This window comes from Microcoleus sp. AT8-B5, from assembly GCF_036705565.1.
Lineage (GTDB): Bacteria > Cyanobacteriota > Cyanobacteriia > Cyanobacteriales > Microcoleaceae > Microcoleus.
The window spans coordinates 16,899-64,573 of record NZ_JAUBUY010000038.1 but is presented as its reverse complement, the minus strand read 5'-3'; the positions used below and the strand labels follow the sequence as shown (position 1 = coordinate 64,573).

42 protein-coding genes and 1 other RNA gene are annotated in these 47,675 nt (G+C 45.9%); 17 read left to right on the top strand and 26 right to left on the bottom strand.

The window, feature by feature from the left end:
- Positions 1-620 precede the first annotated feature (620 nt).
- The gene (locus QUB39_RS22340) at positions 621-2,762 is read right to left on the bottom strand and encodes a protein phosphatase 2C domain-containing protein (RefSeq protein ID WP_333210969.1); all 2,142 of its coding nucleotides are present in this window, start codon (positions 2,760-2,762) and stop codon (positions 621-623) included.
- A 334-nt stretch (positions 2,763-3,096) separates the two neighbouring features.
- Here QUB39_RS22340 and QUB39_RS22335 point away from each other — a divergent pair, with 334 nt between their 5' ends.
- The gene (locus QUB39_RS22335; RefSeq protein ID WP_333051437.1) at positions 3,097-3,528 is read left to right on the top strand and encodes an NfeD family protein; all 432 of its coding nucleotides are present in this window, start codon (positions 3,097-3,099) and stop codon (positions 3,526-3,528) included.
- 103 nt (positions 3,529-3,631) lie between these two features.
- A complete protein-coding gene (locus tag QUB39_RS22330; protein WP_333210967.1) occupies positions 3,632-4,600 on the top strand; it encodes an SPFH domain-containing protein in 969 nt (322 codons plus the stop codon).
- Positions 4,601-4,697: 97 nt separating this feature from the next.
- Here the strand turns inward: QUB39_RS22330 and QUB39_RS22325 are convergent, their stop codons facing one another.
- Positions 4,698-4,856, bottom strand: a complete 159-nt coding sequence (locus tag QUB39_RS22325; RefSeq protein WP_333051433.1) for a hypothetical protein — start codon at positions 4,854-4,856, stop codon at positions 4,698-4,700.
- A gap of 64 nt (positions 4,857-4,920) precedes the next feature.
- Complete coding sequence (gene cimA, locus QUB39_RS22320; protein WP_445243117.1) at positions 4,921-6,705, bottom strand: citramalate synthase; 1,785 nt, start codon at positions 6,703-6,705, stop codon at positions 4,921-4,923.
- 75 nt (positions 6,706-6,780) lie between these two features.
- Between cimA and QUB39_RS22315 the strand changes: the two genes are divergently transcribed.
- From QUB39_RS22315 to QUB39_RS22305, 3 genes are all read left to right on the top strand, one after another.
- Positions 6,781-7,119: a 2Fe-2S iron-sulfur cluster-binding protein gene (locus QUB39_RS22315; RefSeq protein WP_333051432.1), complete on the top strand. Its 339-nt coding sequence runs from the start codon at positions 6,781-6,783 to the stop codon at positions 7,117-7,119.
- 300 nt (positions 7,120-7,419) lie between these two features.
- Entirely contained in the window at positions 7,420-8,517 is a 1,098-nt protein-coding gene (gene thiO / locus QUB39_RS22310; RefSeq protein WP_333210964.1) for a glycine oxidase ThiO, read from the top strand.
- Between the two features lie 125 nt (positions 8,518-8,642).
- On the top strand, positions 8,643-8,846 hold the full coding sequence (locus QUB39_RS22305; protein WP_333210962.1) for a hypothetical protein: 204 nt from the start codon (positions 8,643-8,645) through the stop codon (positions 8,844-8,846).
- Between the two features lie 135 nt (positions 8,847-8,981).
- Here the strand turns inward: QUB39_RS22305 and QUB39_RS22300 are convergent, their stop codons facing one another.
- Both QUB39_RS22300 and QUB39_RS22295 read right to left on the bottom strand, forming a co-directional pair.
- A complete protein-coding gene (locus tag QUB39_RS22300) occupies positions 8,982-9,449 on the bottom strand; it encodes a hypothetical protein (RefSeq protein WP_333051426.1) in 468 nt (155 codons plus the stop codon).
- Positions 9,450-9,592: 143 nt separating this feature from the next.
- Positions 9,593-9,736, bottom strand: coding sequence for a hypothetical protein (locus tag QUB39_RS22295; protein WP_333374300.1), 144 nt, complete (start codon positions 9,734-9,736; stop codon positions 9,593-9,595).
- 354 nt (positions 9,737-10,090) lie between these two features.
- Here QUB39_RS22295 and QUB39_RS22290 point away from each other — a divergent pair, with 354 nt between their 5' ends.
- Entirely contained in the window at positions 10,091-11,116 is a 1,026-nt protein-coding gene (locus tag QUB39_RS22290) for a fatty acid desaturase (protein WP_333272543.1), read from the top strand.
- 367 nt (positions 11,117-11,483) lie between these two features.
- Here the strand turns inward: QUB39_RS22290 and QUB39_RS22285 are convergent, their stop codons facing one another.
- Positions 11,484-13,232: an ABC transporter ATP-binding protein gene (locus QUB39_RS22285; RefSeq protein ID WP_333210960.1), complete on the bottom strand. Its 1,749-nt coding sequence runs from the start codon at positions 13,230-13,232 to the stop codon at positions 11,484-11,486.
- A 335-nt stretch (positions 13,233-13,567) separates the two neighbouring features.
- On the opposite strand from QUB39_RS22285, the gene QUB39_RS22280 reads away from it, so the two are divergent.
- Together QUB39_RS22280 and groL are read left to right on the top strand one after the other, a co-directional pair.
- A complete protein-coding gene (locus QUB39_RS22280) occupies positions 13,568-13,729 on the top strand; it encodes a hypothetical protein (protein WP_333272540.1) in 162 nt (53 codons plus the stop codon).
- Between the two features lie 30 nt (positions 13,730-13,759).
- The gene (gene groL, locus QUB39_RS22275; RefSeq protein WP_333485165.1) at positions 13,760-15,451 is read left to right on the top strand and encodes a chaperonin GroEL; all 1,692 of its coding nucleotides are present in this window, start codon (positions 13,760-13,762) and stop codon (positions 15,449-15,451) included.
- A 399-nt stretch (positions 15,452-15,850) separates the two neighbouring features.
- On the opposite strand, the gene QUB39_RS22270 is transcribed toward groL, so the two are convergent.
- Positions 15,851-16,108, bottom strand: coding sequence for a DUF2811 domain-containing protein (locus QUB39_RS22270; RefSeq protein ID WP_050813024.1), 258 nt, complete (start codon positions 16,106-16,108; stop codon positions 15,851-15,853).
- A 225-nt stretch (positions 16,109-16,333) separates the two neighbouring features.
- Here QUB39_RS22270 and QUB39_RS22265 point away from each other — a divergent pair, with 225 nt between their 5' ends.
- Complete coding sequence (locus QUB39_RS22265) at positions 16,334-16,534, top strand: hypothetical protein (RefSeq protein ID WP_333272537.1); 201 nt, start codon at positions 16,334-16,336, stop codon at positions 16,532-16,534.
- A 138-nt stretch (positions 16,535-16,672) separates the two neighbouring features.
- Here QUB39_RS22265 and QUB39_RS22260 read toward each other — a convergent pair whose 3' ends face one another.
- Both QUB39_RS22260 and QUB39_RS22255 read right to left on the bottom strand, forming a co-directional pair.
- Positions 16,673-18,178: a cryptochrome/photolyase family protein gene (locus tag QUB39_RS22260; protein WP_333485164.1), complete on the bottom strand. Its 1,506-nt coding sequence runs from the start codon at positions 18,176-18,178 to the stop codon at positions 16,673-16,675.
- A gap of 89 nt (positions 18,179-18,267) precedes the next feature.
- Positions 18,268-18,927 carry a class I SAM-dependent methyltransferase gene (locus QUB39_RS22255; RefSeq protein ID WP_333051414.1) on the bottom strand — a complete coding sequence of 220 codons (660 nt, stop codon included), beginning with the start codon at positions 18,925-18,927 and terminating at the stop codon, positions 18,268-18,270.
- 162 nt (positions 18,928-19,089) lie between these two features.
- Here QUB39_RS22255 and QUB39_RS22250 point away from each other — a divergent pair, with 162 nt between their 5' ends.
- Complete coding sequence (locus QUB39_RS22250) at positions 19,090-19,356, top strand: hypothetical protein (protein WP_333051413.1); 267 nt, start codon at positions 19,090-19,092, stop codon at positions 19,354-19,356.
- A 235-nt stretch (positions 19,357-19,591) separates the two neighbouring features.
- A complete protein-coding gene (locus QUB39_RS22245) occupies positions 19,592-21,637 on the top strand; it encodes a sensor histidine kinase (protein ID WP_333051410.1) in 2,046 nt (681 codons plus the stop codon).
- Positions 21,638-21,668: 31 nt separating this feature from the next.
- On the opposite strand, the gene QUB39_RS22240 is transcribed toward QUB39_RS22245, so the two are convergent.
- The 6 genes from QUB39_RS22240 to QUB39_RS22215 all read right to left on the bottom strand — a co-directional run bounded on the left by QUB39_RS22240 (position 21,669) and on the right by QUB39_RS22215 (position 31,550).
- The gene (locus QUB39_RS22240) at positions 21,669-22,874 is read right to left on the bottom strand and encodes a Gfo/Idh/MocA family oxidoreductase (RefSeq protein WP_333051409.1); all 1,206 of its coding nucleotides are present in this window, start codon (positions 22,872-22,874) and stop codon (positions 21,669-21,671) included.
- Positions 22,875-23,196: 322 nt separating this feature from the next.
- Positions 23,197-23,904: a ribonuclease III gene (gene rnc, locus QUB39_RS22235; protein WP_333051407.1), complete on the bottom strand. Its 708-nt coding sequence runs from the start codon at positions 23,902-23,904 to the stop codon at positions 23,197-23,199.
- Between the two features lie 302 nt (positions 23,905-24,206).
- An RNA gene (rnpB, locus tag QUB39_RS22230) (RNase P RNA component class A) lies at positions 24,207-24,640 on the bottom strand.
- 572 nt (positions 24,641-25,212) lie between these two features.
- The gene (corA, locus tag QUB39_RS22225; protein WP_333051405.1) at positions 25,213-26,397 is read right to left on the bottom strand and encodes a magnesium/cobalt transporter CorA; all 1,185 of its coding nucleotides are present in this window, start codon (positions 26,395-26,397) and stop codon (positions 25,213-25,215) included.
- Positions 26,398-26,473: 76 nt separating this feature from the next.
- Complete coding sequence (locus QUB39_RS22220; RefSeq protein WP_333051404.1) at positions 26,474-30,709, bottom strand: PAS domain S-box protein; 4,236 nt, start codon at positions 30,707-30,709, stop codon at positions 26,474-26,476.
- A gap of 703 nt (positions 30,710-31,412) precedes the next feature.
- Positions 31,413-31,550, bottom strand: a complete 138-nt coding sequence (locus tag QUB39_RS22215; protein WP_333233720.1) for a hypothetical protein — start codon at positions 31,548-31,550, stop codon at positions 31,413-31,415.
- Between the two features lie 34 nt (positions 31,551-31,584).
- Between QUB39_RS22215 and hemG the strand changes: the two genes are divergently transcribed.
- A complete protein-coding gene (gene hemG, locus QUB39_RS22210) occupies positions 31,585-33,072 on the top strand; it encodes a protoporphyrinogen oxidase (RefSeq protein ID WP_333485163.1) in 1,488 nt (495 codons plus the stop codon).
- A gap of 118 nt (positions 33,073-33,190) precedes the next feature.
- On the opposite strand, the gene QUB39_RS22205 is transcribed toward hemG, so the two are convergent.
- The 5 genes from QUB39_RS22205 to QUB39_RS22185 all read right to left on the bottom strand — a co-directional run bounded on the left by QUB39_RS22205 (position 33,191) and on the right by QUB39_RS22185 (position 38,584).
- Complete coding sequence (locus QUB39_RS22205; RefSeq protein ID WP_333051401.1) at positions 33,191-33,883, bottom strand: response regulator transcription factor; 693 nt, start codon at positions 33,881-33,883, stop codon at positions 33,191-33,193.
- A 105-nt stretch (positions 33,884-33,988) separates the two neighbouring features.
- Positions 33,989-36,259 (bottom strand): hypothetical protein, encoded by a 2,271-nt coding sequence (locus tag QUB39_RS22200; protein ID WP_333051400.1) that lies wholly within the window; start codon positions 36,257-36,259, stop codon positions 33,989-33,991.
- A 563-nt stretch (positions 36,260-36,822) separates the two neighbouring features.
- Positions 36,823-36,990, bottom strand: a complete 168-nt coding sequence (gene psb34 / locus QUB39_RS22195; protein WP_106333461.1) for a photosystem II assembly protein Psb34 — start codon at positions 36,988-36,990, stop codon at positions 36,823-36,825.
- Between the two features lie 69 nt (positions 36,991-37,059).
- A complete protein-coding gene (locus QUB39_RS22190; protein WP_333051818.1) occupies positions 37,060-37,866 on the bottom strand; it encodes a thiazole synthase in 807 nt (268 codons plus the stop codon).
- Positions 37,867-38,074: 208 nt separating this feature from the next.
- Complete coding sequence (locus tag QUB39_RS22185) at positions 38,075-38,584, bottom strand: CdiA C-terminal domain-containing protein (protein ID WP_333051398.1); 510 nt, start codon at positions 38,582-38,584, stop codon at positions 38,075-38,077.
- Positions 38,585-38,629: 45 nt separating this feature from the next.
- Between QUB39_RS22185 and QUB39_RS22180 the strand changes: the two genes are divergently transcribed.
- The gene (locus QUB39_RS22180; protein WP_333051397.1) at positions 38,630-39,331 is read left to right on the top strand and encodes a Crp/Fnr family transcriptional regulator; all 702 of its coding nucleotides are present in this window, start codon (positions 38,630-38,632) and stop codon (positions 39,329-39,331) included.
- Positions 39,332-39,563: 232 nt separating this feature from the next.
- Here QUB39_RS22180 and QUB39_RS22175 read toward each other — a convergent pair whose 3' ends face one another.
- The 5 genes from QUB39_RS22175 to QUB39_RS22155 form a co-directional block, all read right to left on the bottom strand.
- Positions 39,564-39,899, bottom strand: coding sequence for a cupin domain-containing protein (locus tag QUB39_RS22175; RefSeq protein WP_333051396.1), 336 nt, complete (start codon positions 39,897-39,899; stop codon positions 39,564-39,566).
- 242 nt (positions 39,900-40,141) lie between these two features.
- Positions 40,142-40,921 (bottom strand): class I SAM-dependent methyltransferase, encoded by a 780-nt coding sequence (locus QUB39_RS22170; protein WP_333051394.1) that lies wholly within the window; start codon positions 40,919-40,921, stop codon positions 40,142-40,144.
- Between the two features lie 527 nt (positions 40,922-41,448).
- On the bottom strand, positions 41,449-43,026 hold the full coding sequence (locus tag QUB39_RS22165) for a sodium:proton antiporter (RefSeq protein ID WP_333051392.1): 1,578 nt from the start codon (positions 43,024-43,026) through the stop codon (positions 41,449-41,451).
- A gap of 34 nt (positions 43,027-43,060) precedes the next feature.
- On the bottom strand, positions 43,061-43,984 hold the full coding sequence (locus QUB39_RS22160; protein ID WP_333210946.1) for a DUF389 domain-containing protein: 924 nt from the start codon (positions 43,982-43,984) through the stop codon (positions 43,061-43,063).
- Positions 43,985-44,244: 260 nt separating this feature from the next.
- Positions 44,245-44,418, bottom strand: coding sequence for a hypothetical protein (locus QUB39_RS22155; RefSeq protein ID WP_333051389.1), 174 nt, complete (start codon positions 44,416-44,418; stop codon positions 44,245-44,247).
- 161 nt (positions 44,419-44,579) lie between these two features.
- Between QUB39_RS22155 and QUB39_RS22150 the strand changes: the two genes are divergently transcribed.
- The 4 genes from QUB39_RS22150 to QUB39_RS22135 all read left to right on the top strand — a co-directional run bounded on the left by QUB39_RS22150 (position 44,580) and on the right by QUB39_RS22135 (position 45,901).
- Positions 44,580-44,996, top strand: a complete 417-nt coding sequence (locus QUB39_RS22150; protein WP_333051388.1) for an MAPEG family protein — start codon at positions 44,580-44,582, stop codon at positions 44,994-44,996.
- Positions 44,997-45,168: 172 nt separating this feature from the next.
- Positions 45,169-45,351 (top strand): hypothetical protein, encoded by a 183-nt coding sequence (locus tag QUB39_RS22145; protein WP_333036377.1) that lies wholly within the window; start codon positions 45,169-45,171, stop codon positions 45,349-45,351.
- Positions 45,320-45,679, top strand: coding sequence for a hypothetical protein (locus QUB39_RS22140; RefSeq protein ID WP_333210971.1), 360 nt, complete (start codon positions 45,320-45,322; stop codon positions 45,677-45,679). Before QUB39_RS22145 ends, QUB39_RS22140 begins: the two co-directional genes overlap by 32 nt.
- A 36-nt stretch (positions 45,680-45,715) precedes the next feature.
- Entirely contained in the window at positions 45,716-45,901 is a 186-nt protein-coding gene (locus QUB39_RS22135) for a hypothetical protein (RefSeq protein WP_333279248.1), read from the top strand.
- A gap of 156 nt (positions 45,902-46,057) precedes the next feature.
- Here QUB39_RS22135 and murD read toward each other — a convergent pair whose 3' ends face one another.
- Positions 46,058-47,404, bottom strand: coding sequence for a UDP-N-acetylmuramoyl-L-alanine--D-glutamate ligase (gene murD, locus QUB39_RS22130; protein WP_333210943.1), 1,347 nt, complete (start codon positions 47,402-47,404; stop codon positions 46,058-46,060).
- Positions 47,405-47,675 lie beyond the last annotated feature (271 nt).

Here is a 47,675-nt window from a genome sequence, read left to right as displayed (position 1 = left end):
CTAATCGCTAATCGATTTTAGATTTTAGATTTTAGATTTTAGATTTTAGAGGCGACCCCACGGATAAATGCGGGGGCTCTTCTGATTTTCGATTTTCGATTGATTCCATGGATAAATCACGTGGCGGGTACCACATGAAGAAATTCGTGGTCAATATAAAAAAGCTTATGTTGTTATACCATTTATCTAAAGATGTGCTATGGATGAAGTCTTAGCCCCCCCGCGGGAGGGGGGGTTGGGGGGGGTAATATCTAGCGCTACTTTATGAAATTGGTATTAGTTCCTAATCGCTAATTGTTAGCTGCATGGAGATTCTTAAGCATTTTTAACTACTTTTTGTAGTGATGGCTGACTTTTTAGCCATCTTGTTTCTGCAAGCGGAATATGATACAAAATCATTAACTGTGATGGAGCATCTCATATTTGTAAAAACACTTCTTCTGGCTCCTTCCTTCTGCCTATTTCCTTATGCCTCAAATTAATTCAATAGACCTCTTGCAAAAATAATTAGGACGGGTTTTGGGGCCCATCCCACAAGCAAAAATAACTCTTGTGGGATGGGCCCCAGAGCCAGTCCCATCAATTGAGGAAAAGGATTTTTGCCACAGGTGTAATCTCCCTTACTCCGCTGATGGCAAAGGAGTTTCCGCTTCTTCGGGGGGCGGAATTTCCGCAGGAGTCGATTCCGGCGACGGCGAGAGACTCTCGCTATCGGGGGGCGGAATTTCCGCAGGAGTCGATTCGGGCGACGGCGAGGGACTCTCGGCCCCTGGCGAGGGAGTCTCCGAAGGAATCGGGGCAGGAGTTTCCGGCGGTGGGGGAACTTGTGCGGGTTCTGGCTGGGGGCTTTGGCGGCTTTGCACCCACAAACCTAAACCGCCGCCGGCTAATATCAGCCCCAACACCGCCAGTAGGGGCAGTGGCAGCTTGGATCGCTGTTTTTGAACGGGTTCCGGGGCGGGGGAAGTTTCGGGGTACAACAACTGTTTGGACGATTCTGAAAGCTGAGATTCTGGAATCCTCCCGGACTTCTGGAGGGACGCAGCGACGAGGGAAGGCGGCAGCGACACCGAGGCTGACACTGGCGCTGACGCCGGCGCTGACGCCACCGCCGGATCAAACAGTACCAATCTCTCCGGCGACATCCGACAGTGAGTGGCCACCACGGAGGTGTTGTCATAACCGTTTTTCTCGTTGGCGAGACGAATCCAAGACTGAACCGCAGCTTCCAAAGACATTTTGCCCTCAAGCACCTCTGGGCCGTAATTCTCCCAAGATTTCTCTACCCAGTCGTTGTCGCTCAAACCGTCGGAACACAGCAGCAGTAAGCCTTCCTCTTCGACAATAAATCGCTGAATCGTCGGGCGCAGGAAATCGGCATCCCGCGTTCCCAAAGCTTGAGTCAGGGCTCCTGCATCGGATCGCAGTTGAGTCTCCCAGTACAAACAATGTCCTAGCTGGACTTCCCTTGAGGCTACGTCGTCGTCCACAGTCAGCCGGTGACAGTAATTTTTGCCAATCCAATAAGCGCGGCTGTCTCCAACATTGACTAAATAAAGTTCGTGGCTGTTATTCGAGGACAAATCCTCGGAATTTTTCACTTTTTGAGGCAACTGGAGGGCCATCACCAAAGTCGTCCCCATCCGCTGCCGCAACTCTTTTCCCTGCTCGTTATTTTGAGCAGAAATCACATTATTCACAACTCGGACTATTTCTTCGAGTTGCTTGATCACCATTGTTGGCGTCATCAACTCTTCTTGTTGAGCAATTTCTGCGAGCAAATTTTGGATTAAAGCTTTCAGGGACTGGACGGCTAATTGACTGGCAACTTCTCCTCCTTCGTGGCCTCCAACCCCGTCGCAAACCATTGTTAAGTAAGGAATTAATTTCTCGCCCCCTGAAGTTTTGCTAAATTGAAAATCAGCAGCAACCGGATAGCAACTGTCTTCATTTTGGGAGCGCTGTGGCCCGGTATCAGTCATGCCGACTACTTCTAAGTGTAGAGGCAATTGAGCGGCTTGTTCTAATAGTAAATCGTTTAGTTCCAGGGCGATCGCGTCGAAATTCATGCTGCTGCGGCGCATAAACTGACAAATCTCTCCGAGTTTCGACTGCACCTCGGGTTGCGCGGATTCCACCAAACCTGACCACACATCTCCCAAATCCCGCAGCGTCGGTACAAAATTGCCCCGGTGCAGTTCCAGCAGGCGTACCCGCCAACCTTCCACCCGCAAATTTTCCGGTACCAGCAAACTCGAAGCGACTCCCTGTTCCGATAGCGGCCCCCACAGTTGGAGCATTTGCCACAGCCAGTAAACTTGGCGCGCGCCGGTTGTCCCAGACCAAGCTTCTAAAATAGAAGGATACAGGCGACCGAAATTATTGATGGGCACATTTTCCAACAACAGCACCTCTGTCGCTTCGGGTGCTTCCCCCAGGGAACAATAACCGTATACTTCCGGCGTATGCAGCCGTTGGGGATACAAATGCAGGTAAGGCATAATCGTATCCGGCAGGTGTTCCGGGACGCTTGGAGGCAAAGCTGGGCGGCTGTCGAGCCAGATTTGCGGTGCAATGACAAAGTATCGATCGGCTATTACCTTACCCGCCGGCACTTCCTCGGCTGCTGGCCCCACCACCCACACATAGCGATAAATTAAATCCGTTTCGCACGCTGCACAGTGCTGGCGGCCAAAGGTATTGCGGGGATCTGGACAGCTAAGATTCGGGCAATAAATGGGTTCGGAGAAACTGCTGATCATATCGAAATAGTTTGTGTAAAAAGATTCTGAAGATATATGATTCGCCAGCCCAAATTCATGAGCTTGAGAATAAACTGATTTTAGGCCCTATCAATTTCTTAACTGCCTTTGGGCCCCTAGAAATTGTAGTTTCTGCCAGTCTGCACCGGCTAAAATTGTAATCTAAGTTACTAAACTCTGACTTGGAGTACGATGGAAGCCTCAACCTGGTACCGCTGCGCGAAAAATCGGTCTGAGGGCTTGCAAGTGGCAAACCCTTGCAGAGTCAGTTGTTTGCATTTCTTAAATCTTAAATTTCCAATCTAAGATCTAAATAGTATCACCTATTCTTTTTATGATCTTGACTCCGACGCTCCTTTGGCTGATAGCTGGGTCTTTGCTCTGTTTGGCAGAGCTATTTCTCCCGACTGCTTTTGTCGCTTTTATGATGGGACTGAGCGCCTTCGCCGTAGCTGGATGCTCTCTAGTTCTACCTTACGTTAATTTACAAATTTTCCTCTGGATGGTATTTTCGACCGTTTTTGTGCTGCTGTCTCGGCGGTTGATACCAAAAGGCACGGCAAGGGCGATCGCAGATTCTCAGGAAGCAAAAACTTTAACAGAAATTCCCCCCGGAGAAGCCGGCCGAGTCATTTATGAGGGGAATTCTTGGCAAGCTCGCTGCGAAGACACGAAGGCCACTATCCCCCCCAACCAAAACGTAATTGTCGTCGGACGGAAAGGCACTACTCTGATAGTTTTGCCAGAAAATTTATTGCATTCTTAAACAAAATGCGTAATTAATCACAGACAATTAGTAGTTAGTCATCAGTCTTTAGTCAACATTTAACAGTCAAAACTCAACACTCAACATTTAATAGGAGGCGACAGTGGAACAATTTTTTTTACTTGTATTTTTAGCACTTGGCGGCTCAGCCCTCGCAGGTTCCGTCAAGATTATCAATCAGGGAAATGAAGCGCTGGTGGAAACTTTAGGTAAATACAGCGGCAGGAGACTAGAACCCGGTTTGAATTTTGTCAAGCCGTTTCTCGATCGCGTCGTGTACGAGCAAACCATTCGGGAAAAAGTCTTAGATATTCCCCCGCAAGCTTGTATTACCCGCGATAACGTTTCCATCACCGTTGATGCTGTGGTTTACTGGCGCATTGTAGACTTGGAAAAAGCTTGTTACAAAGTAGAAAATCTCCAGTCAGCAATGGTAAATATGGTGCTGACTCAAATTCGCGCCGAAATGGGTCAACTGGATCTCGAACAAACCTTTACTGCTCGTTCTCAAATTAATGAAATCTTGCTCAGAGATTTAGATCTTGTTACCGATCCTTGGGGAGTGAAAGTGACGCGGGTAGAATTGCGCGATATTGTCCCTTCTAAAACTGTACAGGAATCGATGGAATTGCAGATGGCAGCCGATCGACGGAAGCGGGCGGCAATTCTGACATCCGAGGGCGAACGCGAGTCAGCAGTTAACAGCGCCAAAGGTAAAGCTGAAGCGCAAGTTTTGGATGCAGAAGCGCGCCAAAAAGCGACTATTTTGGAAGCGGAAGCTCAACAAAAGGCGATCGTCCTGAAAGCTCAAGCAGAACGCCAAAGTCAGGTTTTGAAAGCTCAAGCTACTTCCGAGGCCTTGCAAATAATCGCCAAAACTCTGCAAAATGACCCCAATGCTCGCGAAGCTTTACAATTTTTGTTAGCTCAAAACTATCTGGATATGGGTCTAAAAATTGGCAGCAGTGGCAGCAGCAAGGTGATGTTTATGGATCCGCGCAGCATTCCCGCTACGCTCGAAGGAATGCGATCGATCGTTGGGGAAGGTAATAATAATGACGTGAACAAGTAGGGAGCATCTCATATTTGTAAAAACACTTTTTCTGGCCACTACGGTTCAGTTAAGCTCGATCCCCCCTAGCCCCCCTTAAAAAGGGGGGGACAAGAAATTACTCAAAGTCAACCCCTACTCCCCTTCTTAAGGGGGATTTAGGGGGATCTCGCCCGGAATAAATAGTTTTAACCCAAGCGTATTGTTCTTCTGGCTCCTTCCTTCTGACTCTTTCCTCCTGCGTCAAAACTCCAATTTTTGGCTTGGCTGCTTTCATTGAGAGGCTCCCCTTGGTATCTATTTAAACATCAATATTCAGGCAACTTATCTTCGCCCTTAACCTAATAACTCGACACATTTAAAACGATCGCCTCCCTATCTCCCAACACCAAACCATACTCCAAACCCTCAACAACCGCCTGATAAGAAGCATCCAAAATATTACCAGAAACCCCCACAGTCGTCCAGCGGTCTTGACCATTGCTAAACTCAGCCAAAACGCGAGTTTTAGCAGAAGTTCCCGCACATCCGTCCAGAATTCGCACCTTATAATCGGTTAAGTTAAAATCAGTAATTGCCGGATAAAAATTCCGCAAAGCCTTCCGCAAAGCCGCATCAAGTGCCGAAACAGGCCCGTTTCCTTCCGCGCATTCCAGAATATCTTGACCGTTAACAGTCACCTTCACGGTTGCTAAAGAATTAACTGTTTCCTCCCTACCTTTATCGCAGTGAACTTGAAAACCTTTGATTTCAAATAAACGCTTGCGCTTTCCCAAAGCCTCCCGCATTAACAATTCAAAAGAAGCCTCAGCACCCTCAAATTGATATCCCTGGCTTTCCAAATCTTTCAATTTTTCCAAAATTTGGCGGCAAGCAGGATTTTTGCGATCGAGATCCATGCCAAAAGTGCGGGCCTTCGCCAAAACATTGCTCAAACCAGCTTGATCCGAAATCACAATTCGCCGCCTGTTGCCAATTTTTTCCGGTTCTAAATGTTCGTAAGTTAACGGATTTTTCTCAACAGCCGATACATGAATTCCGCCTTTGTGAGCAAAAGCCGAAAGACCCACAAAAGGAGCATGATCGTCGGGAGCAAGATTGACAATTTCACTAATCGATCGACTTACTTGAGTTAATCTAACTAATTGCTCGTCTTCAATGCAATTCTGACCCAACTTTAGTTGAAAATTAGGAATTAAGGAACATAAATCGGCATTGCCGCAGCGTTCGCCGTAACCGTTTATAGTTCCCTGTACCATCGTCACTCCTTCTTGCACAGCAGCCAAAGCATTAGCAACCGCAACTCCAGAGTCGTTATGAGTGTGAATTCCCAGTTGAACTTGAGACTTTATCCCCCCCTTAATAAGGGGTTGAACTTGAGACTTTATCCCCCCCTTAATAAGGGGTTGAATTTGAGACTTTATCCCCCCCTTAATAAGGGGGGGTTGGGGGGGGTTAATTTCCGATTCAGAAATATCCCAACTTTCTATTATTTCTGCCACCTCGCGAACAACCTGACTGACTTCGTGAGGCAAAGTACCGCCGTTAGTATCGCAAAGCACCAGCCATTCTGCACCGGCAGCGGCGGCTACTTCTAAAGTTTTAATAGCATAATCTCGATTGTCTTTGTAGCCGTCAAACCAGTGTTCGGCATCGTAAATAACGCGCCTTCCCTGACTCCGAAAATATTCAATTGTATCTCGAATCATCGCCAGATTTTCTTCTAGCGTGGTCTTCAAACTTTCAATAACGTGCAAATCCCACGACTTGCCAAACAGCGTCACCCAGCGAGTACCGGCGGACAAAATAGCCTGCAACATTTCATCATTAGCTGCCGTAGTTCCCGGCCGCCTAGTCGAACAAAAAGCTACAACTTCTGCTTGAGTTAGGGGCTGTTCTTTGAGACGCCAAAAAAATTGTACGTCTTTAGGATTCGCCCCCGGCCAGCCGCCTTCAATAAAGGGAATTCCTAAACTGTCTAACTGTCGAGCAATTCGCAGTTTGTCTTCGAGAGATAAGGAGAGTCCCTCACACTGAGCACCGTCTCGCAGCGTGGTATCGTAGATCCAGAGCCGATTTGTCATGGGAAATTGCGATCGAGAAATTGGTAATATATCACTTACCATATTAGATGAATTTATTTGAATTTAATGCGATAATATATAGGAAAATTAACATAAATCTAACTGGGGTAAATTGCTGTGGTCAAGGTACAAGCGCAAGGAAAAACATTTGAGTGCGATCGCGGAGCCAATCTCCGTGAAGTTTTGCTCAAAAACGGCATCGATCTCTACAACGGCAATGCCAAAGTCATCAACTGCCACGGCCTCGGCACTTGCGGCACCTGCGCCGTCACCGTCGAGGGCGAAGTTTCCGAGCCCCAGTGGCGCGAAAAAGCCCGACTTTCGGTTCCTCCCCATTCTCCCGCCTCCAACCGCCGTTTGTCCTGCCAAACCAAGGTTTTAGGCGATATTAAGGTGACAAAATATGACGGTTTCTGGGGTCAGGGTTCTGAAACTGTCTGGAAACCCCAAGGATAGATTTTTTGTTAAGAAAGGCTGATAGGACGATCGCCTTGCCAGATAATCTGTAAGACTTGCATAATAATTCTAACTGTAAGGTGTGCTTAGCGCACCTTACCCTCCAGAAAGCCGAGAGGTCAATCGATTTTAGATTTTAGATTTTCGATTTTCGATTGAAGCATTGACTTGCGCGAGATAAATACGTTCGGCAAGTTTCTCGGATACACGTTTTTTTTTTATTTCTCCACGGATGAATCCGGGGGCTTGTATCCTAGATGCTTGATTGTCAAAAAGCTCAGACAGTCCATATAAAAGTTAATGAATTCATCTAAAGATATTCTGATTATTGGCGGCGGAATAATTGGCCTTTCGCTAGCAGTAGAACTGAAATTGCGAGGTGCATCTGTCGCGGTTCTCACCGCCGATTATAAACAACCGACTACCCGGGCTGCCGCTGGAATGCTTGCCCCGCAAGCCGAACGAATTCCCCCCAGTCCGATGCTAGATTTGTGCTTGCAAAGCCGCGCACTGTATCCCGCCTGGGTGGAACAGCTAGAAGACATTACCGGATTGAAAACGGGATATTGGCGATCGGGAATTCTCGCACCAGTTTGTCAAAATGAGCCTCAAGAAAAGCCGCTTTTGGCCAACCTTAATTATCAATGGTTGGACAGAGATACTGTTCGCCAGCACCAGTTTGGATTAGGTCAAGAAGTAATTGGCGGTTGGTGGTATCCTGACGACGCTCAAGTAGACAACCGCGCTTTATTTCGGACGCTTCAGGCCGCAACTAAAGAATTGCAGATTGAGATTATTCAAGGCAGTGCAGAGGAAATCATTCGGCAGAAAAACCGAGTTTTTGGAGTGGAAACAACGGCAGGAAAATTACAAGCTGACCGTTATGTTTTGGCTGCGGGCCCTTGGTCTGAGAAATTATTGGATATTCCTGTTTTTCCAAGAAAGGGACAAATGCTGTCAGTATGTGTACCAGAAGATTGTGGAGTTATCCAGCCCCTGCAAACCGTTCTATTCGGGACGGGAATTTATATTGTGCCACGTCAAGATGGCAGAATTATTATTGGCGCAACTAGCGAAAATGTGGATTTCACGCCGGGAAATACGCCTGCGGGAATCCAAAGTTTGCTAGCAGGAGCGATTAAGTTATATCCCGAATTACAAAATTATCCGATTTTGGAGTTTTGGTGGGGATTTCGGCCGACTACGACCGATGAATTGCCGATTTTGGGTGCTAGTGCTTGGGAGAATTTGACATGGGCTACGGGGCATTACCGCAACGGCATTTTATTGGCTCCGGTGACGGCTAAATTGTTGGCTGATTTGATTGGGAATCAGAAATCAGATCCGTTATTGGCTGCTTTTCATTATTCGAGATTTCCTGAATCTTGGAAGGTTTAAAATGGTAAATAGTGAGATTTGTTGCTTTTTTTAAGACGAGGCAGAGCCGCATAACGAGAAACGAAAGTCAACCAAAAGGATATTTTTTGCTATAATCTAATCAGCACAATAGGGTTTTGTAAGTTATGACTTTCAGTGATGTGGTCGAGACGATCAAAAATCTTTCTACTGACGAAAAGCAAGAGCTTCAACTGTTGTTGAAGCAATATCTCCGGGAAGAACGTCGCGAAGAGATGTATCAAAACTTTAAGTCAGCGCAGATTGAACAACAAAAAGGTGAACTGAAATTTTTCGCTAACATCAATGAACTCCGAGTGACGAAAGAGTAATTTTCTACTTTACAGAAGACGGAAAAGCCGTGTTTGTAGATTTGGGAAGTCATCATGAAGTATATTAATCGACACAACAGTGGCTAAAGTACCGCTGTAAGTAGCGCGCCTAACCATTTTTTTGTAAGTCCTCAATTAGTTTGCATCCTGTTTTTTGGGTTGGTTTAATTCCCTGCATTTAGCGGCAGCCAAATCGTAAGCATTTTGGTAATCGCTACCGCCTAACATCAAATCGCCGTAATATTCATAAGGTTGATTGCCATAAATCGGCAGCGGGTCGTCTTCAGGATAATCTTCTTTTGATTCTTCTAGGATTGCTTTGAGTTTCTTGACGCTGAAGCGCTGGACTGGGAAGTAATGAATGTCTTGAGCGATGAAACCGAGATGGGGAAATGTTGGGTCAACAATTCGCTCGTCGAGTTCAATCCAGCTATACTCGATGGGTTTATATGGCACTCCGGGCACAGCTAAAAAGCCTTGAACATAAATTGCGCCCTCGGTGGCTAACGCTGCTTTACAGGCGTTGTCAAAGCAGTTTTTACGGTTGCTTTTGATGCGAGTCGCCATTTCAATAGAAAGCGCCTCATCTAATAGTTCGGTCATAATCCCTTCTAATCGCGTGTGCGATTAGATTGTAGCAAATCCGAGCTATCTCCGAGCACAAAAAACGCAGCCAATTGCGATCGTCCTTCAAATTCTCGTCTCAAGGAGTTGATCCAAAATCCTCTGCGCTTCTGGATGTTGTGTCAGCTTTGGTTTCCGGGGCGGGCGGTTTGTCGATCGCCCCTATCGCCCGCCCATAAAAAGTTTTCGCCAGTAGCCCAACTTTTGAGCGTGCGATCGAGTTGGGCTACAACCCGGTACAATAAAGTGTGCCACAGACGATGCAAGCAAAAATAGTGGCATAAATTACTGAATAGCCTGCAACCAACCAATCATATTAATGCCTTCCGGTGCAGCGATTTGTTCGGCTGTTGACAGGCTTCACAGTTTTTTCTGTAAACAAAGCAGAGTTGTGATAACCTCATAAATGTGCAAAAATCGGTTCCAACAAAACTTTGGGAAGAAACGGGGAAAGTCCGGGGTAAATCCGCCGCTGTCCCGCAACTGTGATGCTAAGCGAAGCACTTATCCACACACCATAAACATACTGAATGAAAAGCGCGATCAAAAAGTCGGATTTTGTGCTAGCTCCTTATATGAAGAGCAACAACTTGAAAGCTAGTTGCCAAATACTCAATACAGTGGTTCCTTATATATGCTTATGGTTTTTAGCATTTAAAGCTGCTGCCATTTCTGTATTCCTTCTTCCGCCGATAATGGTGTTGATGACACTTTTTTCAGGACGTTGTTTCTCTTTGATGCACGATTGCGGACACTATTCTCTTTTTAGTTCCAAAAAAGTCAATCGCATTATGGGTTTCCTGCTAGGTATCATCAATGCGATTCCTCAGTACCCCTGGTCGAGGGGGCACGCTTATCACCACAAACATAATGGTAATTGGGATATGTACCGCGGCCCTTCGGCGTTGATATCCACCGAAAAATTTGCGGCGCTAAGTCCATTTAGTAAAAAGATGTATCAGTTACTCCGACACCCATTGATGCTGTTTCCCGGTGGTTTTTTCTATCTAATTATTAAACCAAGACTCGCACTGATATTGGGAACTACGGGTTTTATCCGACATATTTTTGCTTGTCTAAATCAAGATTTTGGCATAGGTTTATCGGGAATCATTGCTTCTTATAAATCCAAACATTGGTATACGACGGCTGAATTTTGGGATTTACTGTTCAACAATATTTGTGTTGTTGGTAGCTGGATTTATCTGAGCAACTTACTGGGGTTTGGCTTTTTCTGGAGTGTTTACTCAATTGTCATGACCTGTTCGGCGGCAATATTTATCTGTATTTTCTTTGTTCAGCATAATTTTGAGGGTTCCTACGCTCATAAAGCCGAAGGTTGGGACTATATTCTTGGCGCAATTGAAGGCAGTAGTTACCTAAAATTACCGACTATTCTCAATTGGTTTTCTGCTGATATTGCTTACCACAATATTCATCATCTCTCTGAGCGAATACCTAACTATAATCTTCGGGCTTGTCACAATGCTAATATTCACCTGCTTGCTAATTCAAAATCACTGACAATCCGCGATATTCCTGACTGCTTCCAATTCATTCTTTGGGATGCTGCTTCAGATAGTCTGCAATCGATTAAATTATTTCAGCAACAAGAAGAAATTCCCTTCAGTAATGTAGCTAATTAAAATCGGGGGGCAATAAATTTGGTGGATTCTTGCTCCCCAAAATCCTATGATTAGGGATGCAGCGAGTGGGAGAAATTTTAACAGTAACTTTCCTATAGCCATCCTCGCAGGAGTCGTAAATTTTTGACCCCACCCCCACCCTCCCCTTACTAAGGGGAGGGAGTAAGAAATTCACAAATGATTTAGGATTGCTATAGTTAAGTAGGTGGTTACAAATAAACATTAGATGGGTCTGGCGGGTTTAGCCGGGAGCTATGCTAGCAGCCAGTTTATTCTGACAAAACCCGCCCTCCTCGTGACCAGTTTATTTGCACCTGCCTATTTATCTAGGGTCTAACTCTAGATCACTCAAAGTATCTGTCACTTGTCAATGCAGCAATTCCTCTAATTTTTGCTGGTTCCACAAATACTGATAAAGCCCTGTTTGCCCTACCAATTCAAGGTGAGTGCCACTCTGAACTATTTCTCCTTGCTCCATCACAAAAATGCGATCGGCACTAGCCGCCGCCGACATTTGATGCGAGATAAAAATTACTGTTTTGCGATCGGTTCCCGTTGCCAAGTTTCGCAAAATGTCGGTAGCAGTTTGATTGTCAACACTGGAAAGAGCGTCATCCAAAATTAACACCGGGGCGTCAACTAACAAAGCGCGAGCAAGTGCTGTCCGCTGCCGCTGTCCACCGGATAAAGTAATGCCGCGCTCGCCGACAACTGTTTTGTACTGCTGCGGAAAGTTGAGGATTTCGGCGTGAATTTGTGCTTGTTTGGCCGCCGCTTCAATCTCCGGCTGTTCCGCTAAAGGGTTTCCGTAGCGGATGTTATTCTTGATGGTAGTGCCGAACAGAAAGCTTTCTTGCGGAACGTAGGCGATCGCCCCGCGCAATTCGGTCAATTTTACCTTGGTAATATCCTGTCCGTCTACAAATAACTCGCCCGGATCGATATCTAGCAAGCGTGGCAGCGCATTAGCTAAAGTTGATTTTCCTGAGCCGATCGCCCCAACAATTGCGACAGTTTCTCCCGGTTTTATGGTAAAATCAACATCTTTAAGCGCGGGTGTCTTAGCGCCCGGATAAGTATAATTTAGATGGCGAGCCGCAATTTCGCCTTTGACTGGAGTTGCAAGTTCAACTGCATCGAGAGCATCCTTAATTTGCGGTTCCACCGTCAGAATTGATTCGATGCGATCGACACTCACTTCTCCCCGCTGGTAAGCAGTAATTGTGAAACCCAACAGCGCCGTCGGAAACACCAAACGCTCCACATAAATCAGCAACGCTACAAAATCGCCAATGCTAATTTGACCATTAGCAATTGCCCCGCCACCAGCAGAAAGCAGCACCAACAAACTAATGCTTGCCAAACCGCCCAGCAGCGGAAAAATAAAGTTTCTAGTTTTTGCTAATTCCAAATTTGCTGATAGCAACTTCGCATTGGAATTGCGAAAAGCTCGGCGTTCGTTTTCTTCTTGAGCGTAGATTTTAATTACGGACATCCCGCTCATATCTTCTTGAATTAAATCGCTCATCGCCGACAATTCCTCTTGCACGGCTAACTGTTGGATGCGAAGTTTGTCGCTAAATAACTGTACCAAAACCAGCATTAAAGGATAAACTGCGATCGCAAACAGTGTCAGCCTTACATTAATCCCCAGCATCACCGGCAAAGTCAAAGCATAGGCAAATGCCGTATTCGCCAAACTCAGCACCGCAAACCCCACCAAGCGCCGAATATTGTCCAAATCGGAAGTAGCGCGGTTAATTAAATCTCCTACCGTATTGGCTGCAAAATAAGACGGTTCTAATGTTAATAAATGATTAAATATTTGCTGTTTGAGGTCAAATTCGACTTGACGCCCGACGCCAAACAGCAAAATCCGCGACGCCATCCGAATCACCCACATGATTGAGGCGAGAATCAGAATTAGTGCCACGAAATTGAAAACTTCGTCAAATTTAGTCGCCACTTGCAGAGTGTCAACTGAATTCCGAATCAGCAGGGGGATGTAAACGCCCACAGCATTGACAACTAATAGTGAAAAAACGCCCCAGAAGGTTGGTTTCCAGTGCGGGCGCATATAAGAGGCGAGTTTTTGCAGTCGAGAATAACGAGCCATAGGAAGAAGGAAGAAGGAAGAAGGTTCGGCAGCGGATTTTGTAACGGATGTAACGGATGGATGCTGAAGGAAGAAGGAGTCTTCCCCAAGGTTTTCAGCAATTAAGAACGTCCTAATAGTCTTGGCGGTTGCTATAGAAGGTAGAAGTTTGAAAAAAGAATAGAAGCTCTATCGAAAGGTAGATGACCGAAAACACAAGTTAAGAAAATTTGAATAAAAATTCTGCTTGGGGATGACGCGCCATAAAAGTTGGGTTTGGGGCCGAGCCAAAACCCGATCGAGATGTAACAAACCATATTATATCTGCGGGACAGGATATCTGTGAGGACACGGCAGTGCCGTGCCCCTACCCGCTGTGGCCACACGGCATTGCCTTGTCCTTAGCCACCCGGAACGATCGCCCCAATCTCCCATCCGCCCCCCCAATCCCCCACACGGTTGAGGCGCGCTACAATCAAAAATCGATCGACTTAGCACTCAGACTCAGAGAGTGCTAAATTTGCTAATGTAAGCGATTGGAGACAAACATGACAAAAATAGTTGCATTTAGCGACAAATCTCGCCGGGCACTAGAACGCGGCGTCAATCAACTCGCCGATGCTGTCCGCATCACCTTGGGCCCGAAAGGCCGGAATGTCCTATTGGAAAAGAAATACGGCAGTCCCCAAATCGTTAACGACGGTATCACCGTTGCTAGGGATATCGAGCTCGAAGACCCCCTGGAAAATGCTGGCGCTCGCTTAATTCAAGAAGTCGCCTCCAAAACTAAAGATATCGCAGGCGACGGCACAACAACCGCAACGGTTATCGCTCAATCCCTCATTCGCGAAGGTTTGAAGAATGTCGCAGCAGGCGCAAACCCAGTCGCGCTGCGCCGGGGTATTGAAAAAACGATCGCCCACTTGGTGCTGGAAATCGAGAAATTGGCCAAACCCGTCGAAGGAAGCGCCATTGCTCAGGTCGCCACTGTCTCCGCCGGTAACGACGAAGAAGTCGGCGCCATGATTGCCCAAGCAATGGAAAAAGTCACGAAAGACGGCGTAATTACTGTTGAAGAGTCGAAATCTCTGACAACGGAATTGGAAGTGGTCGAAGGGATGCAGTACGATCGCGGATATCTTTCTCCGTATTTCGTCACTAACACCGATCGCATGGAAGTTGAGTACGAAAACGCTCGCATCCTGATTACCGACAAAAAAATTAGCTCAATTCAAGAACTAATTCCAGTTCTCGAAAAAATCGCCCGCACAGGTCAACCGCTGCTAATTATCGCCGAAGATATTGAAGGCGAAGCTTTGGCAACTCTGGTAGTCAACAAAGCCCGCGGCGTATTGAACATCGCAGCAACCAAATCTCCTGGTTTTGGCGATCGACGCAAAGCTATGCTTCAAGATATCGCCGTACTCACCGGCGGTCAACTGATTTCTGAAGAAGTCGGACTCAGCATCGATACCGCAACCCTAGAAATGCTCGGTACCGCCCGCAAAATTACGATCGACAAAGAAAACACCATCATTGTTGCTGGCGACGAACACAAAGCTGACGTGCTAAAACGGATCGAGCAAATCCGCAAACAGCTAGAAGCGACGGATTCCGACTACGACAAGGAAAAGCTAACCGAACGCATCGCCAAACTCGCCGGCGGCATCGCTGTAATTAAAGTCGGCGCAGCTACCGAAACCGAGCTCAAAGACCGTAAACTGCGTATTGAAGACGCTCTGAACGCTACTAAAGCTGCTGTGGAAGAAGGTATCGTTGCCGGAGGTGGCACGACCCTAATTCACCTGATTACAAAAATAGATGCGATCGCCCATACTTTAGACAGCGAAGAACAAGTAGGCGCTGACTTGGTGAAGAAAGCTTTGGAAGCACCTTTGCGTCAAATTGCTGATAATGCCGGCGTTGAAGGTTCCATCGTCATCGAACGAGTGCGAGCAAGCGAGTTCAACATTGGCTACAACGCTCTCACCGACGTGTACGAAGATATGATTGCGGCCGGGATTATTGACCCGGCTAAGGTGGTGCGATCGGCTTTGCAAAATGCCGGTTCCATTGCTGGCATGGTGTTGACCACTGAAGCTGTGATTGTCGAAAAACCCGAGAAGAAAAAAGCCGGTGGCGACATGGGCGACATGGGCGGCATGGGCGGCATGGGCGGCATGGGCGGCATGGGCGGCATGGGCGGCATGGGCGGCATGGGCGGCATGGGCATGATGTAGTCTTCAGCCATAAGCACCATGCGTGTAAACAAGCGCGTCTTATGTACTACCCGTCTACTGTTTGACGATTAAGGCAGCTTATCCCCCCGGCATCCTGATAGTCCGGGGGGATTTTTCATTCTCTTGTAGGGGCAATCCCCCGTGGTTGCCCCAATATTTGAAACACCGATTCCCTCGTCCGTGGAGGGGGTCGGCACGGGCACTACCCCTACAAAAGCCTGATTTTCATGAGAATGAAACAGCCCTGCTTCTTAAGGGAGATGCAATGGGGCTCGGCATTAAGCTATAAGCGATAGTTCTCAGGGATTTTAAGCTGAAGTTGCCACCTATGCAGTGCGGGCCCTCTCGGTCAAGTTACATCCTTCCCAGAAACCGCGTCTCCCCCTCTCCCCTTATCCTTTAAGACGACGGAGTTACATTGTTGCTGTGCAAGTCTTGAGGAGATTGAAACAGAGTTTCGAGATAAACTCTCGCAGCTTGGCGATAACTGCGCGAAGCTTCAGGCGTACCGCTATCGGCATTCTGCAACAAAAACAGCGACAGGGCGGCGCAAAATACTCGGTCTAGATCCCATTCAGGATGGGTTTCCAGGTAAGTTTTGAGAGAATCGTGCAGCGTTTCGGGAATTTCAGCAAAAATACTGACTGTTGGGTTGATCATTTTGTTTAGTCTCGCTAATAAATTGAAAACAGAACCCCCCTTCGGCCGGATACAGGTGCAGGCACAGCCGAAATCAGAGCGCTTTTTTTTAGGTCGGTCGCATCATTGTGCGCTATGGGGGGGTGGGTTTGTCAATGTTGCGAAATATTACAAAGTCCTTTAGATAAAAAAAAGGTTTACCAAATAATCAGCTTTTCAGGGATTTTTTTGTTACATATCTTTATGTGTTGGGGGGTTTATGAGGAATTAGCCAGCAAGTTAAGGAAATCCCCAATTCCGCAGCAAGATGCTACCGTGCCGTTAATTTCTGTGGAAAACTTTGTCGGATCTGTGGAAAACCTCAGACTTGCCTGTGGAAACGCTGTGGAATGTTTAGGGAAAAGTCAGGGAAAAAATAAGAATTGCAAAGGGCATGGGGCATGAGGCATGGGGCATGGGGCATGGGGCATTGTTGACTGTTGACTGTTGACTGTTGACTGTTGATTAATGTTATTGGTTATTTGTTATTAGCCACTGCAAAGGATTAACCACTGACAACTGACAACTGACAACTGACAACAGTCAACTGACTAAGTGCCACTCTGCTGCTTTTTGGCGGATGGTTGCCAATTCTGCCGGCGGCATTTTGTCGAGATTGGCTAAGATAAAGCTCATGCGACCGATCGACTGAAGTTTTTCCCGGTGGCGCGCTAGGAAATCCCAGTAGAAGAAGTTGAAGGGACAGGCATTTTCGCCCGATCGCACAGTGCGATCGAATTTGCACCCCCGACAATAATCGCTCATTTTATTGATGTAATTGGCAGAAGCAGCATAGGGCTTCGAGGCCAACACACCGCCGTCAGCAAACAAACCCATGCCCAGCACATTAGTCTGCATTACCCAGTCGTAGGCATCCACAAACGCACTGTGGAACCATTTTTCTAGCTCCTGGGGCGAGATTCCCGCAATTAGACCAAAATTGCTCAAAATCATCAACCGCTGGATATGGTGCGCGTAACCGCTGCCTTCGACTTGAGTTAAAACTTGGCGCAAACAGTTCATATCTGTTTTACTAGCGTCCCAAAAAAACTCCGGCAGCGGCTGAGTGTGGTTGAACCAATTCTTTTCAAAATAATCAGCATCCACGTAAAAATACACACCGCGAATGTATTCTCGCCAGCCCAGAATTTGGCGGATAAAACCTTCGACGCCGTTTAAATTTAAGTTTTTTTCGAGGTAGGCTGTTTCGGCGGCTTGAATAACTTCTAAAGGATGAAGTAATCCAATATTGAGATACGGAGAAATTAGGGAATGCCACATTGTTTCCTCCCCCGTTACCATCGCGTCTTGATAAGGGCCAAAAGCGGGGAGACACTGTTGGATGAAATTATCTAATACTTGCAGTGCTTGCTCTCGTGTAACCGCCCAGCGAAAAGGTTCAATGTTTCCGTAAGTTGGGAAAGATAGAGATTTAACTTGTGCGATAACTTCTTGAGTTATGGCGTCCGGTTCAAACCAGAGAGGTTTCGGGGTATCCAGTTTTCCTTTGGGTGGCTGACGATTTTCTTTGTCAAAATTCCACTTCCCTCCCACAGGTTTATTGCTGCTATCCATTAAAACTTGAAAACGCTGGCGGCTGGCTCGATAGAAGTCTTCCATTAACAAACGTTTGCGGCTTGAAGCCCAATCTTTGAATTCTGTTTGTGTCCAGAGGAATTGATTGTTGGGAATTATGGTTATTGGACAGGGGAGTTGCAAGTTTTGAACGAGCTGTAAAAAAGGTCGATCGTTCGGAGCCATTACCCGCACTTCGGTGATGTTGTGAGCTTGTATCCAAGCTTTTAGAGGTGCTTCAAAGTCCTCCGATTTTGTGTAAGTAACTTGCCATCCACTGCCGCGCAATTCTTTAGCGAAGTGCCGCATGGCCGACCAAATTAATACTAATTTTTGTTGGTGGTAGCGCCGCTGTTGAACGTGCTGCCAAGATTCAATTAAAATTATCGGTAGGGAGGGTTTATCATCTGTGCGGTTGAGAGCAGCTTGGTTCTCCCACAGTTGATCGCCTAAGATCCAAACGCCAACAGTCATTTTACTTGTTTTTTAGTGAAACTTATTTTTTACTTTTTATGATGCCTGGTGGTCTAGTCAAGAAACTTAATTTATTGACAACTCACAACTCATAAGTTTTCAGGACAACCTGAAAACTTACTAGAGCATAACATTGATTTCCAAAGATAGGGACACCGACCAGCAAATTTAAATTTTATGTCCGTGTATCCTTCAGATGTTAATAACTTGGTCAGCGTATCTACTGAAAAAAATTTAATGTGACCGTTATCCCAAAGCACGGTAAAATGTTGATCTAGTTTGCCAGAAATCGCTAAGACTAGATTTTTAAAATAGCCGTGATATGGTGTGGAAATAATTAATCTTCCTCCCGGATTGAGGCAGTTTTTTGCAGTTTTGGCTAGTTCTTTTGGATAAAGCAAGTGTTCGATTACTTCAATAGCTAAGACAACATCAAATGAGTTCAGAATATCGATATCTGGGAGGTCGTAAATATCTGCTTGGATAAACTGACAATCGGGGAAACTTTGACGGGAGATGGCAATTCCGGCCGCTGAAGTGTCAACGCCGACAACTTCGCAGCCGTGCTCTGCGATAACGTGACTGAGGCTGCCATTGCCGCAGCCGAGATCCAAAACTCGGAGTTTTGTCTTGCTGGTATGCTGAAGTGTCGCCAGCATTTCTAAAAGGGGAGATATCAAATATGCGTGATGATATCTCGGACGGTTGTTTGTGTAATAATACGTATAATTGGTAAAGTTTTTTTTCATCGATTAAGCTATGGAGATTATTGCCGAGACCGCGAATTTACCGAGCGTGGGTCCACTGTTGGGGCCAAGGTTCCCCACATTACGGTTGTCAGAGTCGATCGGCAGCTCGATCGTCTCATTCTTTTTGTTTGACAGGTGAATTATTTTCACTGAATCAATCGGATGGCAAAACAAATCTTTGACAGGGTGCCAAATCTCACATCGCCCATCTCTGGCCAACCTCTCGAAGGCATTGGGAAAGAAAAAGTCCGATCGAACAAGAATGATCTCTGTACACTAGCCGGAAACCGAACTTTTTGCCTGTTAATTGGGGGCGAGTGCATCTATGCGATTCTAGCTTCAAGCAACGGCGGTATGTCCACCCGACGCTTTTTGCAGCCTGAAAAAATGGCACCTGGGCGATGGGATGCCAGTCGTTCCGAGAATTGAGAAGGGAAGTGTGACCGAAATCACAGGCATTTGCGAAACAAATTGCTGAGCATCTTTGGCCCCACACACTTAGAATCGAGATTATTACAGTGGCTTCTATAATTGTGTTTAAATGTTGTTCGGAAGCTGTGTTGTCCAGTCAGCAGAGCCCCCTAGACAGATTCATGCTTTCGGTCTGGTTTATTTCACTTTAATGGTCGCTGTTGGGTGTTGCACCTTAATTTAGATATTTCCTATGGTTAAGTTAGGTCAATCCTCCTTTCGCCGTATTTTACTGTCGCGGATTTTGTTGCTCAGCGTACCTGTTCTACTGGTGGGGGAGTATGTTACCTATCGCAAGGCACGCTCGACGCTTCTGGAAACTGCTCGTCAAAACTTGACAGAAAGTGCAGTCAGAAAAGCAGACACTATTGAACAGTGGGCGAAATCGCTGAAGTCGAATCTGATCGGCGCTTCGGAAAGCTCGATGTTGCAGTCGGTAGATCCGAAGGATTATCAAAAGTTTATTGCCCAATTAGGGCAGCGGTTGCCAGCGCAGGTTGATTGCTTGCAATTGACTAATTTAAAGACAAATCAAGTGATAGCAAGCACTTGCGGGCAGCAGCCGATTCAGTCGTTGCCGACAAAATTTTGGCCACCCGTACAGCAGCAGCAAACGCTGCTGGACGACAAGAGCGTTTACATCAGTCTGTCCTTACCTCCGCAGCGACAGGGGACAGCAAACGATCAGAAGGCGGCTTTGGGGGCTGAGGATTTTCCCGATGCGGGTAAAGAAGGCTCCGATAGCCAAGCGAGTTTGGTGTTGAGCGCTCCTGTTTACATTCGTCGGGGCAATACCCTGCAGTTGAGTTATGCTTTGAGTCTGCAGTCGGCATTGCCTGTCCAAACCAGCGCTCCCAAGGGATCTTTAGCTGGCTATACGGTGGCGATCGACCAAGATGGGACGATTTTGGCGCACCCGAATATCAATCGCGTGGGCCGCAATATTGACCAAGAGGCAGATGCCGCTCGACTAAAAAGTATTGTCAGAAGGGCGATCGCCGGCGGAACAGCTTTTCTCCACCTATTTTCCTTTGAAAGAAATGGTGTAGAGTTGCTAGCAGGATACGCCGCTATCCCGAGTCCTTCAACTACACAGGAGAACAGCAAGTGGATTATTTTAGCTGTCTCTCGTTTAGATTACGCTCTGTCGGGTTTGGAAGAAATTCAGCAAGTTTTATTTAATTTAATTGTAGGTTTGGTTGCTGCTAGTATCATCGCCACTTTATATCTGTCTCGCGACTTGGCGCGTCCTGTGGAAAAACTGAGAGACTACGCGATGAAAGTAGATACAGAAGCGTCGCAGACAGTGCCCCAAGATTTCCAAATTAGGGAATTCAATCAACTATCAGAAGCACTCAACAGCATGGTGCAGCGCCTTAGATCCTGGGCAAAAGAATTGGAAGTCGCCACCAAAGAAGCGCAAGTTGCCAATCAATTAAAAAATGAATTTTTGGGGAATATTTCTCACGAATTGAGAACGCCGCTCAACGGAATTATTGGTTTTATTCAAATTGTGCGGGACGGCTACTGCGATGACCGAGATGAAGAAATGGAATTTTTACAGCGGGCCCACGACTCGTCAATGCAATTGCTCAATATTATTAATGATATTTTGGACATTGCTAAAATAGAATCCGGCACGTTCTCCATGATGTTAGAAGTAGTTGATATTACTCAGGTACTTGAAGACGCGATTGATTTGCAAGCGAGTCCAATCGAGGAAAAAGGCTTGAAGTTAAGTTTGCCAGCTCCTCACGATCCGATTATTGTTCATGCCGATCCGGAGAAGCTAAAACAGGTGTTTTTAAATGTTTTGAGCAATGCGGTTAAGTTTACAGAGTCGGGCAGCATTAATATATCTGTGCGACTAGAGTCGAGAACTAATTCTGGTAGTTTTAACGGCAGTGCTGAAAGTACGACGGGCCCCAGCGGTCAAAGCGATTGGGTGGTGGTGACAATTAAAGATACGGGAATTGGTATCGATCCCGAGCACCAGCAGAAATTGTTTCAACCTTTTGTGATGGCTGATGGTTCTACAACTCGCAAGTTTGGCGGTAACGGTTTGGGCTTGGCTATCTCGCGAAGGATAATGGAATCTATGAGCGGAAGCATTACCCTGCACAGCGCGGGCGTGAATCAAGGTACTACGGTGATGATTTCTTTGCCTGTCAATCAGCAGTCAAGTTTTTATTTTCACAGCCCCGACTTAGTAACGGAAAAGGGAAGTTTTAAAAATTGAGGAGTGATGTTCCCCATCTAAAATCTCAAATCTAAAATGGTATTAGGGGCTGTCCGCCGAGTTCGAGGGATTTGCTCAAAGTGCTGAGAATGCGGATTAATTCGACGGAGGCGGTGCCCGAAGAGGTAAGACAGGGGGTATTTGTTTGCACGGAATTGAGGAAGCGATCGCACACTCGCCTCAGCGGTTCTACTTGTTCTAAACTCAACACTTCGCGGTGTCTGAGGCTCTTTGGCTGCGGCGCGATCGCACTTTCAAAAGAGTTATTCTCTTCGCCTCCCCAATCTGGATTCCCACGCTGCACAATCAGGGGAGTTTCTGGCGACATTTCGTCAAAAATCAAGGTTCCCAAACTGCCAACAACTGTTAAGCGCCGTTGTTTGTCGGGATTTAGCCAGCACAGGTGAATAAATGCTTGAAATCCGTCGGGATAGGTGAGCGTTACCCAAACTAAATCTGCTAGTTTTTCTGCAGGATTAGTAGTCAGCAGTGAAGGAGAAAATTGATTTTCAATTTCTGCTGCTTCTTGATTTATTCCTTCTTCCCTATTTCTTCTTCCTTCTTCCTTCTTTTTGACATCCATTACATCCGTTACATCCGTTACATCCGTTACAGAATCCGTTGCCGAACTTCCCTCTTCCTTCGGAAAAACAGTGCCGATCGCCCTTACTTCAATTGGCGTTTGTTCCAACCAAGTATTGAAAATAGCGATATCGTGAATAGCCAAGTCCCAAAGGGCATCAACGTCATGGCGCACCGGTTCAAAATGGGTGCGCTGGGCGTAACCGTAGCGCAATTTTCCAAGTTGATGCTGTTGAATAATTCTTTGGCCTCGATCGACTGCTGGATGAAACAGATAAGTGTGGTCAACGAAGAGTTGCCGCTGTTGTTTTTCGGCTAATTGACAGAGTTCTATTGCTTCAGTCAGGTTGAGGGCGAGGGGTTTTTCTGCTAAGACGTGGTAGCCTTGTTTCAGCGCTGCGGCTGCGAGGGTGTAGTGTGTGGAAGCTGGAGTGGCGATCGCCACAGCTTGCAGTCCCGGCAAGGCTTGCACTTGAGACCAATCGGTAGCTAGAATCACCGAGGCATCAAGATTAAACTGTTTTTGAACGGCAGCCAATGAATCTCGATTCGGGTCTACCACCGCTAAAACTTGGCTGTTGGGATGTTCGAGAAAGTTGCGAATTAGGTTAACTCCCCAGCGGCCTGCACCCAATACAGCTATTCCGATTTTCATTAATTATAAGTTCAAAAATCGCACAGCAATTTTAGCATATTTTGTTATTATTATCTATGTTTTAACTCAAAAAAATCACTGTTGACTGTTGACTGTTTGCAGTAGTTATTGGTTATTGGTTATTGGTTATTGGTATCAGCTAAGGAATGAGAATTAAATAACTTCCACTCTTGAAAGTGGGATGGGCGGGACGCCCATCCTTTTTGGACGGGCTATAAGAGCCCATCCCACAATAACAATTAAAATTGTAAGTTATTTAATTCGCGCTCCTAACAAATAACCAATAACTGATAACACCAGTCAACAGTCAACAGTCAACTGACTACTCACTACCAACTAATTTATTGAAAGCTGCCTGAGCCGCTGCTTGTTCGGCCGCTTTGATCGATCGACCTTTTCCCTCTGCTACCAACTTTCCCTGAATGAGAACTTCTGCGGTAAAACGATCCTCTCCGCCCTGCACTGTCCCAGTTTCTTGCACGCTATATTTAGGCAAAGTTTTGTATTTGCCTTGAGTCAACTCTTGGAGAGCAGCTTTGTAGTTTTGGCGAGCCGGATCGCTGCGGATTTCCGCCGCTAAGCGTTGAAAGTGAGAATCTAGCCAAGGGCGAATTAATTCTAAGCTTTGGGTACTCAAATAAAGCGCAGCCAGTACCGCTTCCAAAGCATCGGCCAGCCGGGGCTCAGCGCCTGTTTTGTCTGCAGCGGCGCTGCTGGAAACAATTAAATAGCGATCGAACCCGTAACTTTCAGCGATTTTAGCAAGAATGCGATCGCTCACCAAGATCGATCGAATCGCAGCAAATTCTCCCACTGTACAGTCAGGATAAATCTCAAACAACAATTCCGACGCAGCCAGCCGCACTACTGCATCCCCGACAAACTCTAGTTGCTCGTAATTCGCCTTAGCTGACGCGCTCGCATGAGTCAAAGCTAAATCGACGAGATGCCATTTTATCGAAGCATTCTTCGTCAGTCCCAATTTTTCAATTAATGTTTCAAGTTGCTTTTGGCGACCCGGATAAATCATACCATTTTAGATTTTAGATTTTAGATTTTAGATTTTAGATTTTAGATTTTAGAAGTGGGAATCACGGATGACTATCCGGGTTTGGAGCTTTTCAAAAGTTGCATTATTTTTTTTAACAGGTATCAGATTCATATTAATAAAAAAAATTTAGTTGAAAGACTAAATATTCCTCCGGGTGCTTATGGTGCACCTTACCCAAAATCTTCCTCCGGGTGTGCAGTGCACACCTTTCCCAACATAAAACAGGTCGAAAAGATTTGTTGACCTGATTCCCAAGCGGTAGTTTTAATTAAATGGGGGGAGGAAAAAGTCGGACATAAGCCGGGTTCTGTTCTCTCAACTGCAAGCAGTTTTCGAGGGCAGTTATCTATCTGGGACGCCTGTTACCAGACGCCTCAAGCGGTACCAAAAAACGGAACTGGTAAAAAACCAACCATAGTCCCTCCGACCTTGCTCCCAACTGGGGTTTACCGAGCCAGCACCTCTCGATGCTGCTGGTGCGCTCTTACCGCACCTTTGCACCCTTACCAAATTAGTTGTTGCTTCCCAGTCAAAAATCCTCAGTTACTTACTAATGGCCAATGACTGCTGACTAATGACTAATTGGCGGTATCTTTCTGTGGCACTATCCTCACGATCGCTCGCACTGGGCGTTACCCAGCAAGTTTGGTTTTTCGGGAGCCCGGACTTTCCTCAGACAAGCTTTCGCTAATCCGCAACCGCCTGCGCCTACTTTTTCCCCAGATTTATTGTACGCGATCGTTCGTCAATCTATTTGGGATTTGAGATTGAATATTTTAAATTGTCGCCCACTTAACTTGGACATTTGTGTTTACTCTCACATCTGGCACTATTGTCAATAAGCTTTTTATGAACAGGCTTTCCGGCCTGTTCCACAAGAGATGAATTTTATTGTGGAACAGGCCGGAAAGCCTGTTCTTGACAATGGTGCAACATTTGTGTTTATTCAAACTCTTGTACGGTGGGCCCGAAAGCCCGCCCAACAATTACAGCATATTCCAGGTTTGTGAAGTACACCTCAGAAACCGGGTTTCTTTACAGTTCTAGCCTTTAAACTGATTCTGTTCAAGAAACCCGGTTTCTCTGTACTACACATATATGGAATATGCTGTAAATTTCCCTGCAACTCCCTTAAAATCACTCACGGATGAATCAGGGGGCACAAAAGTTGGCAATTATCATCCAAGGATTTATCGCACGGATTCAACTAGGGGCAGGAAACCTTTTCACCTAACAGGATTTTGAATTCTTCAATCTTTAATACCCAATCTCAAATCTTCAATTCGGTTACTTTAATGAGTCATCTTTGATAGTAGAAAAATTATCAAACCAGCCGCGACGCCAGAAAAAGTAAACTAAACCAGATGCGATTCCTACCATAACAGCCCAACACAGCGGATAGCCAAAATACCAATTCAGCTCCGGCATATTCAAGGGCGATTTCTCTGTATTGAAATTCATCCCGTATACTCCCGCCACAAAAGTTAGAGGAATAAATATACTCGAAATTACCGTCAGCAATTTCATGATTTCATTCATTTTATTACCAACCGAAGACAAGTAAACATCCATCAAACCAGAAGACAACTCTCGATAGGTTTCCACCATATCCATCACCTGCACCGTGTGATCGTAACAGTCCCGCAGGTAAATTCGCACCTCTGGACTAATCAAATCACTACTATCTCGAATCAAAACATTAATTGCATCCCGCTGCGGCCAAATGGCGCGGCGCAGCGTCAGCAATTCTCGCCGGATTTTATAGATTTTTTCCAGGGTTTTGCGGGTGGGGTTCACCACCACTTCATCCTCTAATTCTTCAATGCGCTCTCCGTAAACTTCTAATACAGGGAAGAATCCATCTATAATCGAATCTAACAGAGTATAAGCCAGATAATCTGCGCCGTGTTTGCGAATCATTCCTTGTCCTTTACGAATGCGATCGCGCACTGGTTCAAAACAATCATAGTCCGGTTCTTCCTGAACAGTTAGCAGGTAATGCTTGCCCAAAATAAAACTTACTTGTTCTTTATGAAAAGTATCTGATTCTGGATGCAGCATCACCATCCAAGCAATGATTAAAAGATGTTCTTCATAGTCTACTACTTTCGGTCGCTGGGGAACATTAACTACATCTTCCTGAGCCATTACGTGCAAATTAAATACTTCGGCCATTTGCCGCCAAGTTTCTTTGTTTCCTAATCCCAACATATCAACCCAAGAAACAGATGCTGTATCTAAATACGCAGCCGCTTTTTGAGGATTTGCCAAGTGGGCGCGAGTAGCTGCTGTGTCGCAATAGTCAATTAATACAATCTCCGGAGGCGGCGCATCGGGTTCTAAGTCGAGAGTTCCCGGCGGAGCCCCCTGATCGTCATAAAAATAGTCAACATAGGAATCATCATCATTATCTTCTTCTTCTTTAATTTGTTTGGCAACGGCACTAGAAGTATGTATGTTTTTGTATACCATGCTAATATTCCTGACTTTTAGAACCTTTAATTAGATTATCATTTTTCTGGTGCAACTACCAATTACCAATGACTAATTACCTCTGCCGAATTGGAATCTCGATCGCAAATTCAGTTCCCTCTCCAGGCGCGGAAATGCAATGCAGCGTCCCTCCGTGTCTTTCCACCACAATCTGATAGGAGATAGACAGTCCCAAACCTGTACCTTTGCCTACTGGTTTAGTAGTAAAAAACGGGTCAAATACCCGACACTTAACAGGCTCTGCCATGCCATACCCGTTATCTGAAATTACGATCGCCACCCGATTGTTCTCCAGCAACTCCGTGCGAATCCGAATCCACGGCAATGCCGCGCAACTTAAAGGTAAACTAGGAAAATCTTGCCGCTCCTCTTCCGAATAACTAGACAATTCCAACTTCCGCTGCCTGACATCTGCTAAAGCATCAACAGCATTATTTAAAATATTCATAAACACTTGATTTAACTGTCCCACGTAGCACTGTATCTGCGGCAGTTTCCCATATTCTTTAACTATTTGAATAGGACGATTTCTACCATTTTCTTTAATCTTGTGTTGCAAAATCAACAGAGCACTGTCTATTCCTTCGTGAATATTAACACGCTTAAGATCGGATTCTTCCAGGCGCGAAAAGTTACGCAAAGACAGAACTATTTGGCGAATTCTATCTGCTCCGGTTTGAATTGAGCTCAGCAGGTGCGGGAAATCCTCTTTCATGAATTCCAGTTCTATTTCTTCTGCCAATTCTTGGATAACCGCCACAGGTTCCGGGTAGTGTGCTTGGTACAAACTGCACAGTTGCAGCAAGTTTTTGGCATACTCACTAGCGTAAGTGATATTACCGTAAATAAAACTAACAGGATTATTGATTTCGTGAGCAATTCCCGCCACTAGCTGTCCCAAACCAGACATTTTTTCCGCTTGAATTAGTTGAGCTTGAGTCCGGCCTAATTGTTTCAATGTTTGCTCTAGCTGGCGATTTTTATGTTTTAATTGAGCTTCGGCTTGTTTGCGCTTGGTAATATTGCGAGCTAGAATAATAATCTGATCTGAATTAAACGGCAACAGTCGGGCTTCATAAGTTGTTTCTCCTTCCGACATGGAAAGCGAATATTCTATATCGATGGAATTTCTTGTTTCGGAAACTTCAAAGATTGCTTGGGTAAATTGGCAGGCGACATTGTGTGGCAATATGTCTGTCATTCGTTGACCAATAAAATGTTCGGGAGGCACGTATAAAACCGAGGAAGTTCCTGACAAATAATCCACGATTTTACCGTCAGCATCTAGTCGAAAATACAAATCAGGTAAAGCGCGAAAAACAGCTTCTAACTCTAAAGTTTTTTGGCGCAATGCTTCCTCTGCGTAGTACCGATCGCTAATATCAAAAATCACCCCGTCCAAATAGCAAACGTTTCCCTCTGCGTCGAACACAGGAGAACCCTTATCCCAAACCCATTTAACCGTGCCGTCTGCTGCGAGCAAGCGGTATTCCAAGTTATAAGACTCTTTGTTTTCTATGCCTTGCCGAATAGTTTCTTCTACTTTTGCCAAATCTTCCGGGTAAATAATACTAGCAAAAGTCCGGCTTCTCCTGTCCAAAACCCAAATAAAATCTGCCGCATGGTAGCCAGTTAATAAGTAAACGGCATCGCTAATAAAATTAGTCGAAAAATCGCACTTCCAGCGATAAACCACTCCGGGAATATTAGCTACCAAAGACCTAAATCTTGATTCACTTCTACGCAAAGCTGCTTCCGATTCATGTCTTTCTGTAATATCGTGAGCGAAAGCTAGCACTGCAAATACATTGCCTTCAGCGTCGCGCAGGGGAAGTTTTTGGGTGTCCAAAATATGTACTGAACCGTCTGCAACAGTAGCCATATCGCAGGGATTGTGGATAATTTCGCCTGCCAGTACAGCAGAGTCGTCTGTGCGGAATCCTCGGATATTTTTGGCAGAATTTCCAAACACTAGCTCTACTGAAAACCCTAAGTCTAAATCAGATTTGCTAAGGATTTCTTCGACTGTTTTACCAATCGATCGAGCGAAACTATTGTTGACCAAAATATAGCAAAAATTTTTGTCTTTGGCAAAAATCCAGTCGCTGGTTTTGTCTATAACTGTACGCAGGAATTGTTCGGAACGTTCGGTTTTTTCCAAAGCTACCTGCAGTTCTAGTTCTAGGCGCTTGCGAGCAGTAATGTTTTCAAAAGCAACACCGACGCAGTTGTTGGGTAATGGAAAAGCTTTAATAGAAAAAGCGCGAGTTATTCGACCCCCTTCATCGCAGTCAATATCTTCAAGTTCTACGGCTTTCTGGGTGCGAATTACCGAAGCAAATGCTTGGGGAATGTTTTTCGATCGCAGGTGGGGAAAAATCTCGTCGATTGTCATTCCCAAAACATCAGCCATTTCTAATCCGGTAAATAGGGTAGCTGCAGGATTGGAGGCGATCGCCCTGAGAGTGCTATCATCGTCTATATTTTCTAAATGGTAGACGTACAAACCAATTTGCATATTCTCCACAATTTGGTCGTAGAGGCGCACGCTTTCGTCTACCTGCCTGCGTTCGGTAATATCTTCAGTAATCCCCAAAACGTACTGAGGACGGCCTGCGGCGTCGAGAATTGGCACTTTGCGGGTGTGCAGTATTCTCATACCTTTGTGGCGAGTTTGGATCGGCTCTTCGGCTATGTCTTTAACATTAGATTGGTTGCGATCGCCTGTCAATATTTCCCTGTCTTGAGCAGTAAAAACATCAGCTTGTTCTTTGGGGTAAATATCGTAGTCATTTTTGCCGATCGCCTCATCAGAGGTAACACCTGCGATCGTTTCTCCCGCTTTATTCCACAGCACAAATTTCAGCGAAGAAGCATCTTTAGCAAAAACTCCCACCGGCAGATTTTCTACTACGGAATTGAGGAACCCTCTCGCTGATTGTAATTCAGCTTCGGCACGCTTGCGTTCGATGCCTAAAGCGATGACATCAGCAACCGATGCTAAAGTTTCCTGAAAAGGTGCACTCAGCGGCTGGCGGCTGATAATTACCATGACTCCCACCAGCCGTTCTTCGACTATCAAAGGGTAGCCGGCGAAGGTTATAATTTGGTTGGGAATTTGGCAATTTGTCGGCTTTTGACTGGTGTTGATAATGGCTACTTCGGACTTTTGCGCCTCTGTTGCTTTCGGGGATTCTTCCTCTGGGAGTCCAAAATTGTTCAGTTCAAATCCGCAGTCAAACTCTGGTTTTTGCTGTTTGGCGATCGAGTTAACCTTACTTTCAATAAAGCTAGCGCGATCGTCTGTGCGGCTGTATATTCCCGATACTGCTTGCAATTGGCAAACATTATGTTGAGTGTTGAAAGTCCAAATTTCCGCCGAAGTGACATCGAGATTTCGCACCAGTGCCTCGCAGCATGGAAGCAGGATATCTTGAGGGTGTCTGGTGAGGGCAATACCCACATCGGCTACCATTGCTGTGAGGCGAGAAGCTTGGGCTTTTTCTGCTTCCAACCGTTTGCGATCGGTGATATCTTCCACCAAAGAAAGCACAGTAAAAGTGTCGCCGCTGCGAATAATCGAGTTGAACCAGCGACACCAAATTACCTGTCCGCTTTTAGTATAGTTGCGGTTAATTGAAGTATTGCCGTTGCCAGTGGCTAGTTCAAGCTCGATCGCGCTTACAGTCTCTCTATCTTCCTCGCAAACCAAATCTAAATCGCCGAACTGCTTGCCCATCATATCATCGGATGTCCAGCCAAAGATTTCTTCGGCGCGTTTCGACCATTGAACTATCCGAAAATCTTCATCCCAGCCTACCATTGCCAGGGGACTGTTAGCTGCATTCAACCACAGTAAATGGTTCGATCGGCGCAACTGTTGAGTTTTCTGCTGCTGCCAGCGGTAATGCCTGGTGATATCTCTACCGACGCCCAAAACCCGCATCTGCTTGCTAGAGGCATCCACCGCTGGCGTGTAAGCAGTTTCGTAAATTTTAATCCCGCCGTCTGCCGTCGTCACCTCATGAATTGCCAGCCGTTTTTCCCCGGTAATAAATACTTGTTGCAGGCAAGAATCAATCTGCGAGATTATATTTTTAACAGCAGCATTATTGGGATATAATTTTAATAATTCCTGATTAGTTTTGTTGACTATTTCAGCCGGATCCAATCCCATCCAAGCAGCAGCGACTGGATTTATCGATAGGTACTTTTGCTGTCGATCGCACTCTAGGAAAGCATCAACAGAGTTAGAGAAAAAAGACTGAAACGAGTTGATAACTTCCTGCATGGGTATTTTTTCATGAGAAAAGCTTAGTATTATGGAAACCTCGTGTCTTTAGGCTCATATGTTGCACCATTTTCAATAAGCTTTTATGAGCGGGCAGGATGCCAAACCCACAAGAAATTAAATCTTTGTGGAACAAGCCGGAAAGCCTGTTAAGCGAGAATGGTGCAAGATGTGAGTAGACCGATCGAGGTAGCACTCATCAGGCAGTTTTAACCGCCTTGAATATTGATTATTACTACACAGGGCTACTTGGTCACTTGGTACTTTTGCGATCTACTTTCCACGGAACAATTACCGTTTCAAATATTTCACCCGCTATCTCATAGCAGCTTGAGCTACACCCATATTTTTGATAACCTAATCAGTTAAGACGATAGCTGGTCAACTATGTCTTTTGATTAGGGCATAAAGCCCCATCTCTTCCGAGCGGGGTGCTGACTTGCTTAAGCTCTCCAATTTTCCTAAAGTTAGTTTAACCCAGTCAAATCTTTTTGGACACTGTACTGCTGCGTTTCCCGGTGCAATTTTCGGCGCTGTTCCCTATAATACAAAAATTTTAAACAAATAGTATTTTTGGGAATATAGCTTAATTAAAGCAGATGCTCTTTTTTTAAAGCAGACCCAGCGGATACAAAAGCGAGATGGAGAGACGGGGAGACGGGGAGACGGGCAGAGGTTAATCCACAACCTGCGAGAAAAATGCTTAAGAAATGCCCGACAGCTTACCGATTCCCAATTCCCAATTCCCGATTCCCAATTCCCGATTCCCAATTCCCAATTCGCTAATCTGAAAGCGGTTTGGCAGTACGCGAGGCAAAGAACGCAAGCCGTGCAAAGCCATGTAACATAAAGATTGCGATATTTTTCTATGTAATATGGAACTATTAGATACCTTGATTGTGGGTGCAGGTATTAGCGGTTTGAGTTTGGCGCACGCACTTCACAAGGAAGCAACGAGTCCATCCTCGCTGAAGATTTTAGTCGCTGAGAGTCAGGGACGTGTGGGCGGGAACATCACCACTGTGACAGCGGGGGGGTTTCTCTGGGAGGAGGGCCCGAACAGTTTTTCGCCGACGCCAGAATTGATGAAGTTGGCTGTGGATGTGGGATTGAAGCAGGAGTTGATTTTTGCCGATCGCAAATTGCCTCGTTTTGTGTATTGGCAAAAAAAGCTGCAACCGGTGCCGATGACTCCACCGGCGATGATTCAGTCTCAGTTACTGAGTTTTCCGGGGAAACTGCGGGCGTTGTTCGGGGCTTTGGGGTTTGTCGCGCCGGCAATGGGCGCTGGACTTTCGCAGCAGGGTAACGAGGAAACTGTTTCTCAATTTTTCCGCCGTCATCTGGGGACGGAAGTGATGCAGCGGTTGGTGGAACCTTTTGTTTCTGGGGTTTATGCGGGCGATCCGCAACAACTTAGCGCAGCGGCGGCTTTTGGCCGGGTAGCAAAGATGGCCGATCTGGGTGGCGGGCTGGTGGCGGGGGCGCTGCTTTCTGCTAGGAAAAGACCCCCCCAACCCCCCCTTACCAAGGGGGGGCTAAAGACTGTTGCAGACCCGAATGTTCCTAAAACTAGGCCGGGGGAGTTGGGTTCGTTTAAACAGGGGTTGAAAGCTTTGCCAGAGGCGATCGCTGCTGAATTGGGCGATCGACTGAAACTCAACTGGCATCTGACTCGCCTCGATCGTACAGAACGCGAAACTTACATTGCTGTATTCTCGACGCCCGACGGACAGCAGGAAGTTGAGGCGCGTACCGTGGTTTTGACAACGCCCGCTTACGTTACAGCCGATTTGTTGCAGCCTCTGCAACCGGAAGTTAGCAGCGCTTTACAAGCTTTTACTTATCCTACGGTTGCCTGCGTGGTATTAGCATATCCGCATTCGGATGTCAAGGGTAAATTAGTAGGTTTTGGAAATTTAATTCCGAGGGGGCAGGGAATTCGCACTCTGGGGACGATTTGGACATCAAGTTTATTTGCCGATCGCACGCCTGCAGGCTGGCACACTCTCACCAGTTTCATCGGCGGGGCAACAGACTCGGAAATTGGCAATCTCGACTCAGAAGAAATCGTTCGGGAGGTGCACCGAGATTTGTCTCGGATTTTGCTGAAACCAGATGTGCCACAGCCAAAAGTTTTAGCGGTGAATGTGTGGAAGCGGGCGATTCCTCAGTACAATTTGGGGCATTTCGATCGCCTGCAACAAATCGATGAGGGCTTAAAATCTTTGCCGGGGGTGTATTTGTGCAGTAACTACGTTGGCGGCGTGGCTTTGGGAGATTGCGTGCGAAGGGGTTTTGAGCGTGCACGAGAAGTGGGCGAGTATTTGCAGAAAAAACAATCAGATACTCGATCGATCTGAATTCTTGTGTGGGGAGGGCGGGTTTACAAATATCGAGGATGTGAATCAGAGATATTGGTGAACCCGCCCCTATACTGCCTTCTGCCTGGTGTGCCGACGGACGTGCCGGCGAATGCTACTAGGTTGTTGGCTCAAACTTGTAACCCACCCCCCTGACGGTTTGAATCATCGGCATTTGATTGGGATCTAGTTCAATTTTGCGGCGAATTTGACCGATATGAACATCCACCACGCGATCGGCTCCTACATACTCGTAGTCCCACACTTCATGCAGCAATTCCGATCGCCTCCACACGCGACCGGGTTTGCTAGCCAAACAGTACAGCAGGTCGAATTCTAAAGCAGTCAAAGCAACTATCTGGCTGCCGAGAATTACCTCGCGGCGAACCGGATCTATTAGTAGCTCTCCAAAAGTAAGACTTTGTTGTTCCGCGGGAGTAACAATGCGTTTACGCTTCAAAATTGCTGCAACGCGAGCTCCAATCTCTACAAGACTAAAAGGTTTAGTAATGTAGTCGTCAGCACCTTCGGCAAACCCTTTCATTTTGTCAGCTTCATCGGTTCGGGCAGTCAGCATCAACACAAACACGCCCGTGCGTCTTTGCATTTCTTGACACAGTTTATAGCCAGTTGTATCAGGTAAATTTACATCTAGAACTACTAAGTCAGGATTGAGTTGCTCAAATAATTCCAGACCAGTCTGACCGTCCTCGCCAGACTCAACTTGATAACCTTGCTGGCTCAAAAAACGGTGAATTAAATTTCGGATTGCCGGGTCGTCATCAACCACAAGAATTTTTACAGGGGCCATGACCACAAGTTTGCTTGAAGAATTAGGCAAGAATATTCAGCCATAATAATAGAAAACTGGATACAAATCTCGAAAAAATTGAGCTTTTAATAGTTATAGCCATATTTATAACCTACGCAAGATTTCGGGCAATAAATCTCCGGGAACTTTGGATAAGGCTAAATTTTGGCCTGGCAGCCCACATTCACTATAGAAAGCTCTAATCGTTTTGACAATATAGCTCAATGCTGTTTGCCGGGAATCAGCAGCTTGGGAGTTTGCCGTGGCTTGCAGGTTGAGTTTATCCCCATATATTAACCCTTTGTCATTGAGATATTGTCCCCATTCGGCGCACACTTGCAACTGGTGGTGCAGTGCTGCTTCTAGATGGCTTGTCTGTGCGACTTTGTTAGTGGCGAAATCTGGGTCGGTGGCTAGTTGATAGTGGGCTAGTCCGAGATTGTTGCGGGCGGCCAAGGCGTCAAAGGTGAGTTGGGTTCGATCGAGCTTTCCGGCGATATCCAAGGCGGCTTCGTAGGCGGTAATCGCCTGCTGCAATGATTCCGTCCGCGCCTGTTTCTGCTGAAACTGGTTCGCCAAATGCCAATAAGCGGTACCGAGATTGTTGTAGGTGGCTGCTGCTGCTGCGGGTACTAATTCTCTGGTGCGGTATTTCAAGGCTTCGCGGTAGGCGGAAATCGCCCTGACTAGCAGGGGTTCTGAGGGTTGGTGCTGGGCGAGGTTCCAGCAGGCGGTACCGAGGTTGTTTTGCACTCCGGCATAGTTGAGGGGTTCTCGTTCGGGACTGTAACAGGAGAGGGCTTGGGTGTAAGCTGCGATCGCACTTTTGAGATATACGATCGGCTCACCATCTTGAGCTAAATTCCAGTATGCTGTCGCCAAATTATTCTGAGCTGCAGCGTACTGCTGGGGCTCCACGGCGGGATCGAGATCCAGCAGCGCTTGTTGGTAAGCTGCAACTGCGTGCTGCAAGTTCTCTGTCTTGTCTCGATAGCGAGCTAAATCTGCCGAGGCGATTCCCAAATTTTTGTTTAATCTAACGCGGGTTTGGGGTACGGTTTCGGCATCTGTTCGGTTCAAACCTTCAAGGTAGAGGGCGATGCTGCGTTCAAGGCTGGATACTGGATCTGAGGCGTTATGCTGCGTGCGATCGCGCGATAGCATCCAGTAGAGAGTGCCGAGATCGTTGAGCAGATCGGAAATTGGCGGTAGGCTGTGGGACTCCTGGGCGTACTGAGTTAAATTTTGTGTCAATTGGGCAATCAGCCGCGCGCATTCCTCAGTTAGTGGTTGATTTTGCTGCGACTTGCTGTCAACTTCGAGATACGCAATCACTTGTTCGATCGCACCAATGGCGATGGTCAGGTTTTGCTCTGAAATGTCTCCGCCCAGAATGCGATCGCGGTAGTAATTTCCCAAACCGTGATAAGCCAAAGCTAATGCTTCACAACAACACTGATGTTCTTGCAGCAGTTCGATGTATTGCAGGGTTTGCAGCGGCAGAAAATTCTCCTCTGATGCGGGATTATTTTCGGCTGCCAAATCCTCAGAAGCTGCTGCTAAAACCAAATCTGCCAGTTGGACGGATTTAGAATCTGGCGCTGGAGACGGGGGATAGGAAATTGGGGATTGTTCCTCATCTGCCAGTTGGACGGATTTAGAATCAGGGGCTGGAGACGGGGGATAGGAAATTGGGAATTGTTCGTCGGGAATTGGGGATTGTCCAGACAAAGAAGATATTAAAAGTTTGTTGCCAAAGTCTCCGCTGTCGCGCAGGTTTCGCAAGTCTCCTGAGTTTCCGAAGTCCTCAAAGTGCCCGAAGTCTTCCTTAGCTGGAGTTGGTTCGCCTTCAAACTCAAATACTCCGGTTCGCCAGTGCCAAAATTCTGGGGCCGATTGCTCGATCGAACTCAGCCAGGGGCGCGACACCCACAGCAACAGAGTAGACTCGCACATTTGCAGGTTTGCTTCGATGTCTCTCAAATAGCTCAGGAACGACCACTGCACGGCTGCTGACTGCCTTGTCAGGTGTTCTGCCCCGATAATTTGAAATCCCGGCAAAGGGCTGTAGCTGCCCCTGTTTTGGGGCGGTGGGTGTTGAGTCAGCCACGCGGCGATCGAACCCCAAGGATTTGGATCGCTCAAGTCGAGTTCCAAGCTGACAAATCGGGGGTAGTCGATCGGGGAGCGAGGATCGGAGCCTGCGCTCTCTGCGGCTAATTCTGTCTGCAAGCGGGCTGCCAGACAGTCTCGCAAGCACAAGTCGTCGCAGGCGGCAATAAAAATTTGACGGCGTAAATTGAGGTCGATCGCCTGTTTCAAGCGTTGGTAGATCAGCTTGTTCGAGCTAGAAACTTTTTGGGAAGGAATAGACATCAGGATCAGCCGATTTTAGATTTTAGATTTTAGATTTTGGATTGTAGATTTTAGATTGTAGAGTTGAAAGTTGAAATCTCGATCGCTCATAACTCACAACTTGCGCCCCGAAGGCAGTCAATCGATTTTAGATTTTAGATTTTAGATTTTAGATTGAAGCCTTGACTTGCGCGAGATAAATACGTTCGGCAAGTTTCTCGGATACAGGTTTTTTATTTCTGGACGGATGAATCACGTGGCGGGTATCCTGGATGCGGGAATTGTCAATCGCACCGGTGATGACTAAAGGATTGTAGATTTTCAATTGGCAATTTTATGTGAGTGACGAACCCGTGTTAGTATTTGCAACCCAAGTCCCTGAACCCAACAGCAGAGAGGAAAACACCAAATTTATGCTGGTCTTATTTAGCTTTCGGGCTCGCTCGGCACGCTTCAGGATTGTCGCAACTACCTGCTTTGTATTGAAACACAAAAACCATGTTTCCTTGGGAAAGGAAAACATGGTTTCTCGAAGGATTATTTAAAATTGCGATTTGAAGCAGCTTTGAGTCTCAGGCCAGTTTTCAGACGGAGGCAGCCACGTACACCAAACCGGCGACTAACATGGCTGCTGCAATACCCATGATGATGTAGTTGCGTTGCTGATTTTTGTTGGGAGGTACGGCTTCATACACCTTCGGCTCTTTAGCAAAGTTGTTCAGGCGTCCATCGTCATCTTTGATGTAAGGCATCAGTCACAATCCTTAATATTTTTGATGCTTACAACTCTACCAAAAAAGCGCCCAGGAAAATTCAGGAATTTATTTGGATGTGACGGTGCCTGTTTGGGGGGAAGAGGCGATCGCGTAATCTTTGATCGGCATTCTGCCTGCTAAGTACGCCATCCGCCCCGCTTCTGCTGCCATGGACATTGCTTTTGCCATTGCCGGGGAATTTTGGGCATTGGCGATCGCCGAATTAATCAACAGTGCATCTGCTCCCATTTCCATTGCTCGCGCCGCTTCGCTGGGGGTTCCGATACCCGCATCGACTACCACAGGAACCTTCACCGTGTCAATAATTATTTGAATGTTGGCCGCATTGTTGATCCCTTGCCCGGAACCGATGGGCGAACCTAAAGGCATGACTGTCGCACAACCGACTTCTTCTAGGCGTTTTGCCAGCAGGGGATCGGCATTGATGTAGGGCAAAACGGCAAAACCTTCTTTGACTAATTGTTCTGCAGCTTCCAAAGTGCCGATCGGATCGGGCAGCAAATATTTAGCATCGGGAATCACTTCTAATTTGACAAAATTATTGTCTTCTTGCCCTAAAAGTTTCGCCATTTCCCGCCCTAAACGAGCTACTCTAATCGCCTCATCCGCAGTTTGACAACCGGCAGTATTTGGCAGCATCCAGATTTTAGTCCAATCGAGAGCCTCTGCCAATCCTTCATGCCCCGGAGCATTTGTTTGCACTCGCCGCACAGCTACAGTCACAATTTCGCACCTGCTAGCGTTGACACTTTGCTGCATTTCTGCGATGCTGCGATATTTTCCCGTCCCCGTCATCAAACGAGAATGAAAAGTTTTGCCGGCAATAATTAGAGGTTTGTCTAAAGATGGCATTTCTGTATCTACTGGATAGCCAAAAATGCTGTACTCAAGTGCCTCTTCCCAGTTTTTTCTGCCTCCCAGCATTGCTTCAAGCTGCCAACCTTCTTTATTTGTCAGCTCATCGCGGGTAACTGCATAAAGAATTTGCCCAACAGTTATCAATTTGGCATCTCGCGGCATATTATTTTTTAATCCTCTTTGTATAATTTCTTCAAACTCATTAAAAACGTCTTCCATTTTCCCATTCCTCCCTAGTAATTTCTTGAGATTCTTCGCTATTGAATACTAATATAATGCTCTGAATCCGTTGTGTGTCGTCCCAATAAAAAGCTTTTCTGATGCCGTCGTTTACCTTCCAAAACTCGTAACTCTTTCGGTTTACGTGAAAAATAACCGTTACTGCACCTTGTTTTTTTGCTCTACTGATGCCTTCTTGCACTCGGTCTCTGATGTTTTGAGTCTGTTCTGTCAACTCCTTAAATTCGCAAATCTCACCGTCTATCTCAGCATCTGGCGTTCTGACACCCTCTGCTGCTTGCTCGCTCAACATTCTAACTCTCTTCCCTATTTTAGCCAAAACTTCAGCAATAAAGATTTCCGAATTATTAAGATTATGTTGTTGGTGAATTAGCACAAATCCGCCAGCTATCTCATCAAAATAATATCGCCGATATTCTGGTTCTGCATTTTCGTAGATGGCTCTGCTTGTTTCGATATATTCTGAATTCACCGTTATTATACTGTAAATAGACTCCGAGCGGGTAGAGTTAAAAGTATGAAATCAACTGTTGAGCAACTGGCTAAAATTGGAATATTTACCAGCTTAAACCAAACTGAATTAGAGCGATTGCAAGAACATACAGCAATTCGCACTTACCGACAGGGAGAAGTTGTGATGTATGAGGGCGATCGCATCCCCGAAAAATTATACACTCTTTTGAGCGGTTCTCTACGGGTTGCAAAAACAGCGACGGCGGGCAAAGAAACAATTCTCCGCACTTTGTTTCAGGGAGATATTTTTGCTGCACCTGCTTTGCTAGGCAACGGCATTGCCCCCGCAACGGTGACTGCAGAAACTGATGTGCAAGTTCTTACCACAGAACGGGAATTTTTGCTAGCAGCTATTCGGGAAAATCCTGAGATTGCTTTGCGAATATTGGCGGTTTTTAATCAGCGGTTGCAGCAACTGCACGAGACTGTGCACGGGTTGGTGTCGGAAAGGGCGATCGTGCGACTAGCCCGATTTATTCATTACTTTGGCGTCGAGCAAGGTACGAAGCTTGCTGATAATAGTGTATGTTTAGAAAAACGTTTTCCCTACTATCAAATCGCTCGCAGCATTGGAATTACCTACGAAGAATGCGTGCGGTTATTTAAGAAACTCAAGCCGTTTGTCTCCTACAGTCGAGGCGGTAAAATTATTGTATTGGATTGGGAAAAATTGGAGGATACCGCCTCTGGAGAAGAAATAGACTAAATGTTAAAATCCCAATTCTTGTAGTGCGGGTTTCACAAACAATATTTGACTGCAACTCACTATCTACATAAACCCGCCCCCGACAATCTGTGAATCGGGCGGGTTTATGAGATTATTGATTTTAGGCAATTATGGTTGGTAAAACCCGCCCCTACTGTGAATCGGGGCGGGTTGATGAGATTATTGATTTTAGGCAAGTATAAAACCCGCCCCCCAAGCAATATTGCAGAAATTAATGAGCCTCGGAAAGTGTCAAAATAAACGCCAAATTTTCTTCGGCTTTCAAAGCGTGAAGAGCTTTACCGGGCATGAAGACAAATACCCCCGGTTCCAAAACAATATCCTTGCCTTCAAGAGTCAAAATACCCTTTCCTTCGATGACATTAACTGTGGCATTCCTTGCCGAAGAGTGTTCCGAAATTTCCGTTCCTGCAGCCAGACAAAATAAACTGTACTGACAATTTTTGTCTTTGACTAAAATTTTGTTAAGCACTCCGGCGGCGGGATATTCAATTGCGTCTCGGAGTTGGATTGCTGAAGATTGTAGCGGTAAAAGAGTAGTAGTCATAGTTTTTGACAATTAATTAATTTGGTCACAAGTCTCGAATTTATCAGTGGCTTCACTTTCTTCAATTGAAAATCGAAAATCGATTAATTTGGTCATGAACCCCCGGATTTATCAGTGGCTTCACTTTCTTCAATCGAAAATCAAAAATCGATTAATTTGGTCATGAACCCCCGGATTTATCAGTGGCTTCACTTTCTTCAATCGAAAATCAAAAATCGAAAATCGAAAATCGATTGAGTCGGTTAAGATTGTTTTTTGGCAGAGATAACGATGTAGCCTAGATCCTGTTGGTAATGCTGGAAAACTCGACGCATTGCTAAGATACGATCGCGAATTTGCGATCGACTTAAAATATTCCACACAATCCGCACAGTACCCACAAACCCTTCATCTTGCAGCATTCGCGACAAATTTAGGAGTCCCATCGCCCCGGTTTGACACTTTTCTACTTGCAAACCCGCCTTTTGGTAAGCAGCAATCCAGCCCGACTCAGACAAAGGCGTTGAATTAGCCCGAGTCACTTCTGATAAAGCTTTTTGAATTTCTGATTCTCGGTTTCTAGCTAAAAGTTCGTGAGAGAGAAACTTGCCGCCTGGTTTTAAACGATCGCAAATTCCCGATACAATTTTAGCTTTCCCCGACGGTGACTGCATTGTCAGAATAGCTTCAGCCAATACCCAATCAAACTGTTGGGAAATCCGATCCAAGTGAAAAATATCTCCTTCCACAATTTCCACTCGATCGCTCAAACCGGCTGCTGCAACATTAGCACGAGCGCGGGCCACACTGTCGGGATTTTTCTCAACTCCCACTACTTTTACGCCAAAACGTTCAACAAGGGCGATCGAACTATATCCAAAACTAGCAGCCAACTCCAAAACAGTCTCCCCAGGCTGAAAATCCGCCCATTCAAATAACTGTTCCGTAGCAAGTTTCCCCCCCGGCCTCAACATTTTCTTACCCGCCGCGGCCAGAACTTCATGTCCGGGTGCAGTCTTAAAATTGAGAGCAGTATTGGTCATTAAATTGACCTCCTATGTAACCTTAATCTCAGTTTACCCAATTCTGCCTAATCTTTCTATGATCTAGCTCATATTCAAATTCTCGTAGGGTGCGTCAGCTCGATCAATTTTTGACATAACTGTAAAAATTTATGAGGCTGACGCACCCTACAATATCAGGAATTATACCATGTCCGCCCCTCAACAATTCGGACTGTTTTTGATTGCCAACAATACTTTCTGTCGAAAGCCCAAAACCCGTCCTCGTTATAGTAAGGCTCGCGAATTAAATAACTTACAATTTTAATTGTTATTGTGGGATGGGCTCTTATAGCCCGTCATGAGTGGACGGGCTATAAGAGCCCATCCCACACACAAACTTGTGGAAGTTATTTAATTCTCATTCCTAAGCTGTTGGGCATCTAAATTGTATTTTTGGGCAGGCTTTATGGCCCACCCACAAGACTTTTCTTAAATTTGACTATACAACAATTTAAATGCACTTCAGCTTACAACTTATTTCTGTTTATCCTGCAACCGAATTCGCTTTAAGAAACAATTGTCTCATTCCGCTCTTTAAAACATTGCTGCAACACAGAAACAGGCAGCTCCTTCAATTGACCCGATCGCACAAATTCAGCATAAGTATCAGCCTCTATTGCCTCCAAATCCCCTTCGAGTTTGTCGATAGTCATCTGCCGCAGTTCAGGAGATCGATCGTACATTTGATTGATTCCTGCTTGCAGCAAGTTTAATTTTTCTTGAAGCTGACTCACGAGATGATTGGAAAACTCAGGCTCGATTTTACGATCGCCCGATACTTCAGATAGATGCTTGAGAACCCGATTGAGAGCAACACGTTGGGCGATCGCCTCCAGATACTCCTGGCGCAACTCCTGGTTGTTCAACAAGCCCAGTTTTTCCAGCAGCGCCTTGGTGGTTAAACCTTGTACTAGCAGCGTAAATAAAACTACACCAAACACGATCGCAATAATTTTTGGTCGATCGGGCAGAACATGGGGTACGCTCAAAGCTAAAGCAATCGAGACAGAACCCCGCAATCCTCCCCACCAAATTACAGTTTGATCGGGCAATGAAATTTCAGAGTGTCCTAACCAATTGCTCAACCATCCTAAACCAAAAATAGCGATCGCTCGCGTCACAAACATCGCCACTACAGTTATGCCAATCACTCCTAAATTCGTTCCCAAATCAGCAAACCTCATCTGATCGCCAATCAGCAGGAACATGATCGAATTTACAAAAAACGCCAAAAAATTCCAAAATTGTGTCACCGCAAGTCTGGTACTGGGCTGCATACCGATACGAGAGCCGAAGTTTCCAAATATCAAGCCCATCACCACCACACCAATCACCCCAGAACCACCCAATTCCTCCACAATTATATAAGTGCCGTAGGCTGAAACTAAGGTTAACGATTGCTCCACCAAAGGTAAATCAAATGGTTGAGTCAGATAAGAAACTCCAAAACCGATTAAACTGCCGACAACCACCCCAATTCCCACAAAAGCTAAGAAACGCGCAATCAGAATTGGGATGCCAACTTCATCAGTCCCTAGAGAGAATCCCACCAAAAAACTAAAGGCAACAATAGCAATGCCATCATTAAATAAACTCTCTCCCTCCACCAGCAAAGCTAGGCGTTTTTCAACTCCCAGTTCCCGGAACAAGGCAATAACTGAAACAGGATCTGTAGCAGATATACTAGCTCCTACCAACAGGGCGATCGCTAAAGAAACTCCCGCTATTTGGTTGAGAGCAAAAGCCACGCCAGCAACGGAAATAACAACACCCACAACCGCATAAAGAGCGATCGGCACTAAATCCCGCTTGAGTTTAGGCCATTCCAGGTTCCAAGCAGCTTCAAACAACAGAGGCGGCAAAAAAATCAACAGAATCAGTTTTGGCGATAGCGACACCAATCGCACATCTATAAAAGCCAAACCCAACCCAACAATTACTAAAAGCAGCGTGTAGGGAATTTGGCGCAACCAGCCCCATATTTGCGGCAGCACCGCCACACTTAAGGAAACTAATAGCACTAAGAGAAATTGCTTCAGATTGCCCTCTATAGTCACTTGGTTAATTACAGCTTCTGGGGTCATATAATTAGGAATAAAATAGTTAAGGATTCGGTTTTTAGCGGGACTTATTCAGCGTCGATCGCCGCACTTCTTCAACTTGACTCACTTGAAAAATTAAGGTAAATGGTTGACCCATTTCTTTTTCGACAAATGCTTCTAAAAGCTGGACTTGTTTGGGTGTCAAAGCTTCGCTGCTGCGAACAATCAGACGCACTTCCGGCGGTTTCGTCAACCAGTTAGTATCAGTTGCAATCAGTTCCACCCGTTGAAAAGTAATAGTTCGGTTAAGCAACGCCCGCTTCAGACTAGCTTCAAGTTGCGCTTGCTCGATCAATTCCGCAAAACTCACGCCCAGAGGAATTACAAGTATAGCCGTCAATGCTAGCGCCCAAAAGATGGCTTTACGGGCCCGATGCAGGGGGGTGTAGCCGGCCATCAAAAAGGTTAGCATACAGGAGAGAGTAATTCCCAGCAAATTAGTAAGATACAGGAGGCTTGCTCCCAGGCTGAGCGACCAATTAGCTTGAGATAAGCCTAAACCTATAACACAAATTGGTGGCATCAGAGCCACGGCGATCGCCGTTCCCGCCAGAGTAGCAGAAACTTTGGGCTGAACTTTTGCATAGCCACTGATTCCCCCAGCGGCGATCGCAATTCCCAAGTCTAGTAATGTAGGTTTAGAACGAGCTAAAACTTCGCTTCCAAAGTCGGGAATTTGTACCAAAGCGCCCAGAAAACAAGCTAAAAAAATTGCTAGCACCGTCCCGACTGCTAATGCAACTAAACCTTTGCGGAAGATGATAACGTTACCTTCTACCGCTCCAAATGCTAACCCTCGGATTGGCAACATCAGAGGCGCAACGATCATAGCACCGATAATGACGGCTGCACTGTTGGAAAGCAGTCCAAAGGTGGCAATTATACAGGAACCGAGAATTAAGACAAGATAGTTAATATTTAGGGTTGATTCTTCCAACAAGTCAACTCGTATTTGCTTTAGATGCTCTCGAGGAATCCTGCTCCTAGTGAAATATTTAAGACTGTCTCGAATATTGTTGAGCAAAATAATCTCCTTAAGTCGGGGCTTGTATCCGTCACACGATTTTAGATTTTAGATTTTAGATTTTAAATTTACTCCACAGATTTTAGATTTTAGATTGACTACACTGAGGAATCTGGGAGGTTGAACAAAAGTCTAAAATTTGGGCTACTCACGACAAGAGTCGGGGGCTGGTATCCCTATGCAGGTGCGAGCAAAAGAATCAAAATCCCAGCCAGCAAGTTTTCGAGGATGTCCCAGAATCCGAAAGCAATTGTCGCGCCACTAATACCCAGCAGTTGCATCAAATCCCCTGCCTTGAATGACGGGATGGCGATGAATAACGCGATCGGCAATAATTGATTTATAATCAAGATATACCAATCCTTGCAGGAGTCGTAAAAAGATGTAGGGGTAATGCCTTTCTTTGCTTACCTCGGCCTCATGGGGCAACCACGGGGGGTTTGCCCCCTACAATAATTACACAAACGATGCGAGGATTGCTATATATAGTCCACCCCAATAATACCGAATCATGCTCGCAGAAGCAAACGCCACACTTTGGCCTAGTCTAATTACTGTTTCAGCATTAATTCTCTACTTCGTTGTTACCATCAACGTCGGCAGAGCTAGATTCAAATATAAAGTTTCTCCCCCGCAGATGACAGGAAACCCAGACTTTGAGCGAGTGGTGCGAGTTCAGCAAAATACCTTAGAGCAAATGATTCTATTTTTGCCCTCGCTGTGGCTGTTCTCGCAATTTATCAGCCCAATTTGGGCCGCCGGTATCGGCGCAGTTTGGATAATTGGACGTATTTTGTTTGCTTGGGGTTACTATCAAGCTGCCGAAAAAAGAGCGGCAGGATTTGGCATTAGTACCTTAGCTACTTTAGCTTTGCTTGGTGGTTCATTAACAGGCATAATTATGTCGCTGCTGAAGGTGGGAGCGTAACTTCCGATCGACATACTTGTTTTTCTACTCGTTGCCAAGCTCTGCCTGGTTACGCATATCCGGAGGATATGCCTCCACTTTTCCTGTTGAAAAAACGAGGCATATTCTCTGGACAGCGGTTCGCAGGCAGAGTTCGGAAACCAGTTAAATGTAATAAATGTTAGGAGTAAATATGTCAGAAACCAACAAACCCGTATTTGAAATTAACCCGAAACTTTTTCAGCAGCTTGTCGAGTGGCAAGAAAAACTTGAACGAGAAGATGAATTAGCAAGCGAGTCAGAAAACGAGAAACCAACTGAGGTACAAAATCCTCCCGACAGTGATGAACAGCATTCTCAAACAGATAATTTCTAGCTGGTGGCTAGCAGCATCTTTGGGATTTCCGGCTGCTGTCTCGGCTCAATCGCTGACACCTAGCCAAATTCAGCAAGTCAATAGCGGTTTGTTTCGTTCTAACTCTCAAGACTTCTTTCAGCAAGGAAATCGCCAACTGGAAAGGGAAATCGCAATTTTGTTGCAAAAAAACGTCGCTTCCCAAGGCAATATTCTGGAGATTGATGAAAAATTGCGCTCTCAGCTTTGTAGGCAATTTAAAATATCGTCGTCGCCTTCTGATACAATAAATGCTGCTCAGATTGCTGATTTTCAGAGCCAATTAAAAGACATTTGCAGACACAATTAAAATGAAAGTGAGGTCAATATTCAAAGTTTAGTGGTAATGGATAAAGAGGCAATGGCAAAGTTGAAAACAGCCATGCTGGAAGCGGAAACCGCTGCTCATTTGGCGGCAATCATTATTGATTATACTCATGAGGAGATAATGATAGTTTTTCAGGAGCTAGAATGGGAAGAGCAGGCTAGAATTAAGGATATTTGGAAGACAGTATGGACGGGGGGTTTATGAAGATTATGGTTAGCCAATTAAAGATGTTGGTGAACCCGCCTCTTGTATCTTGAAAGCGGTAGATTGTGATTGACAGTTGGGTGGGGGCGGGTTTACGAGATTATTGGTTTTAGGCCTAAATCGTTGGTGAACCCGCCCCTACGCGATTGGTGTCCGTTAAATCAGGGATTCGAGGCATAATTGGCGGAAATGCTCGCCCCGTTGCTCGAAGTTTTGGTATTGATCGAAGCTAGCACAGGCTGGGGAAAGCAGCACTACTTTAGCATGATTTTGTTTGCCTAATTCTGCTGCTCGCGGAATTGCTCTTTCCATTGTTTCGACTATTTCCCAAGCGTTGTAATTTGCTTGTTCGAGCCGATCGGCAAAAATACCTGCCGCATCCCCAATTAGCAACACCCCAGCAGCTTTCGCCTTGATTGTATCAATCCATGCGCGATCGTCCCCTTCTTTGGCATCGCCGCCCGCAATTAAAATCGCCGGTGCGCTAACAGAAGCCAACCCGACTTGGGCGGCGTCATAATTAGTAGCTTTGCTGTCGTTGATGAAATCTATGCCTTCCCAAGTGCAGATGTGTTCCAGGCGGTGCGAAACTCCGGGGAATTTGGCAATGGCTTGGGCGATCGCACTTTTATCTATCCCCGCCAAATTAGCTGCCGCCACCGCCATTAACAAATTCTGCAAATTGTGTTCTCCCACCATCCGCAAAGAATCAGCAGGCAGAATTTTCTCGCCTTGAGCTATTACCCAACCATCTTGAATATAGGCTCCAAAATCTGTATTTCCCAACAAATCTTTTTCACCTTTGACACTCGTCCAACACGCATCGGGCCAAATGTCAACTCCTTGTTGCCGCAAACAAGGATCGTCGCCGTTGATTACTTGCAATTCCGACTTTTTCAGCAAATGCGCTTTAATGTTGTAGTAATTTTCTAAAGTTTTGTGGCGGCTGAGGTGATCCGGCGTCAAAGTCGTCAAAACTCCGATGCGCGGCGCTACAAACGGCGAGGATTCTATCTGATAGCTGCTGATTTCTGCGATTACCCAATCCGGCTGTTTTTCGCCTAAAGCTAATTCGCACGCAGCATAGCCAATATTGCCGCAAGCGGGAGCGTAAAGCCCGGCCTCTGCAAAAATAGCCGCAATTAAAGCAGTAGTAGTAGTTTTGCCGTTAGTGCCGGTAATTCCCACCCAAGGAGATTTGAGGTAACGCCACGCGAGAGCCATTTCTCCGATTGTTTCAATCCCTAACTCTCTGGCGCGCACTAATGCTGGACTGTCCCAGGGAACGCCCGGACTTACTACTATTAATTCTATAGATTCGACTGGTTCAAAGGATTTACCTAACTCAACATTAATTCCTTCGTTAGCGAATTCCTGTTGCTGTTCGAGCAAGTTTGGGGAAGATGAGCGATCGCTCAGCGTTACTTCCCATCCTTCGCGTTTTAGCAGTCTGGCGGCGGCAATTCCTGATTTTCCTAGTCCAATGATATGAGCGATCGGCATAAGTTGTGTGTGATGGAGCGAATTTTCTTGGTTTTTTCCTCTTATATGTTACGGTTTTTTGGGGATGGTTTAACCGCAGAGGGCGCAGAGGACACAGAGGAGGAGAAGAGAGAAGATAGAAATGAATAATTCTGATACCAATGGATTTGATATTACATCAAAACCTTTGGCGGCAATCTAAAATCCACAATCTAAAATCTAAAATCGATTTCGGTTACGGTTTTTTTTGGATGATTTAACCGCAGAGGGCGCAGAGGGCACAGAGGAGGAG

Bases quoted from the DNA above. Each gene is read 5' to 3' on its own strand.
- QUB39_RS22340 (WP_333210969.1), bottom strand. From the start codon at position 2,762: ATGATCAGCAGTTTCTCCGAACCCATTTATTGCCCGAATCTTAGCTGT.
- QUB39_RS22335 (WP_333051437.1), top strand. From the start codon at position 3,097: ATGATCTTGACTCCGACGCTCCTTTGGCTGATAGCTGGGTCTTTGCTC.
- QUB39_RS22325 (WP_333051433.1), bottom strand. From the start codon at position 4,856: ATGAAAGCAGCCAAGCCAAAAATTGGAGTTTTGACGCAGGAGGAAAGA.
- cimA (WP_445243117.1), bottom strand. From the start codon at position 6,705: ATGGTAAGTGATATATTACCAATTTCTCGATCGCAATTTCCCATGACA.
- thiO (WP_333210964.1), top strand. From the start codon at position 7,420: ATGAATTCATCTAAAGATATTCTGATTATTGGCGGCGGAATAATTGGC.
- QUB39_RS22305 (WP_333210962.1), top strand. From the start codon at position 8,643: ATGACTTTCAGTGATGTGGTCGAGACGATCAAAAATCTTTCTACTGAC.
- QUB39_RS22300 (WP_333051426.1), bottom strand. From the start codon at position 9,449: ATGACCGAACTATTAGATGAGGCGCTTTCTATTGAAATGGCGACTCGC.
- QUB39_RS22285 (WP_333210960.1), bottom strand. From the start codon at position 13,232: ATGGCTCGTTATTCTCGACTGCAAAAACTCGCCTCTTATATGCGCCCG.
- groL (WP_333485165.1), top strand. From the start codon at position 13,760: ATGACAAAAATAGTTGCATTTAGCGACAAATCTCGCCGGGCACTAGAA.
- QUB39_RS22265 (WP_333272537.1), top strand. From the start codon at position 16,334: ATGTGTTGGGGGGTTTATGAGGAATTAGCCAGCAAGTTAAGGAAATCC.
- QUB39_RS22260 (WP_333485164.1), bottom strand. From the start codon at position 18,178: ATGACTGTTGGCGTTTGGATCTTAGGCGATCAACTGTGGGAGAACCAA.
- QUB39_RS22255 (WP_333051414.1), bottom strand. From the start codon at position 18,927: ATGAAAAAAAACTTTACCAATTATACGTATTATTACACAAACAACCGT.
- QUB39_RS22250 (WP_333051413.1), top strand. From the start codon at position 19,090: ATGGCAAAACAAATCTTTGACAGGGTGCCAAATCTCACATCGCCCATC.
- QUB39_RS22245 (WP_333051410.1), top strand. From the start codon at position 19,592: ATGGTTAAGTTAGGTCAATCCTCCTTTCGCCGTATTTTACTGTCGCGG.
- QUB39_RS22240 (WP_333051409.1), bottom strand. From the start codon at position 22,874: ATGAAAATCGGAATAGCTGTATTGGGTGCAGGCCGCTGGGGAGTTAAC.
- rnc (WP_333051407.1), bottom strand. From the start codon at position 23,904: ATGATTTATCCGGGTCGCCAAAAGCAACTTGAAACATTAATTGAAAAA.
- corA (WP_333051405.1), bottom strand. From the start codon at position 26,397: ATGGTATACAAAAACATACATACTTCTAGTGCCGTTGCCAAACAAATT.
- QUB39_RS22220 (WP_333051404.1), bottom strand. From the start codon at position 30,709: ATGCAGGAAGTTATCAACTCGTTTCAGTCTTTTTTCTCTAACTCTGTT.
- QUB39_RS22215 (WP_333233720.1), bottom strand. From the start codon at position 31,550: ATGGCTTTGCACGGCTTGCGTTCTTTGCCTCGCGTACTGCCAAACCGC.
- hemG (WP_333485163.1), top strand. From the start codon at position 31,585: ATGGAACTATTAGATACCTTGATTGTGGGTGCAGGTATTAGCGGTTTG.
- QUB39_RS22205 (WP_333051401.1), bottom strand. From the start codon at position 33,883: ATGGCCCCTGTAAAAATTCTTGTGGTTGATGACGACCCGGCAATCCGA.
- QUB39_RS22200 (WP_333051400.1), bottom strand. From the start codon at position 36,259: ATGTCTATTCCTTCCCAAAAAGTTTCTAGCTCGAACAAGCTGATCTAC.
- psb34 (WP_106333461.1), bottom strand. From the start codon at position 36,990: ATGCCTTACATCAAAGATGACGATGGACGCCTGAACAACTTTGCTAAA.
- QUB39_RS22190 (WP_333051818.1), bottom strand. From the start codon at position 37,866: ATGCCATCTTTAGACAAACCTCTAATTATTGCCGGCAAAACTTTTCAT.
- QUB39_RS22180 (WP_333051397.1), top strand. From the start codon at position 38,630: ATGAAATCAACTGTTGAGCAACTGGCTAAAATTGGAATATTTACCAGC.
- QUB39_RS22175 (WP_333051396.1), bottom strand. From the start codon at position 39,899: ATGACTACTACTCTTTTACCGCTACAATCTTCAGCAATCCAACTCCGA.
- QUB39_RS22170 (WP_333051394.1), bottom strand. From the start codon at position 40,921: ATGACCAATACTGCTCTCAATTTTAAGACTGCACCCGGACATGAAGTT.
- QUB39_RS22165 (WP_333051392.1), bottom strand. From the start codon at position 43,026: ATGACCCCAGAAGCTGTAATTAACCAAGTGACTATAGAGGGCAATCTG.
- QUB39_RS22150 (WP_333051388.1), top strand. From the start codon at position 44,580: ATGCTCGCAGAAGCAAACGCCACACTTTGGCCTAGTCTAATTACTGTT.
- QUB39_RS22145 (WP_333036377.1), top strand. From the start codon at position 45,169: ATGTCAGAAACCAACAAACCCGTATTTGAAATTAACCCGAAACTTTTT.
- QUB39_RS22140 (WP_333210971.1), top strand. From the start codon at position 45,320: ATGAACAGCATTCTCAAACAGATAATTTCTAGCTGGTGGCTAGCAGCA.
- QUB39_RS22135 (WP_333279248.1), top strand. From the start codon at position 45,716: ATGGATAAAGAGGCAATGGCAAAGTTGAAAACAGCCATGCTGGAAGCG.
- murD (WP_333210943.1), bottom strand. From the start codon at position 47,404: ATGCCGATCGCTCATATCATTGGACTAGGAAAATCAGGAATTGCCGCC.